Genomic DNA, 57343 nt, shown 5'->3' on the forward strand with positions numbered 1-57343 from the left:
GGGTTTGGCAGCGGTGGCCTTGCTTGCGGCGGGTTTGGTGGTTGTGGTCTTGCCAGCGGTCTTGCTGCCGGCAGCCTTCGGCGATTTTTTCGGCGCCAGGGCCTCGGCTTCGGCCAGTTTGCGCGCCATCTCCCAGTGACGTTCTTCCTGACCTTCGGGTTTACCTTCCGACTCCCAGATCTGGTAGGCGAATTCGCGGATGCGTTTATCGTCGGTACTCATCGCAATGCTCCTGAAATGAACTCATGCTTCTAGAAGTGTTGGATAAACAGATTGACCGGGACATCCCCCAGCGCAGCGCTGACCTCCAGCTCCCTGTTTTTTGTGACTGCGCTGCTTGAAAAAAGTCCCTTCAGATTTTCGTCGCAGCTGGCGAACGGTAACTCGACCCGCGTATCGCCCCAGCGCAGCGCGTCCACCTGAGGGACGGCAGCGTTTTCGAGCAAGCTCGCGCAGCGAATCGGCACAATCACGATTGCCCGTTGCCCTTCGTGTTCACGGGCAAACGCCAGCACGTTATGCGCCTGGCTGCCCAACACCTCGAGAGCCTGGTACGAGCCGCGGCGAAACAGCTCGATGTGTTCGGCGCGCAGGTTCAGTACCTGCGCGATCAACGCTTGCTTGATGCGCCCGTCGCGCCAGTTCGACAGCAGTTCCGATACGGCGGCAGGTTTCAGCGACTGCTCGCGCAGGCGGTAATCCACCGGCCGGCGATTGTCCGGATCGACCAGGCTGAAATCCCAATACTCGTTGCCCTGATACAGATCCGGCACCCCCGGCACGGTCATGTGCAGCAAGGTTTGCGCCAGCCCGTTGAGCGCACCGGCAGCGGCGATGCTGTTGACGCTTTTGACCAGAGCCCCGCGCAACAGCTCACCCTCGGCAGCCGTCAACAACTGCTCGGTGAAGGACTGCGCAGCCTGCTCATAGGCCTCGTTCGGCGCACTCCAGCTGCTTTGCAGCTTGGCTTCGCGCAAGGCCTTTTGCTGCCACTGCCAGATACGCCCGGCATAGTCGGCGAGTCCGGCCTGATCGTCGTCGCGCAGCTCCAGCGGCCAACTGCCGATCAGCGCCTGATAGAGGATCAACTCATCGGAGGTCGACGGCGCCTGGTCGTCATGGCGCAACGGCCGGGCGAGGGCACGCCACAACTCGACCTGCTCGGTGTACCAGTGGCTGCGCTCACTGAGCACGGCCAGTCGCGCGCGGGTGTCTTCACCGCGTTTATGGTCGTGGGTGGCGGTGGCCAGCAGGTTGTCGGGGAATGTCGCCAGGCGGTGTCGATTGGTCGCGTGAAAATCACTGACCGGCGCGCTGAAGCGTTCGGTGTCGTAGCCCACGTCATTGCGCGACAGCAGCACTGCCGAGCGATACAGCGCGGTGTCTTCCACGGCCTTGGCGGCAGCAGGAGAGGTGAGTTGTTGAAAGCGCACGCAGGCATGCCGCAGGATCTTGCGTGAGCGCCCGCGTGGCTTGTGTCGCCAGGGCTGGCCACCGAGCCAGCCGGCCACGGATTCAAGCACCGGCCAGTCGCTTTCGGCCAATGTCTGGCGTGCGCCCTCCATGGCCTGGCGGAAAAACACTTCATCCTGCTCTGAACGGCCCATGGCGCTGATGTAGGTGCGGTACACCGGGAAATGCACGATCAGCGCCTGCAATACCCGGCGAATCGAGCCGAGCGTCAGGTCGCGGGTCATCAGGTCGTCCCGCGCCACTTGCCACAGTGCCTGAGCCACGCTCTCGCTATCGCTGGCCAGCGAACCGTTGAGAATCTGCTGACGGGCCAGTCGTGCTTCTTCGATAAACATGGCGGGCCGCCCGGTGCGGCGATGCCAGAAGTCGCCAAGCACGTGCTCGCCGTCCGGGTCGTGTTGCAGCAGCGACAACTGATTCATGAATTCGTAACCGGTGCTGCCATCCACCGCCCAGTCGGCGCGCAGGGTTTCACCTGCTCCGAGAATCTTTTCGACGTAGATCGGCAGGTGTCGCCCCGGTGCCAGAAAATCGAGGCGCCGACGCAGCTTGCGGCAATACCCCCTTGGATCGGCGAGGCCGTCGATATGGTCGATGCGCAGACCGTCGATCAGGCCTTCTTCGATCAAGCGGAAAATCTTGCCATGGGTCGCTTCGAACACGGCAGGCCGCTCGACCCGCAGACCGCCGAGTTCATTGATGTCGAAGAAACGTCGCCAGTTGATGTCATCCGCCGCCGTGCGCCAGCTCGCCAGGCGATAGCTTTGTCGCTCCAGCAGTTGATGCAGGCGCCGGAAGCCGTCGTCGGTCTTCGAGTCGTAGCGCGCCAGGTTGTTCTGCAGGGTTTGCAGAATGTGCGGGTCGCGGGCCAGTTGCTGCAATTCTTCCTTGAGGGGGATGGCCAGCGAGCGGGCATCGGTCTGGTAGCTCAGGGCGCTGAAACGGTCGGCCAGCGACTTGAGCGCTTCGTTCATGGGTTCATCGCTGTTGAGCAGTTCGCCGTAATCGCCAGGGCAGATCGGGAAGTGGTGCTCGTAGTGCTCGACGTGGAAGGTGCCGCACTCGGCATTGAACACCAGTGGCAGCGACCCTTCCTGCAACGCAATCCCGTAATCGCTGCCGAGGAATGGCAACAGCAATTGGCCTTCCATCAATGGGTCGGGCGAGTGCCACTGGATATCGAAGAATTCGCCATAAGGACTGAGCCGGCCCCATTCCAGCAGATCGAGCCACCAGGGATTGTCGTTGCCGCCGACGGCCATGTGATTGGAGACAATGTCGAGGATCAGGCCCATGTCGTGTTCACGCAGGGTCGTCACCAGACGGCGCAATGCCGGCTCCCCGCCAAGTTCGGGGTTGACCCGGGTCGGATCGACCACATCGTAACCGTGCATGGAGCCGGCACGGGCCGCCAGCAGCGGCGAGGCATAAATGTGGCTGATACCGAGCCGGGCAAAGTACGCCACCAATGGCACGGCGTCATCGAGGGTAAAACCCTTGTGAAACTGCAGACGCACGGTCGCGCGCACGTTCTGGTTCTGCACGGTACTCATTGGTCACGCTCGGCGGCTTGCAGGCGGGCACAGGCCAGCAGTTCTAGGCGCCGGGCGGCATCGACGCCGTCAAGCAGGGTTGTGCTGGTTCCCGGTAAACGCCGCGACCAATTCGGGTGGGTGTCGATGGTGCCGGGCAGGTTGGCCTGTTCATCCAGGCCCAGCGCGTCTTCCAGCGGCAGGAGTACCAATGGCGCGCGGGTATGGCCGAGGAAGCGGACACTGGCGTCGACCACCTGATCGGCTTCGTGGGATTCTTCGCGAAAGTTTTGCGGATCCTGGCTCAGGGCATTGCGCAAGCCGTCGCGTTCGCGCTCGCGATAACGTCGCCAGTCGATCTCGCCATTGGCGTCGATCAGCCCGAGTCGTGCATTCCAGTCGATGTCCCGACCATGCCACCAGCCGTTGAGCGTTGGCAGATCGTGGGTGCTGGTGGTGGCCAGGGCGTTGTCCGGCCAGTCGAGGATCGGCTTGAACCAGGTGTTGTCCTGTTCGAACAGCAGCACACGCATGCCGAGCATGGCCCGGGCGATCAGTTTTTCCCGCAGGCCGTCAGGCACGGTGCCGAGATCTTCACCCAGCACGATCGCCTGATGCCGATGGGATTCAAGGGTCAGCAGACGCAGCAAGTCGTCTATCGGGTAATAAAGGTAGGCGCCGTCGGCCGGTGGCGAATCCTTGGGAATGACCCACAGCCGTTGCAACCCCATGACATGGTCGATGCGCAGCCCGCCGGCGTGGGCGAAATTGGCGCGCAGCATGTCGATGAAGGCGCGGAAGCCGTTGCGCACCAGCCCCTCCGGGGAGAACGCGGAGATGCCCCAACCCTGGCCGGAGCGGTTGAGAATGTCCGGTGGCGCGCCGACGGTCAGTGAGGCCAGCAGTTCGTCCTGAAAACTCCAGGCCTGACTGCCGGCACCATCGGCGCCCACCGCCAGGTCGGCGATCAGGCCGATGCCCATGCCGGCGCCGCGGGCGGCATTTTGTGCACGCTCCAGACAGCGATGGATCAACCACTGGCAAAAAGCGAAATAACCGATGCGCTCGGCATACTCCTCGGCGAAGGCCGCGAGAGCCGCCCCACGCGGGTCGCGCCAGTGTTCGGGCCATTCGCGCCAGTCGAGGTTTTCCCCTCGGGCGGCACGCATTTCCTGGATGGCTTCGAAGCGGCAGTGATTTTCCAGTGCTTCGCCGCCTGCATCGCGGAAGCTGGAAAAGTCCGCCTGCAGCGGATGCTCGCCACGGATGAAGCCTTCGTACAACGCTTGCAGAAGCTTTTGCTTGGCGTCGGCGGCTGCAGGCCAGTCAATCAGTTTGAGGTCTTCCAGTTGCTGAAACTGATCCGCCAGTCCGGCGGCGTCGATGGCGTCACGCAGGGCCCGCTCGCCAAGGATCGTCCCGGGCGCAGCATACAGTGAGTTCAGGAACAGACGGCTGGAAGGTGAATAGGGGCTGTAGCGCCCGTTGTCGGCGTTGAACATCGCGTGCAGCGGGCTGATCGCCAGGGCGTCGGCACCGCGTTCGCCGGCGCTGCGGGCCAGATCCTCGAGGGCTTGGGTATCGCCGAAGCCGCCATCTCCCGGGCGGCGCAGACTATAGAGCTGCACGCTCAGGCCCCAGACACGGGGAATCGGGCTGTCCACGGCGTCGCCCACGCTGAAGCAGCGCTCGGGCGCCACGGCCAGGGTGAAATGTTGATCGGCGATGTGGACTTGCTGATAACCGACCGGGATCTCACCGGGCAATATCGCTTCCGCATCGAGCTTGAGGGACAGGCGTGTACCGTCCTCCAGATGTATCTCACAGGGGCTTTCGGGTTCGAAATAACGCGCCAGATCCAGGCCCACGCCGACATCGGCAGTCAGCAGAGGAGGAAGCTGGCGATTTTGTTGCGCTTGTTGCAGTTCAAGCAGACTGGCGTCGATCTCCTGGGCTGTGTTGGCCGGGTGACCGAGCCCGGTCAGTACATTGCGCAGCACGGCAGGTGCAACTTTTTGTGGACGCCCGTTGGCGTCGATCCAGTCGACCGCGAGGCCGGCCCGGCTGGCAAGAATTTCCAGTTGCGCATCACTCATAGGCGCTCTCCATCCAGTGGGGGCAAAGGGGTTGCGGCCGTGAGGCTGACGAGCGCGCAATACGGGGGCAGTTGCCCCGTGTCCTGCAGGTCGGCGGCAGGCGGTTGTCGAAAGAGCCACACCGCGTCGGCCTGTGGTGGGTTGACCACGGGCGTGTCGCTGAGGTTCAGGTCGATTCGCAGCTCGCTGCCATCCCCCAGTCGCCAGCGCGCACTGACGGCGCCAAACCCCAGAACCTGAGCGCCAAGTGCCTGGGTGCCGGGCAGGTGCGCAATGATGTGTTGGTGGCGCAAATGCAACAGCTGACGATACAGCGCCAGAGTAGCTTGCTGTTTCGACGAGCCGCTGCCGACCAGTCTTGGTTGCGAGGCGTGGAATGTCTGTTCGGCGTTGGGGTCGGGTATCTGCTCGCGGCGTTGCGGATCGGTGAATGCGCTGAATGCGGCGAATTCGTTGCGCCGGCCTTCACGCACCAGCCTGGCGAGTTCGCCGTGATGACTGGTGAAAAACAGGAACGGCTGTTCGGCGGCGAACTCGTCCCCCATGAACATCAGCGGAATCATCGGTGACAACAGCAGCAAAACGGTGGCAGCCTCAAGGGCGCGAGGATCGGCCAGTCGATGCAGGCGTTCACCGAAGGCGCGGTTGCCGATCTGGTCATGGTTCTGCAGGAACAGCACGAACGCGGTGGACGGCAGATGCTCGCTCGGCTCGCCACGGGGTTTGCCATGGCGGGTCAGGTGACCCTGAAACACGAAACCCTGGCTCAGGCAGCGGGCCAGTTGTTCCGTGGGGTGTTCGGCGTAGTCGGCGTAATAGGCATCGGTTTCGCCGGTCAACAGCACATGCAGGGCATTGTGGCCGTCGTCGTTCCACTGGGCGTCGTAGGCGTCTTCCAGCAGGCTGGCCTGATTGTGCTCGTTCTCCACCGTCAGCCAGACGTGCCGCGACGGGTCGACCTGCTGACGGATGCGCTGTGCCAGTTCTTGCAGGAAGTCCGGATCCTCGATGGCATGCACTGCATCCAGACGCAGACCGTCGAAACGGTATTCCAGCAGCCACATCAGTGCGTTTTCGATGAAGAAGTCCCGCACTTCACGGCGGCGGAAATCAATGGCCGCGCCCCACGGTGTGTGCTTGTCCTCGCGAAAGAAGCCTTTGGCGTAGCGATGCAGGTAATTGCCGTCGGGGCCGAAGTGGTTGTAGACCACGTCGAGAATCACCGCCAGGCCGTAGCCGTGAGCGCTGTCGATCAGGTGCTTGAGCTGCTCCGGCGTGCCATAGGAAGCCTGCGGCGCGTAGTGCAGCACGCCGTCGTAACCCCAGTTGCGATCGCCGGGAAACTGCGCGATCGGCATCAATTCAATGGCGGTGACGCCCAGACCGACGAGGCGCGCAAGATGTTGTTCGACTTCAGCGAATCCGCCGAGGGCGCCGACATGCAGCTCGTAGATCACCGCTTCATTCCAGGGGCGACCCTGCCACGTGGTGTTCCGCCAGGCATAGAGGTGCGGGTCGACCACCACACTGTGGCGGTCGAGGTCGCCGTCCTGCGCCCTGGAGGCCGGGTCGGGCACCTCCAGTTCGCCGTCGATGTTGTAACGATATCGACTGCCGGCGGGGCAGCGGCTCTTGATCACGAACCAGCCGTCTGCCTGTGGCAGCATCGGCAGGGACTGGCCGTCGTCCAGCTCGACGCTGACGTAAAACGCATCCGGCGCCCACAATGCGAACTGCGTATGGTCGGCATCCAGCATGATCGCGCCGTGGGGCCAGGTTTCAGGGGACCGTAACGGCATCGTTGAAAACCTCCCTGGTTATTTGTGGTGCGTTTTACCCAGCGCCTTGGCCACCAGTTGTTCGTAGAGCTCGGCATAGGGCTCGACGGCCTTGCACCAGTTGAACGGCGCCGCCATCGCCCGGCAGCGCATGGCGTGGAGCAGGTCGGGGAAGGCAAACACCTTGAAGGCACGGCTCAGGGCTTCGCGGTAGCTGTCCACCGTGGACTCGTTGAACAGGAATCCAGTGACACCATTTTCGATGGTGTCCGCCAGCCCGCCGGTATTGCGCGCCACCGGCAACGAGCCGAAACGCTGGGCATACATCTGGCTCAAACCGCAAGGTTCGTAGCGCGAGGGCATCAGCAGGAAGTCGCTGCCGGCGAACATTCGGCGGGCGTCGGTTTCATTGAAGCCGATGCGTACGCCGATCTGGCCGGGAAAGCGCAGGGCCAGTTCGCGCATGGCCTGTTCTTCTTCAGGCTCGCCGCGCCCGATGATGGCGATCTGGCCGCCGTTCTGCACGATGTACTCGGACACCGCTTCGGTCAGGTCCAGGCCCTTCTGGTAAACCAGACGCGAGACCACGGCGAACAGCGGACCTTGAGATTCATTAAGGCCGAACAGTTCACGCACATGGGCGGCGTTCACGGCTTTGCCTTCCCAGTCGCCGATGGCAAAGGGTGCGAACAGATGAGGATCGGTGGCGGCGTCCCAGCTCTCGTCGATGCCGTTGGGGATGCCGCTGAGCAAGCCTTGCTGGGTCTTGGCGGCGAGGAATCCGTCGAGGCCGCAGCCGAAATCCGGGGTGGTGATTTCCTGTGCATACGTGGCGCTGACGGTGGTGATGTGGCTCGAATAGGCCATGCCGGCCTTGAGGAACGACATCTTGCCGTAGAACTCCATGCCTTCCTGTTGCAGGGCGTGAGCGGGAATACCGAGTTCCGGGCATGAACCCAGGCTGGTCACGCCTTGATAGGCCAGGTTGTGAATGGTGAACAGGGTCGGCGTGCGTTGCCCGCGCCAGTGCATGTAGGCGGGTGCCAGACCGGCAGGCCAGTCGTGGGCGTGCACCAGATCCGGGCACCAGTGGATTTGCGCAAGGTTGGCGGCGATATCGGCGGCAGCCAGCCCCAGTCGGGCGAAACGAATGTGGTTGTCCGGCCAGTCGCGACCATTGTTGGCGCCATAGGGACCGCCATCGCGAGCGTAGAGTTCAGGGCAGATCAACACATAGATGACCAGACCGTCAGGCATGTCCATGCGCCCGATCTTGCAGGGGGGCAGCGCGGCATGGCCACCCAGTTCACCGATGATATGGATCGGGTTTTCGCTGTTCATCACTTGCGGGTAACCGGGGATCAGCACCCGGACATCATGCAGATGCGCCATCGCACGGGGCAGGGCGGCAGAAACGTCACCCAGACCGCCGGTCTTCACCAGATCGGCGATTTCCGAGGTCACGAACAATACTTTCTTCTTGTTGGGGTTCTGACTGACTACCGGTTTCCGCGTCTTCGTACCCGGGACGCTGATCGACCGGCTGCCGGGAACGCTCGTGTTGCCCGATTCACCGACCGGCTGGTGAGCACGTTCTCCCTGAATATCCAATGCCGCACTGATCATATGAATCTCCCGTTTTGTTTGATCTGATTCTTGTCTTGAACAAGCGATGTCCATGGCCGGATCCTGTGGCCGGGCGCAAACGCGCCACGCATCGGTGAGCAAACGCTACCCAACACGCGCAAGCAGAATGGGTGAAGAGGCCGCTGCAAGGAATGAACCAAACGCTTAGGCCCTGTTGTTCAGATGACCCGGTGCGATCAGCAAAAGTTTCGATTAATTTTCGGCTTTGTGACCGCTCGGTCTGACCCCGAGAAAACCAGTCTAGGTCAGATCCTAGAGCGGGCCAGGGCAATCGGATGAATTGTTCGACAATCTGTTGCTGACTCACGAAAACCGTGGCGTGGGAGCGCGCGCGCACCGACGAAGTGCATGTTGTCGGTGTCGGAGGATGCAAAACGGTGACTGCTCAGTCATGTTTTTGGGCGCGAGAAACGTGCCGATGCACTGTTGCGGTGCGGGCAGTGATGTTGGCGGGCGGTCAGTGGATGCTGCTTCGCGGGCACGGACAGCCCGCGAAGCCAATGTGAGTCAGTTCAGCAGGCGAATCGGTTCTCCCGCCGACCAGGCCTGAATGTCTTCGATCATCTGCGAAAAGAACTGCTCATAGTTCTGTCGGCTGACGTAGCCGACGTGGGGTGTGGCCAGAACATTGTCGAGCGTGCGCAACGGATGCAGTGCCGGCAACGGCTCCTGGTCGAACACATCGAGGGCTGCCCCGGCGATGCGTTGTTTCTGCAGGGCCTTGATCAGCGCCGCTTCGTCTACGATCGGCCCGCGTGCCGTGTTGACCAGCAGGGCGGTCGGCTTCATCCAGTCCAGTGCCTGGGCATTGACCAGCCCACGACTGCGGTCGCTGAGCACCAGATGCACGGACAATATGTCGGCCTGTTCGAATAACGCCTGCTTGCTCACATAAGTGACGCCGACTTCTTGAGCGCGCTCGGCGGTGAGGTTTTCGCTCCAGGCGATCACGCGCATGCCGAACACCTGACCGAATTGCGCCACTCGCTGGCCGATACTGCCGAGCCCGAGAATGCCGAGCGTCTTGCCGTAAAGGTCACCGCCCAGACCCTGCTGCCACTGGCCGGCGCGCAGGGCGTTGACTTCGTTCACCAGATTGCGGGTGGCAGCCATGATCAAAGCCCAGGTCAGTTCCGGTGCTGCATGCTTGTAACTATCGGTGCCGCAGACCTTGATTCCGAGTCGGGCGGCGGCCGGCAGGTCCAGCGCCGCGTTGCGCATGCCGCCGGTGACCAGCAGCTTGAGGTTCGGCAGGCGCTTGAGCAGGTCTTCATCGAAGCGTGTGCGTTCGCGCATTACGCAAATCACCTCGAATCGCCCCAGACGCTCGGCCAGCGTGGTGTTGTCCGCCGGGTACTCATGGACAAACGTCACTTCACCGAGACTGTCGAGTACCGACCAGTCGACCACGTCGCGTGCCACGTCCTGCCAGTCATCGATCACTGCAATCTGCACCGCCATCAGCCTTGACTCCTCAACGAACGGGATTGGTCTTGTTCAGCCAGCCGAGCAGTGCCTGGTGGAATTGCGCCGGTTCTTCCATCTGCGGGGCGTGGCCCAGGCCAGGGAACTCCACCAGGGTGGATTGCGGGATCAGCTTCGCCACCTGCTTACCCAGCACTTCGTAGTGGCCGATTTTCGCTTTCACCTCCGGTGGCGCAATGTCCTTGCCGATGGCTGTGGTGTCGGAGGTTCCGATCAGCAGCAGGGTCGGCATTTTCAGGTCCTTGAACTCGTAGTACACCGGTTGGGTGAAGATCATGTCGTAGATCAGCGCCGAGTTCCAGGCGACCTGAGTCTTGCCCGAACCGTTGCTCAGGCCGGCGAGCATGTCTACCCAACGGTCGAATTCGGGTTTCCAGCGACCGTCGTAATAAGTGCCGCGCTCATAGTCGCGAATGCCCTGCGCGGTGACCTTCAGTTCACGCTGGTACCACTGATCGACGTTGCGCCACGGCACGCCAAGGGCTTTCCAGTCCTCCAGGCCGATCGGGTTGACCAGCGCCAGTTGCTCGACCTGATCCGGGTATTGCAGCGCATATCGGGTGGCGAGCATGCCGCCCGTGGAATGGCCGAGCAGGGTGGATTTCTGGATGCCCAGCGCTTTCAGCAACTGCTGAGTGTTGGCCGCCAGTTGCTGGAACGTGTACTGGTAATGATCGGGTTTGCTGGAGCTACAGAAACCGATCTGGTCCGGGACGACCACCCGGTAACCGGCCTCGCTCAGGGCCTTGATCGAACTGTCCCAGGTGGCGCCGCAGAAATTCTTGCCGTGCATCAGCACCACCGTGCGCCCGTTGGCCTTGCCGTGGGCGGCGACGTCCATGTAACCCATCTGCAGAGACTGGCCCTGGGACTGAAAGGCAAAGTGCTTGAGGGTGTAGGGATAATCGAAACCTTGCAGTTCCGGGCCGTATGTCGGGCCTTCGGCATGGGCGAACAGGGGCAGGGCAGCGGTCAACAGCAGGCCGGGCAGCCAGCGGGTCAGCGACACAGACATTGGGCAACTCCACAGGAAATGGGTTGAGGGTGGAACGGCCGGATTAGGGCGAGGTTAAAGAAAGGCAATGCCCGCGCCAGATGGTTCAACCGAGCCAGCCAAGCGTGAGCATCGCCAGCACTCCATAGCGGGCACCCTTGGCAAGCGTCACGATCAACAGAAAGCGCCCGATCGGTTCACGCATGACGCCGGCGATCAGCGTCAGAGGGTCACCGATCACCGGCAACCAACTGAGCAGCAGCGACCAGTGTCCATAACGCTCATAGTGAGCGCGGGCGCGGGCCATATGTTTGGGGCCTACCGGAAACCAGCGCCGGTCCCGAAACCGTTCCAGTCCGCGCCCGAGCCACCAGTTCACCAGCGAACCGAGGACATTGCCCAGGGTCGCCACGGCCAGCAGGCCCCAAAGCCAATAGTGATCACTGACCAGCAGCCCGACCAGCACGGCTTCCGATTGCAGCGGCAACAGCGTTGCCGCACCAAACGCAGCAAGGAACAGCCCGAGATAACCCACCGTCATCAATGGGCCGGGTAGTCCGCCACCACCACATCGGTACCGTCCTTCTTGAGGCCGATCACTTGATAGGCGTCGCTCATGCCATCCATTTCCATGCCCGGCGAGCCCATCGGCATTCCGGGAGCCGCCACGCCGAGCAGGTCATCACGCTTGCTCAGGGCCAGTACCTGTTCCGCCGGGACATGGCCTTCGACGAATTTGCCGTTGATGATCGCGGTGTGGCAGGACGCGAGGCGAGGGGGAACACCGTGTTGTTGCTTGAAGCGGCTCATGTCGCTTTCGACGTGATCCTCGACCTTGAAGCCGTTGGCCTCCAGGTGGCTGATCCATTTTTTGCAGCAGCCGCAGTTGGCGTCGCGGTGGACTTCGATCGGGATGAGGTCGGCGGCTTGCGCCAGGGATGAGATGAACAGCGCACTCAGGGCAGCCAGACGCAGAGACTTTTTCATGAAGGGTTCTCGACTCGGATGACAGTCAAAAAAGAACGCATTTTGACCGGTTTTTCCTGCCGGGCATCAACGGAGTGTTTCCAGTTGATACAAGACAGGCCGTCAGCATGATCGTGGATCAAGGCTGACGGCATCCTTAGCGCAAGATGACAATGCTGTCAGCTGACCTTGAACCGTCCCATGATCGCACTCACCCGACTGTTGGCTTCCAGCAGTTGACGGGTATTGGTTTCACTGGCCTGGCCGCTTTGCACCAGCTCATCGACCATGTGGCGGATCTGCACCATGCTGCGGTTGATCTCTTCGGTGACGGCGCTCTGCTGCTCGGCGGCGGTGGCAATCTGGGCACTGAGGCTGTTGATGTGGCTGACGGAACCGGCCATGTCATCGAGCCCGCTGGTGACCCGTGCAGTGGCATCGGCGGCGGACTGACAACTGGCCTGGGTGTTTTCCATGGCGCTGACCGACGAACTCACACCTTGAGTCAGACGGGCCAGCATTTCATTGATCTCTGACGTGCTGGCCTGGGTCCGGGCGGCGAGGGCGCGGACCTCGTCGGCCACCACGGCGAACCCGCGTCCCTGCTCGCCGGCACGGGCGGCTTCGATGGCAGCGTTGAGCGCCAGCAGATTGGTCTGGCCGGCAATCGCCCCGATCACACCCAGAATCTCGGTAATGCGCTGGGCGTCCTGTTGCATGTTTTCGACTTTGTGCGTGGCACTGGCCACTTCGTCGATCAATGCCACGACGCTGCTGGTCGCTTCACCGACCACGATTCGTGAGCGGTCGGCGTTCTCGTTGGCCCGCTGGGTGAACGCGGCGGTTTCGGCGGCGTTCTGCGCAACGCTTTCGGCGGTGGAACTCATCTCGTTGATGGCGGTGACGGTCTGGTCGGTCTCCGAGGCGTGGCGCATCAGGATCTGACTGGTGTGTGCCGATGTGCGCTGCAGGTTGTCGAGGCTGGAGGCCATGGCGCCAGTGGCCTGGGTGACCTCACCGATCATGTTTTGCAGATACGCGATGAAGGTGTTGACCGAATGGCCAATGGCTCCCAGCTCGTCTTCGGCGCGGATGGTGATGCGGCGGGTCAGGTCGGCATCGCCGCTGGACAGCGAATCGATGTTGGCCTTGAGCGCCTTCATGCGTGCAACCAGTTGGCGGATCGCATAGACCTGCAACAGGACCAGCAGGACCACCAGCGGAATCTGCAGCAGGCTCAGGCTGCTGAGCACGTCATCACGCTGGGCCGTGAGCATTCGGGTCGGCAGGGCGGTGGCAAGGAACCACGGTGTACCTTCGATCGGACGCATGAAAAAGGTGCTGGCTTCACCGTTGTTGTCGAACTCCACGCGCTGTGCCTGATCGGGCTTCTGCAGACCGGCCTTGACCTGGTTGGCGAAGGTTGAGCTGGGGGTCAGTTCGCTGATGTTCTTCAACACGATCGGACCGCTGATGCGCGTGCTGTTGCTGATGATCTTGCCGTCGGCCTCGACGATCAGCATTTCGGCGTCGAGGTCTTTTTCCTTGCGTGCCACCAGTTCGTTGAAGAATCCCAGCGTGACGTCGATGGTCGATACGCCCCACGCGGCGCCGTTTTTCTGAATGGCCATGGCGCAGTTGGTGCGCGGCTCGGCGCTGGCGTCGTCCTTGTAGGCGGCGGCCCAGGCGCACTGGCCGCGTGGCGTCTGCATGCCGCCCTTGTACCAGCTCTGGTCGTAATAGTTGGGTGCCGCGTCGCTGTTCCAGAAAGTGTTCACGGCAAGTTTGCCGGAGCTGTCACGGTGCCAGAAGGTGCTGAACTTGTTGCGACCGGCCTCACGCTGGCCGGGCAACGGCCAGATGCCACCACCAAAGACTTTCAACTCTCCGTACTGGTCCACCAGACCCGGCAGTACGGTGTCGATGGCGGCGCTGTCGAGCAGAGGAATGGTCTGGGTGATGCTGCGTTGCTGCGACTGAACCTTGTTCAGTTCACCCTGAATCTGTTCGGCAACCTCGGCAATGCGGTTCAGCACCACCTGCTCTTCGGTGTGGCGCAATTTCGGGGCAACCAGTTGACTGATGCCGACCACCGTCAGGATCGACAGCAGCAGTATGAAAAGAACCAGAAACAGTGTGTAACGAGCCTGAATGGTACGGAGTGCTGGCATGTAAACCGGTCCTTGAGCAGTGTTTCTTATTAGGGGCGAAGAGCAGCGCAGTAGGGGTATCCCTTAGATATCGTCGAGGTGCAGGGAAGCTTTAGGTACTTGCGTGCTAAAAAAACACGACCGGCAAGTATCAGAGTTGACACATTCAAACTAACCAGCTCGTTCGTTAGAGTAAAAAATCGATTTTATCGAGGCTCTGAAGAAGCCTCTTGACCCGTAAATTCGGGGTGGGCGTGAATATGTATCGGAAATGTACATAAATTGTAAAAATGTGAAAAATTCGTTGGTGGCATCCGTTCCGCGGCCGATACTCCGGGCAATTCAAGACGTTCCACAAGGATATTTTTCATGTTCTTTTCGCAAGGAGCACGCTCATGACCGTTGGCTATACCGGAGCCTGGCAACCCAAGGCGGGTTTGCTGGTTCGAGATACCGCCAGTTCGAGCAAACCGGTTTCTCAAAGCGTGAAGGTCAAGCAGATGCTGGCCCTGGTCGGCAACGACCCCACCGTTCTCAACACGGCGGAAATGGACAAGCAGCGTTTGCACAAAAGCATCAAGGGCTTCGACCCGGAGAACGTGTCGGCCAAGCAGTTGGGCAAGCTGAGCGAGTTCTTGCGCAGTCGCGGCCTTATTTCCGAAGTGACGTCGATGACGCTGCTCAATGCCGGTGACAAGTTCGATCGTTTCGGCATCCAGAAAGACCCGGATGCCAAGTTCAACGCGCTGGAGTATTTCGCCACGCAACTGGACACCATCAACAACAACAGCCTCAAGGGCAACAAGTACGCCAATGGGTTGATCCCGGAGTACAAGAAAGCCATTTATGTGCTGCAAAGCCTGAAAACCTATGGGCAGGGCGGTGAGCGTGTGCTACCGACCGACAAAGGCGTCAGTGCCAAGGCGTAAAAGGCAGGGCCCGCCCCGGTAACGGAGCGGGCCCTTGCGTTCATGGACCCGTGCCGCAGGCCTGGAGCGTCGCCGGTGAGGTCATCTGCCGCAGCATGTGATCGTGCAACAACTGCATTCGCGGGCAATGCAGTGTCAGGGATCCGGGCTGGAATCCGCGATGAAACAACGCCAGCCATCCCTCACTTCTGTCATCGGGCGCCAGTCCGGTGAACACGAACCCGGTCTTCGATAGCCGGCGCCAGGCATTGTCGAAGCCCTGTGCGAGCCTGAGCCTGATCGATATCAGCCAATGAGCGGGCAATTGCTGTAATTGTCTGAGCAAACCGTCGTCAATTTCGCTGAATATCCCGTCATATCGTCCCCATCGCTGTTCCAGTTGCGCGGGCGAGCGGAGCCAGGGCGGAACGTCCGATCGTGTTCCGAATATGTCACACATCCTCTGCATGAACTCACGACACCCGTCCGGCCAGGCCAATGCCGGCAGTGGGCGGCGACAACCTTCCACAGGGGCATAACCCAGAACGAGTGATTCCGCCACGCCATCGCCAAAGGGCGACGGTGCATGATCGGGCAATAATCCGGTGTTGTGAAAACCAAGCCTGGCGGCCATTTTCTGTGTGTGCGTGTGATGGGTCATTTGCTTGATCGTGACCCCCTGATAGCCGAGCGCCTGCGCATGGATCAGCAAGTGTCGGCCAAGGCGTGTAGCGACATGCCGGCCACGGAACTGTGGATCCACCACGCTCAGTGCCAGTTCGGCGACCGACGCGCCGTGGTCAAGCATCAACGCGGCATGTCCCGCTATCTCATCGTTCGTCACCGCCACTAACGAGTGCCAACGGCCGTCGGCATGGTTCTGGCTGATCATGAGCGGCAGGTAAACATGCGGCTGAGCGTAATGGTCGCCGTAGATCCTTCTGAACAGGCGACTCACGGCAACGGCGTCACTGGTGCGGTAATCACGCAGGATGATCGACGCCATCAACGATCCTCCAGACGGGAGCCGTTGTAGACACGTCGATCCACCACTCGCTGACGTTTGCCTGAGCGAGGATCACTTGCCAGGTCCTGAACCGTGCAGCAAAGAATCTGCAACGCCAGCAAGTGATCGGCGCACAGTTGTTCGATCAGCGGGTAGTCCTCGATCAGTGCACTGTAAAGCGCTCGATCGGTTTCACTCGTCGCCGCTGCCATGGTGTCCGGCGCCCAGAGCAGGCGCAGGATATCCATTACCCCGTCCTGCTCGATCACCAGCTGCCAATCGTCGCTCCCGGTGACGCGCCGCACGGTCTCGCCGATCGATTGCGGCAACAAGGTCAGAATGCCCACTCGGATCCGCTGGCTGTCGGCGCAGCGGCCCATCAGCGCGAACTTGCGTCGGGACGTCCCGCTCGGCTCGCGCCAGCAGGCACGGTCGCCGACCGGGTAACGGATCAACGGCATCAACCGGCGCGTGAGGTTGGTCGTCACCAGGCGTCCGACACGGTCACACGCTTCGATTATCTCACCGGTCTGTTCGTCGAGGATCTCCAGCACGGCGTGCCCCTCCGGGACCCGGTGTTCACCCAGGTCGCAGTCACGATGGCTGGCGCCGATGAACCCGGCGTCCACGCTGGCATAGCCGATGGACGCCACTCGGGCATTGGGGAGCACTTGTGCCAGCCGTTGCAACTGTGCGTCGAACAGGCTTTCGCCGGCGTAGAGCAGGGTGGTGACCTCCCCAAGGACACGGTCATGCCGTTCGAGCCACGCAGCGAAGGACAGCAGATTGGCGGGCACACCGGCCAGCACGTTGATCCGGTGCCGGACGATTGCATCAGCCAGAGTGTTCGAGTCGACATGACCGGTGAACGGAAACTCCACGACTTCGGTTTGTACGTGCGCCAGCGCATCATGGGTGAAGACGAAACTGGCATACAGGTCCCCGACAAAAAACAGGTTGGCGATCCGGTCCCCGTCGCTCAACTGCTCATCGAGACTGCGCCCGAAGTCGGCCACCAGGGTCTGCCACTCTTCGCGCCTGAACAGTGAAAACCTGCCGGCACTGGTGGTTCCTCCCGTCTTGAAGATCAGGGCGTCATTCAGCGGTGCTGTCAGAACAGGCCATTGGTCAAGGTCCGGGCTGCCTTGCCAGTATTGCGCCGGGTCAATCACCGGCAGTTGTTCCAGTGAGGACAACTGCAAGGGAAGTCCGGCGTAGTGATTCGCATAAAAATCCGAATGCTGTCGCGCAAACGTCACCAGTTCTGCCAGTTCAAAGCGTGTGTTCATATTCGGCTCCTTGTTGGTCGGCACACGGACGAACCCTTCGATTGTCGATCAGCAGCGGCGTCTTGCCGCTGTGCCGGTTGCGGGTGAATCGCTCGCTGCCGCAGGTCTCAACCTCGACGGTCAGCAGGTTTGTCTGGATAAGCTCGGCCAGCGTCGGATAACCCGACAAGCGATGCCGGACGTCGTCGGCTTGCCGCGGACTGCGAACTCGCATGCGCTCCAGGCCGTCCGGGGCATGCTCGAGGATCAGTTGGAATTCGCTCTGCAGATGCTCGGCCAGTTGCGTCAGGCAGATGAAGTCCGTACCGATGCGCATCAGTCTGCCGTGGCGCTGCAGCAGTTCGAAGCGTGGAGCGGGCAGGCCGCATTCACATGCGCCGGGAATCCAGCGGCCGCTGTCGCCGACATCGTAGCGCTGGACGTCCTGACCTTCCCGCTCCAGGGAGGTGAATACCAGCCGTCCGGTTTCACTGCCGGTCACCGGTCGATCGGCGTCGAAATCGACAATTTCCAGATGCTGGATATCGCTCATCAGGTGGAACACGCCATCGTCGGTGGCCGGGCAGGCATGGCCGAGCGGCCCTGCATCGACACTGCCGTACACCGCCGAGCGGATCAGCCGGACGCCGCATTCACGCATCAACGCAAGGCTTTGCTCGCCAGGATGTTCGCCGCCGAGAAAGACCTTTTCGATCCCGCCATAGTCACGCAGCCGTGTCTGTTCGCTGAGGAACAGGCGATGCAGGGTGCTCGGCATACCGATCAGTACGGTGACGCGCCGATCGATGATCAACTGCGTGATTTCGCCATAGTCGTCATCGGCCGGTGCGCCCATCGGCAGGTGTGTGACACCCAGCAACTCCAGCACTTTGGAAAAGCTGAAAAAGCCGCCGTACAGGCTGCCGCTGAAGAACAGGTTCATCACTCGGTCCCGTTCAGGATCGAGACCTGCCGCAAACAGCCCGTCGGCGGTGGCGCGCATCTGCCGATCGAAGTCGCGATAGCTGAAACCGGACAGTACCGGAATACCGCTGCTGCCGCCGGAGCGGAAGTACAGCCGCGCTGCTGGATGGGGCGGGCGGGCAACGAAGGCGTCTTTGCTCATGATCGGAAAGTCGGCCACATCAGGGAGCTTTGGCACCGGGTCGAGCGTGGCGCGGGCTGCCAGCGCCGTGGCCGGCAGGCTGACCGACACGCGGCGGCTCAAGCGCTGCAAGGCATAGACGCCGTCGTGGGGCTCGCCTTCGTAACCCTCGTGAATGGTCTGTACCGGAGTGATCCGGGTGACACCGGCGGCAATCAGGGTCCGAGCCAGCTCGGCCATGTCGTGTTCAGTACAGATCAGCCCGGCGCTTTGCAGCACGTTTCGCCAGGGTAACAGCGTGCCTGTGAGCATCCTGCGTGGCAGTGGTTTGAGCAGCAGGCTGCGAAACAGGGGCGAGGGGGCGAGTTGCGGGTCGTGGGACCAGATGATCCGCCAGTCAGATGCCTGCCAGACCTGACCACGAGTCCCGGCAAAACTGTAAGCCAGGTGTGCCATCGCCATGCGGGTGGTGATTTCCGAAGCTTCCTGGACCGAAGGCAACAAGGCCGGCCAGTGTCGGGAGCGGCGCTCAAACGCCTCGGCCAGGCTCTTGCCGATGGCTTGCAGGGTGCTTTCGTCGTCACTGTCCACCAGCAACCATTGCGGACTGGAGCAGGCCTGCTGATCGAGACGACAGACTTCGTCGGCCACGGCGTCCAGCGCTTGCGGCGAGATGGCCGTCGGTGTCACGTAGATGAAGCTGATCCGGTGGCCCCAGTCGATCCAGCGACATCCCGGTGGCAGTTGTTGACGTATGGCCTGCAGCGCCGCTTCGCCTCCCCACGCCGACACGCCGTTGGCCCATTGGCAGAGTTGGCCGATCTGCGCAGTGGTGGTCGGTATGACGGCGACATGCCCGGCGATCCGGCCAGTCGTGTCACACTGCGTCAAGGCGTGGAGCAATCGCGCCGTCAGGCCCTGATCGCTGCTGCTGGGGCGCAGCCAGTTGACGTTGCCGGCCAGCAGGCTTTCGATCACGGCGCAAAAAGCCAGCAGCGGCGCATTGCCCGGGGTGATGTGAACCACCAGACCCAGCGGGCTCCAGCGCTCGAAACGCGACTGACGATAATCAATGCGGCGCAGGGAGCCTGGTTGTTCACCGAGTTCGCGCTCAAGCTTGCGCCGCAGGGCATCGGGCTGGCAGAACTCGATCAGCGTCTGGCGTTGTTCGGGATCCAGGGGCAATGCCGGATCCGGAATTTGCAAGCGCGTGGCAAAGGTGGCTGCGGCGCCCAGGACGGTCGATGTGTCCAGCGCCTCGGCCAACCGATGCGGCAAATCCAGGTGAAGCTTTTCCAGTGCGAGGTCGAGGGTGCATTCGTCGTGAAGCTGGCCATTGATCAGGTACATGTCAGAGAGCCCCAAGCAGTTCAGAGGCGGCCATGGCACAGCTTCTGCCGGCGGTGGTCGCGGCGCGGCCATGCAGTTCGAACCAGTCGGCGGACAGACCGCAGCCGCAGCTGGCGCCTGGGTGCAGGGTGGCGAGATCGCTCATGACCACCGCGTGGGCGGGGCTTGAGGAAATGTAGGGCGAGACGAAACTCAGCAAGCCCTGGTGACCGTAAGACAACACCGTGAAGTCGGATGGATGGCGCACGAAGACCTTCGAATAGACCGGAACATGGAAATGATGGTGAGCACACTCGAGATACGGCACCGGGTGTTCGACCGCACCGTAACCGTCGCGGCAGCGGGACGGCTCGATGCCTAACTGCTCATGGATTCGCTCGTACAGTTGCTGTCGAGGGATTTCTTGTGCCGCATGGGTCTTCCATCCACCGCCAAACAGTGCCATTGAGCCCTCGGCCAGCTGCAGGTCGGGCACTCCCGTGGCTCGCATGCGTTGCAGGGTCTGCCAGAGAAAGGCAGGGAAGCCGAAGATCCGCACCGGCAAGCCTTCTTCGGCGAAGGATTGCAAGGCCGTGATCACGCCAAAACCGTCGAACTCATGACTGCCACCCGTGCGGCGCAGTGCATGGACCACGCGATTGACGGGCGCGAACCGGCAAAGAAACTGATCGGTGAAAGAGGTTCCCAGGCGCAGGCTTGCCTCGGGCTCGTAGCTCAGGAGCAAGTAATTGCACGGCGCCTGCGGGTTGTCCCAGCCATAGTGGTGGAAAATCCGTTCGACCATGAATTGGGCGGCCTCAAGACTGCGCTTGTCATAGCGCATGCGGCTTTTCTGGCCGCTGGTGCCTGACGACGTCAGCTCCAGTGCATCTGTACCGGTCGGGCTGAGCAGTTGTTGCTGTTTGAAGAAACTGGCGAAGATAGGGGGCAGTTGCGACCAGTCGTCGAGGCTGTCCAGGTCCGCCGCGGTGAGGCCGTTGGCGTTCAACCAATGTTCGTAGCCGGGTGTGTGTTCACAATGGAACCGGCTGATTTCGGCCATGGCCTGGTCGAATAACGCCGTAGGCACGGCCCCCGAACAATAGGGTCGCGTCAACGCACAGAGCGCGTCGCTGTGAGGGAAATGGAACATCGGATGTCCTTATGGCTGGTTCGAGGAAAAGGTTTGCGGCTTTGAAGCCCGAAGAAACCGGTACAGGAATGGCAGGCTCAGCAGACCGCCGAGTGCCGCCCACAAGGCGAAGGATTCAAGGCGGGAGCCTCCGCCGATCGCGGCGATGATCGAGCCGCCGGCGCCCATCACGGCAATCGAGATCATGCCGATCGCCGCGGACACCAGGCCTTTGCTGTCATCGCTGGAAAACAGTGCCAGCCGATAAAGCGCGGCATTGCTGATGCCCAGACCCACGGCGTACAGCACCAGACCGCTGATCAACAGGCCGAGTGAGGCGCCGGTCAGTGCGCCGGCCAGCAGGATCAGCAGCCCCAGGCAGAACGGCCAGAGCGCCAGGCGAATCAATTGCGGCAGCTCGCGCAATGCCAGCAAACGGTCAAGGATCAGATTGCCGACGATGACCGCCGCGAATATCGGGATCTGCCACAAGGCGTACTCTCGGGTCGACAGGCCCAGCAACTGGATCAACAACACGGGTGAGAGGCCGATCCAGACGATCAGTGGCAGACCCATGAGCCCGAGCGCGAGGCTTGCACCGAGAAAGTTCCGGTTGCGCAACAGGGCCGCGTACCGAAGACGAGTCTGGCGCCAGGACAGTGGAATCGCAGCCTGCCTGCCGCCATCGCGACGAACGATCCCGACGGTTTCGGGCATGCAGGCATAGAGCCCGAACCACGCGATCGCGGCGGTCAGACCCAGACCCAGAAACAGTTCGCGCCAGCTCAGCCATTCCAGTAGCAGACTGCCGAGTAACGGGCCGAGCAAGGGGGACAGCAATGCGATGTTGCCAAGCAGCGCCATGAGCCGCACGGCATCCGCCTCACAAAACACTTCCTGAAGTGCGGGGTAGCTGACGGCCACCACGAATCCCAGGCCCATGCCTTGCAGCAGCCTCAATGCGTTGAAGATTTCGATACCGGGTGTGGCGACCGCTGCTGCGCAGGTGACGCCGAAGAGGGCGCAGCCGCTTAACAGCAGCTTGCGACGGCCGAATCGGTCGGACAGAGGCCCGATCAGCCATTGCAGGCAGACGCCTCCGATCAGATACAGATTGAATGCGTTGGGGATATGGCGCGGATGGGCTCCAAGATCTTCGGTGACGGCAAGCATGGCCGGCATGACCATGTCGCTGGCCATGTAGGTCAGCCATTCGAACAGCGAGATGGCAAGGCAGAAGCCTGATGTTTTCAGTGGCGAGATGTGAATGAGTGTTCGTTGCATGCGCGCTGATAGCCTTCAGTTGGGAAGGCGAAGGCTAGGAGCGAGCGGGGCGTATTCCTACGGTATTGATGTGACCGGTTGTGTTGAGAATCTGCCTAATGTTGCGAAGTCCTGTTCTCCTACAGTCAGTAGCGAAACGTCCGGCACATAATGTTATGAAGAAAATAGAAAATGCCCACATTCTCGTGGGCATTTTTCATGGGCATTCAATCAGATGTTGCACTTGAAACGAGCATTGTCGGTGTTCTTCAAGTGTCGGATTTACCGATGCTGGTAATAACCAGGGCCGGCGCCGTAGTAGCGATGATCGCCATGCCAGCCGCCGTGGGGGATAATGATGCAGCCGCTCAGTGTGAGCAGTGCCAGAACTGGAATCAGCCAGGTGATTCGACGCAGCATTTCAAAAGTCCTCATGGTTAACGCCGTAAGGAGTCAAAACTCTTCATCGGCTGTAACATGTGACCTCGTTTACGGCGGCGCATCCCCGCGAATGGGTATGCGCATGGCATCAACGCCGATACAAACCCGATACATTTCCAGGTTTCAGGAACCCGCAATGACCCAGTCGCAACGTTTGAAATATTCGATTCTGATCGCCGTCGCCGTGCTGGCGATCATGCTCGGCCTGTCCTGGCTGCAGAACGCCGGGATGCTCAGCGAAAAAATGTTCCAGTACATCGCCATGGGGGTGGCGGTGGTCGTGGTGGTGATCAACGGCGTGATGCGCCGCAAGGTCAAACCCTGACGGCGCTCAAGAAGGGATTCAGTGGCTATTGAGGACAGCGGCGGCCTGTGGATGCAGGCTGTAGCTCTTGTCGGCGTTGAAGGTGATGACACCTTCGGCGCACAGGCGCTTCAACACTTCGCGCACACTGAGAAACGACAGCGGAATGCCCAGCTCCAGCAATTGGCTGTGAACACCGCGTACGCCAAGGCTACGGTCGCTCTCGGCGGCGATCAGCAGGGCGTCAATGACTTTCAGGCGAATCAGACTGGTGCGCAGGCCGAAGCTCTTGAGCAGCAGGCGAATACGTTCATTGCCGTGGCGTTCGGTGCGTTGTCCGAATACGCCGGCGTGCGAACCCATGGAAGCTCCTTGATGTGCCTGGCTACCGTCCGATGGTAGTTGCGGGTTGTACATGGGATTACTCCTTTTCAGAGCCTGATCAGGAAGGATTTCTGGTGCTCTCTTTAAACAAGACGTATCAGCCCGACAAATCATGAAGCGAAAAATGTAGAAAATTTGTCGTTGATTCGTCTTTTTCCCGTGATCAGGGCCTGAATCGCCCGGGTATTCCCCTAAATTTTTTTTCATCGGTTTCGTTTTTCGATCAGGCTCATTGCGCGTGGACGCAAGGGTGTTTTCCGGAGCGGATCCGCTGCAATCTCAAACGGTTCGGTACGACGTGGATCCGCTCCTCGGCATTTCGATCAGGAGCGAGCGTGATTATTTCCAGGCGGTTAACCGGGCTGACCCTTGCCGGCATGTTTCTCGGGCTGAGTCTGTCGGCGCATGCCTTCAGCCCTTCCACTCAGGCCGAGGCCGACATCCGTCGTACGCAGTTCGGCGTCCCGCACATCCGTGCGCAGAGCGAACGCGGTCTCGGGTTCGGTATCGGATACGCCTATGCGCAGGACAATCTGTGCCTGCTGGCCAGCGAGATCGTGACAGTCAACGGTGAGCGTTCACGTTATTTCGGACCCGAGCAGCTCACGGTCGAAGAGCGCGAGAATCGCGTCAGTGATGTGTTCTTCCAGTGGCTCAACACCCCGCAGGCGGTCAGTACGTTCTGGCAGGCGCAGCCGGTCGAGGTGCGTGACCGGCTGCAAGGTTATGCTGCCGGCTACAACCGCTACCTGGCCGAGCGTCGCCAGCAGGGGCTGCCACAGCAGTGTCAGGGGGAGTGGGTGCGGGATATCGTCGCCGAAGACCTGGTGAAGCTGACGCGCCGGTTGCTGGTCGAGGGCGGCGTCGGCCAGTTCGCCGAGGCGTTGGCGGGGGCCACGCCACCTCAGGCCAGCGCTCGGGTCGAACAGGATGCCCGAGCCTATCAGTTGGCGGCCACTCGTCTGCAACGCTTTGCACTGGACCGCGGCAGCAACGCGGTGGCAGTGGGCAGCGAACGTTCCTTCAACGGCCGCGGCATGTTGCTGGCAAACCCGCACTTTCCGTGGGTCGGCGGCATGCGTTTCTACCAGATGCACCTGACCATTCCGGGCAAGCTGGATGTGATGGGCGCTGCGTTGCCTGGCCTGCCGATGATCAACATCGGTTTCAACCAGCATCTGGCCTGGACCCATACCGTCGACGCGTCCAGACATTTCACCCTGTATCGCCTGCAACTCGATCCGAAGGATCCGACCCGCTACCTGCTGGACGGAAAATCCCTGCCATTGAACAAACAGACCGTCACCGTTCAGGCCAGACAGGCGGATGGCCAGATCGTGCCGGTGACTCGGGACATCTACAGCTCGCAGTTCGGTCCGATCGTGCAATGGCCCGGCAAGCTGGACTGGGACAACCAGTACGCCTACAGCCTGCGCGACGCCAATCTCGACAACGACCGTGTGCTGACGCAGTGGTACGCCATGAACCATGCGGCCAGCCTCAAGCAATTGCAGGACTCGGTACACCGGATTCAGGGCATCCCATGGGTCAATACGCTGGCTGTGGATGACAAGGGGCAGACGCTGTACATGAACTTGTCGGTGGTGCCGAACGTCAGCGTCGACAAGCTGGCCAAATGCAGCGATCCACGCATGGGGCTGCAGATGATCGTGCTCGATGGCTCCAACAGTGACTGCGCCTGGGATACCGATCCGAAAGCGGCACAGCAGGGCATTTTCGCTTCCAGCCAGTTGCCGCAACTGTTGCGCAAGGATTTCGTCCAGCACTCCAACGATTCGGCCTGGCTGGTCAACCCCGCACAACCGCTGACCGGATTTTCGCCGTTGATCAGCCAGCAGGATCAGCCACTGGGTCTGCGTTCGCGCTTTGCACTGGATCGCCTGGCAAGCCTGAGCAAAAGGGGGACGGTCTCGGTTCAGGATCTGCAACACATGGTGATGGACGATCAGGTGTACCTGGCCAGCCAGGTACTGCCGGACCTGCTGCAGTTCTGTGACAGGTCGGTTGCCGACGAAGCGACATTGAAGCCTGTGTGCGCCAGTCTCAAGGCGTGGGACGGTCGGGCCAACCTGGATTCGGGAATCGGACTGGTGCATTTCCAGATGATCATGCAAGCCCTGCAGGAGTCGCCGGATGTCTGGCGCGTGGCATTCGACCCGAAGGACGCACAACATACCCCACGAGGACTGGCGACTGAAAAGCCCGAAGTGATGAAGGCGCTGCGTGAGGCGATGCTGGCGTCAGCGGAATCGGCCGGCAAGATGGGGCTGACCGCGCAAACCCGTTGGGGCGACGTCCAGGTGGCCAGCAGCGGCGGTCAACAGACGCCGATTCATGGCGGTCCCGGTACGTTGGGAATCTACAACGCGATCCAGAGCGTGCCCCGCGAAGACGGCAAACTGGAAGTGGTCAGCGGCACCAGCTATCTGCAAGTGGTGACGTTCGACGACAACGGGCCGCACGCTCAGGGGCTGCTTGCGTTTTCGCTGTCCAGCGATCCGGCGTCGAAGTACTCGCGGGATCAGACCCAAGCCTTTTCGAAGAAACAGTGGAGCGCATTGCCGTTCACCGAACAGCAGATCAAGGCCGATCCGCAGTACCAGGTGCAGAGTGTCAGTGAAGCACTGGATAAATCGGGGAACGTGGCGGCGCAGTAATCAGTCATCGTCTATTGCAACAACACTGAAGGCCGCTTGCGTAAGGGGGCGGCCTTCAGCTTTTGGGCGGTTGCTGCGGGATCGGATTGATGACCGGGTTGCCGTCCTTGTTTCGGGTGATGAACACCGGCAGGACTTTGGGCATCGAGCCGGCGAAGCTGTTGAGTTCTTTGACGTTGTAGATACCGCCGACCCGGATCGAACCCGTGGCGCTATCGGCCAGCATCAGCGGTTTGTCCAGATAACGGTTGATCAGTGGCAGGGCTTCGTTCAACGCCAGGTTATCGAGAATCAACTTCCCGCTGCGCCAGGCCAGCGAGGTGTCGCTGGCGTAGGTCTGGCTGATTTGCGGCATGTAATCGCCGTGTTTGTAGCGCGCCTGCATCGAAGGCCCCAGACGCAGGCCATCACCGGACAACCGAGTGTTGCTGGTGACCAGCACGGAACCTTCGACCAGGTTGACCTTCACCTGATCTTCATACATCCAGACATTGAAACGGGTGCCGGTGACGCGAATCCTGCCTTCGGCTGCCTTGACGATGAACGGGTGGCTCAGGTCATGGCTGACTTCAAAGAACGCCTCACCCTTTTTCAGGGTGACACGCCGCTCGTCCTTGTAATTGCTGAAGGTCAGTTCGGTGTTGAGGTTCAGCTCGACCTGACTGCCATCGCCCAGGGTGACATGGCGAACGTTGTCGGCGGCCGCAAAATGCTGATAGCTGTCGGGCAGCCAGCCCAGGTTCCAGCCGGTCCAGGCTGCCAATGGCAGCGCCAGCGCGCAGACGGACGCCGCTACCGCATATTGGCGCCAGGTCCGGGCCGGCCGGCGGGTCGGTGCTACCACCGCAGGCGCCGGGTGCGGCAAGTGTTCGGCGACTTCCCAGATTTCCAGCATGGCCTCGTACTCGAAGGCATGTAGCGGGTGCGCATCGCGCCATTGCTCGAACGCGAGCCGTTCCTCGGCCGTGCAATCGACGGCATGCAGGCGCATGCACCAGTGCGCGGCGGCATCGGTGATCGCATCGTATTCGGCTTCGGAGAGGGTGTTCTGGGTCATTGACTCGTCCTGATTTGCTGCATTCTAACCTTGACGGGAAGGTGACGAGAACTGCGGTCATGGCTATTTCCCATCAATGGCGGCATTTTTCACCCGATACCTGCAAAATCAGGACGCACGGGAACCGCGATCGTGAATGTTTACGTTCAAGGGGACTGGACCGGATCCAGCTGGCGGCCAATTTCGCAGATCAGACGGGCGATGGAATCGGCATTGCGCAGAATGACGTCAATCCGTGCGTCGGGCGATTGCTGATCGAGAAAGGCGTTGCGAGCCTCCTGGATGGTCTGGCTTTTCGTCAGTTTGAGAACCTCGGCACTGATGAGCTGGAACTCCGGAATGTTGTCGATGCTGACCCAGGACTTGAGTGTCGTGTTCCATTCCGCGAACAACTGCGCCCTCGGAGTGCTCAATGACAATGCGGAATTCTGATCGAACTCGAGCTCCTGAAACAGTAACGCTCCGCGAGCCGTGATGGTCGAAATCAGGTCGCTGAACGGCTCCCGTGCTCTCAACGAGGCAATATCCAGCGCTTTGCTGAACTGGTGGGCAAATTCATGAATCAGTGTCGAGGCCTGTGCATGGCCATCGACATCGAACGGCTCCAGCAAATAGGTTTTGAAATGATCCAGCTGCTGGTCGAAGAAGTGCTCAGTGAAATGCACCTGTTTTTTTTTGTCGCCGTCCAGCACGAACGCAATGACATCGGGCAGGAACCGGTTTGATCCAACAACGAAGCGATCGGTGTCCAGCAGTTCATCGGTCGGGTCCACCAGTGCCTGGCAGATCGGCAGGATCGTGGTGTTGATCTTGACCAGCATTGCAGTGGTGATGCGGGGCACATCAAAAAAGGTCTCTAGGAAGCGGGTTACACGGGGATTGTCGGTTCCGCTGCTGAGTGGTGTGAGGTTATGCAGGCAATAGAACGCATAGCGTCGTGCGAGATCGATGGCGTTCACCAGCACCCGGGCCTTGTCCGGGTACTTCTGGCGGATTTCATCCATGCCGCGAGCCTCGATGTTCAATATGGTTCGACGTACTCGGGAGATGGTGTTGCGCTCGGCCAGCTTCCTGAAAGCCTGGCCGTAGTGAACGGTCTGCCAGGTCGGCACCTGAACCATCGCCAGGCCGCTTTTTTGAAAGAATGGGCCGTGTTTTCCGATGCTTGCCAGTTGCCAGGCCGAATCACGTTTTTTGATCTCGTAGACCTTGCCATTGATGGCTGTGTAATCGCGATTGGAGTCTGGTTGCCGGTAAGTACCGTTTACCGAGCCATATACGAGATCCTTTAGCGCAACGTCAGTGGCTTCCGATGATTGCATCCGGGTTCGCATCGGCGAGGTCGGCTCGATTTCACTGATGTCGGAGTTCGAGTATTCCTGTTCGACTGCGGTGTCTGCGCCCGAGATCTCCGGCAGCAGAGCCATATGGATCATCTGCACGCCACCGTCGATAAAGGACTGCAAAGCCCGTTTCCAGTGATGGTTCTGCAAGGCTTCGGCCGAGTCTTTGAATCCTTCATAGGCGCGCCATAGAAAGGGTACAAAGGCCAGTTTGCCCTGCAGGGTGGTCGACACCTGCCTGATGCCTTGGCTGAACAGGGTCTTGGCGGTTTCCCAATCGGACTGTGCTTCGCGTTCGGTCTGCGATTCAAGCTGTCGTTGCAATAGCTTGAGGTTGTCTTCGTACAAGTGTTCCAGCAGGTTGCCTTCGATGGGACGGCTGGCCAGGGTCATTTCGCTGATCTCGTCTGCGGTAGCTGCCAGCAGACTGCGGAAGACCGCCTGCCTTCCGGCAGGCAAGCGCCGAATCAACAGGTTCTGCAGAGGTCCCGGCGTATTCAGTGCTGCGATCAACGCCTTTTCGTCCCTGAACTCGTGGAACACGTGTTCGGAGTAGGGTGCGTAGAGCACCAGCGGTCCCTCGTGCCTCTGACCCGGACAAAAGACGTAAAGGCCTGATGCGGTCTCTGCCGTTGCGCCGGGTGTCTTGACCAGTGCCAGCGGGCTGACGACGACATGTACACCGGGCACGGTGGCTCGTGCATAGCCATCGGGCATATCCAGTCCCTGACTGATTTGCTCATAAGCCTTCGTGGACAGACGTTGCTGTAGTTTCAATGCATGGGCGTGCTGCATCAGTTGCCAGGGAATCTGCCGGAAAAAACGCCTTTTGCGTTCACGGTTTTCAATTGTGTTCGTCGATAGTGCCGCAGCCACTTTTCGACCATAGCTATCCGGGATCTCCAGTGACAGCAACAATTGATCGACGGTTGCGCGGTCCAGTCCGGCAGGCAAGGGGCTGGAGGTTTTCGATGCAACCCTGTACCCCGTGCCCTGGAGTACATTGACGTGATTCAGGGCAAAATCCACCAGGTTGCAAGGCGGGCCGGCCAACGCCAGATCGGGAATGATCTCGATCTGGCGGGGATCGAGTTGGCTGTCTGGAAAACGAAGACTCAGAGAAGTTTTCAATGCTTGCTCGACATGCTCGGCCAGCGGTGTCACGCCAGTCAGGTAGTCCTGATCGTCGATGACGCTCTGATTCCACCGTTCAAGCAGTTCGACGTGCCGTTTCTGGTCGTTGACCGGGGCCATGCTCAGCCAGGCAGGATAAGTCTGTTGGTTCTCGATGGCCCTGGCATACTCGCATGCCAGGCGCAGGTTGGTCTGGAGCGGTATCTTGAGCAGTCCTGATAGTGCCTTCTCACGGCGTATCACTTCAGTCATACGCTGACGCACCTGTTCACAAGCTGCCAGATAGTGCTCGATGCTCGATTGCATGCGCTCGTGCAGCACGTTGCGAAGGATGACGCGAAACCGTCCGAGGGTGTAGCGCTGATGGGGCAGGTACTGATCGGGAACGATATTTTCCAGCAGCGACAGACATTGAACATTGTCGCGCAAGCGTCGGTCCAGTGCCTGACGGGCGATGGCAATGTTTTCGAAAACCTCCAGTCCCAGCGCGGGCATCCATAACACAGTGCGCCCGGAGTGCCGGGCGTCGAGCCCTCCACGCTCGGTCATGAGTACGCAATGGGCCAGGGGCCATACTGTCCTGCCGTCGGGAGAGTCAAGAGTGAGGGTATAGGCGTCGGGTCGGAAACCGTTGAGGCTGCGGCGTTCCAGACGGCTCGGCCGATCGGCATCGATGACGGTTTCGACGAGCACCCGGGCCCAGTCGGGCAGACTGCCGCTCGATGCCCTGAGCCTGGCTTCACCGTTTATGCCGACAAACCAGGCGTGGGCCAGGTCCGCTTTCATGTTTTCGAGCCATTCGCGCTGGGTGTCGCGGGTCGTAATGGGCTGTCTGTGGAGATTCTCCCGAAGCGGGAGGTCGACGGCCTGGAAGGTCTTGATGGCCGCGCGGGCCTTGTCGGCCAGAACGATTGAAGGCTGCTGGTTGCCGGACCAGGCCGGTTGTGTACTCCAGCGTCCTTGTGCATCAAGTTGTTGCAGTTGCTCGTGAATCATCGAGCGGACATCCAGGCTCTTGTCGAACAACGCGTGGAGGTTCACCGCTCCGTCGCTGAGGCGAAACACCTGCAGGGCGTATTCGATGTTCTGTCGCTGCTTGGTGATGATCGATTCGCTGAGGAACCGGAAGACATTGCCGGCTACCCGCTCTCCCGAAACCCGGGGCTGATCGAAACCCAGAAAGCGGTTGCGCTCCTCCAGGCCCAGGAGCCCATAGAGCTCGTCTTCGTGACCTTCGGCGAGGAATTTTTCCTGCAGGGTGGCTTTCAGGTCCTGATAATCCTTGAGCTGTTGAAGACCCTGAGAGGGCGTGTAAAGAAACGAGCCGGCACCGCTGATCATCAGCGATCCGGCCAGCTCCACATAATTGGCCGGGTTTTCCCAGAGGCGTACGGTCTCGGCGATGGGGGCGGGGGGGCCCTCGGCAGCGGGGTGAATCAACTTAAGCAACGTGCAGAACTGGTTGGCATCGAGTATTCCCGCCTCGCGCTTGAGCAGCCAGTCGACGCGGGCCTGGTCTTCCAGGACCCGGGCGAGCAATGTGCGACGGGTCAATCCCGGGGCCGCCGCACCGTTCCAGTAATGCTCCAGTTGGCGGAACAGCAGGGCCGGCAACATGCCCGATGCCTGGGTGACGGCATTTCTCCACTGCGCCTGATCGTGCATGTCCGGTGTCCTGTCGGGGTGGGAAAAATCGGGCAGGCGAACACCCGGCCAGCGTTGGTGGCGATAATGCATCAACACCGCTTCGCTCAGACTTATGGAGGCCGCTACGGTGGCATCCCCGGAGGAGAGTTGATGGCTTTCACCGTCGCGGGCCGCATGAATGCGGACACGGGTGCGACGTTGTTGCAGTGTTCCGAAGTGAGGTTTGAGCAGTTCATCCAGGGCGCTGTCCAGCCATTGCGTCAGGCTCGGCAGCTTCTTGAGTTCGTCCAGCATGGTCTGGGCATTGAGTAATGGCCCTTGCCTGAGGGTTTCGTCGCGTTCCTCGAATACATCCTCTTCAATGATCGAGAACGTCACCGAAATACGCTCGGCATCCTGCAGGCTGCGTTGTTGGGTCAAGGGTAGAAATGCCAGCAAGGTGTCCTGATCGTCGGTTGTTCTGAGGCGCGATTCGAGCTGAGTCTTAAGATCCGTCCGGCTGTGATATTTGCGGATGCCTTCGTACGGGGTATAGAGGATCTGGCCCTTGTCATAAGGCGTGTCACTCAAAACAAATGCACCCGGCAGTGGAACGGGATTCTGACTGTCGGCATTGAGCAGAACACGTTCGGCCGACATGGGCGGCCTTTGCTGGCGCCGCAGGGTGTCGGACGCCAGCCTGACATGGGCCAGCCATCTGAAATCCTTTTCTTCGAGGCCGTGGGTTTTGCCCAGTTCGGGCCAGCGGCCCGGGGCGTCGAGTGCTTCGGGAAACAGTAATACAGAAGTGGGGATGGGCATCGTCAAGCCTCGTCAGTGTGCGTCCGCACGTGAGTAGTGAGGCTCGAGACTGGGGGACGTGAGGAATGCAAGGGTGGTATATGAATATCGCGCAGGGTTGACAGGCCACCGGCAGCCCGTGGTTAATCCGGATGCGTCAGTTCGTACGCTGTTGTTCCCTCCAATAATTATTCTGGAGCTTCAGATGTCTGCGCCACACGATCATGCGGTCTCGTCCACGGTCTCTCTGGACGAGCTGACTCAACTGCTGGAAAAAATCTTCATCCGTCACGGCACCTCGCACGATGTCGCCAGAACCCTGGCGCACAACTGCGCCAACGCTGAGCGCGACGGCGCTCACAGCCACGGTGTTTTCCGGATTCCGGGTTATGTTTCGACCCTCGACAGCGGCTGGGTCAACGGCCAGGCCGTGCCGAAGGTCGAGGACGTCGCATCGGGTTTCGTCAGTGTCGATGCCGGCAACGGTTTCGCCCAGCCTGCGCTGGCGGCGGCGCGTGCGCTGCTGGTGGAAAAGGCCCGCCGGGCCGGGATCGCGATATTGGCGATCCGCAATTCCCATCACTTTGCCGCGCTGTGGCCGGACGTCGAGCCTTTCGCCGACGAAGGCCTGGTGGCGCTGAGCGTGGTCAACAGCATGACCTGTGTCGTGCCCCACGGTGCTGACCGCCCGTTGTTCGGCACCAACCCGATCGCCTTTGCCGCGCCGCGTGTCGACGGTGCGCCGATCGTGTTCGATCTGGCCACCAGTGCGATCGCTCACGGAGATGTACAGATTGCCGCGCGCAAGGGCGAGAAGCTGCCGGCGGGCATGGGTGTGGACAGCCTCGGTCAGCCGACCTGCGATCCGAAAGCAATTCTCGAGGGCGGGGCATTGCTCCCCTTTGGCGGGCACAAAGGTTCGGCACTGTCGATGATGGTGGAGCTATTGGCCGCCGCGCTGACCGGCGGCAACTTCTCGTTCGAATTCGACTGGAAGAACCATCCAGGGGCCAAAACCCCGTGGACCGGTCAGCTGCTGATTGTGATCGACCCGAGCAAGACCGCCGGGCAGAGCTTCGCCGAGCGCAGTCAGGAACTGGTCAGGCAGATGCACGGGGCAGGGCTCAAGCGCTTGCCGGGTGATCGCCGGCATTTGCAGCGGGCCAGATCACTGGCTGAAGGGATCGTGCTGGACGAGCCGACCCTGAAGCAGTTACGGGAACTGGCGGGCGAATGACGTTTGTCCGGACATGAAAAAGGCGAGCCCGACGGGCTCGCCTTTTTTGTTTCGGTCAGCGGCGACCGAGCAACAAACCCACCACCAGACCAAATCCGGCCGAGATGGCCACGGTTTGCCACGGGTGGCCGCCGATGTAGCTTTCGGTGGCGTCCACCGCCGGCTTGGTGCGGTCGCGCACGCTGGAGACCGAATCAAGCGCCTGCTGCAACTTCAAGGCGATTTGGCCGCGCAGGGTCTCGGCTTCCTCGCCGACCAGTGAAGCACTGCTTTTGAGCAGCTTGTCCGACTCTTCGATCAAAGCCTGAAGTTCGCTGAACGCTTGATCCTTGATTTGGTCTTCAGCGGCTTGAACGGCGCTTTTGCGGGCCATTGGGTGACTCCTTGCAAGTGAATGGACAGTGTTAAATGGAGTATGGCGCCGCTTGAAAAGTTGCAGTGAATTTCTCTCGCAAAGAAAAACCAGCGCCGGAGATTTCCGTCCAGAGTGTAAGATATCGCCATTTCATGCAGCAGGTAATTCCCCATGAGTTTCAATCTGGCCAACAAATCCCTCGCAGAGCGCGCGGCGGTGGAAGACGAGAAATCCCGACTGTTCGAACTCTGGCAGAACAATCTGGGCAAAGCCAAGGGCGAAGCCGCACGATTGTTCGGCGAGCGCTCCAAGCGCAAGGGCAAATGGGCCGAGTTCGTGCGCGCCGAGCTGGACGGTATGTCGCCGCCGGAGTTCGCCAACATGGTGCGCAGTGAAGTCAACCGGCTGATGGCGGCCAACAAGTAATCATTCGGTCTTGAAACTGGCGACAATCGCTTCGCGAACCTTCAGCACCACCGGATCGATCTGGGTATTGGTGCGCCAGCCCAGTTCGACCGGATAACGCGGCAAGGCCAGCGGGCAGGGCAGCAGGGCCAGCCCGCTCAGTGACGCAATGGCCTGCGCCGCATGGGTCGGGATGGTCGCCACAGCAGTACTGCCCTTGAGCAGATGCGGCAACGCCGCGAAATGCGTGGTCGAGGCGCACACCCGACGACTCAGCCCCAACGCCGCCAGCCCTTCATCGGTAATCCCGATAAAACCTCCGGACGACACCAGAATGTGCTCCCGGGCGACGAATTCCTCCAGGCCGATCTGCCGCTGATCGGGCGCAAGGCTCGCCGGATCCACCAGACACGCATAGCCGCCTTCACCCAGTACCTGACGACTGAGCAGTCGCTCGGCGAACCCGCCGGCGGTGATTGCCAGGTCGATGCTGCGCTCCATCAGCGCACGGGCGACGATCTGGCTGTGGGTCTGGCGGAAGATCAGACGCAGTTTCGGTGCCCGCCGCCCGATCTCTTCGATCAACCGCCGTCCGTAAGCGATTTCGAAATCATCCGACAGCCCCACAGCCACCGAGCGGCCCTCGAACTGGTTGGCGGCCGGGTCGACCATTGCCAGGCTTTGCCGGCATTTGTTCAACGCATCGCTGACCACCGGTTTCAACTGATTGGCCTTGAGGGTTGGCGCCAGCCCTCGGCCGGTGCGCACGAACAATTGATCGCCGTACACCTCGCGCAACCGACGCAAGGCCGCGCTGACCGCCGATTGCGTCACGCCCAGGCGCAACGCTGCGCGGCTGGCGCTGGACTCTTCATGCAAGGCTTCGAAGACTTTCAGCAGGTTCAGATCGACGGTGGCGATATTCATATGGTTCATATCATTCAGCAGTGAGTCGGGCTTTATTCATGATCCCGTGGCGCCGGAGAATGAGCAACACCTGAACCTCACGGAGTGACCACCATGCCCAAATCAATCGTTGCCGCCCTGCAAATCGGTGCCTTGCCCGGTGGCAAGGGAGAAACCCTGGAGCAGATCCTGAGCTGGGAAGACGCCATCCTCGAATCCCGCGCCTCATTGGTGGTGATGCCCGAAGCCTTGCTCGGTGGTTACCCCAAAGGCGAGGGCTTCGGCACACAACTGGGTTATCGCTTGCCCGAAGGGCGCGAGGCCTACGCCCGTTACTTCGCCAACGCCATCGATGTGCCGGGCGTGGAAACCGAAGCGTTGGCCGGGCTGTCGGCGCGCACCGGGGCCAATCTGGTGATCGGTGTGATCGAACGGGCCGGCAGCACCCTGCATTGCACCGCCCTGTATTTCGACCCGCAGGCGGGCCTGGTGGCCAAACACCGCAAACTCATGCCCACCGGCACCGAACGGCTGATCTGGGGCAAGGGCGACGGTTCGACCTTGCCGGTGCTCGACACCCAGGTCGGCAAGCTCGGCGCGGTGATCTGCTGGGAAAACATGATGCCGCTGCTGCGCACGGCGATGTACGCCAAGGGTATCGAGGTCTGGTGTGCGCCGACCGTGGATGAACGCGAGATGTGGCAAGTCAGCATGCGCCACATCGCCCATGAAGGGCGCTGCTTTGTGGTCAGCGCCTGTCAGGTCCAGGCCTCGCCGAATGAACTGGGTGTAGAAATCGCGAACTGGCCGGGGGATCGACCACTGATTGCCGGTGGCAGCGTGATCGTCGGGCCGATGGGCGATGTGCTGGCAGGGCCGTTGCGCGGCGAGGCCGGATTGCTCACCGCCGAGATCGACACCGATGAACTGGTGCGGGCCCGCTATGACTACGACGTGGTCGGCCACTATGCACGGCCGGATGTGTTCGAGTTGAGCGTGGATGAGCGCGCCAAACCTGGTGTCCGCTTCACCGCTTGAGGTGCTGCTGCCACTCCTCACGGGTGATTTCCCAGATTTCCCGTGGGAAGCGACCGCTGACGAAGTCGTCCTCGTCGGTGCGGATCAAACGCATGCCGGTGCGTTCCGAGAGCTTGCGCGAGCCAATATTCGGTGCGGCCTTCGGTACGCGCATCAGTGGCTGGTCGAGGGTTTCGAACCAGTAGCGGGTCACGGCTTCGCTGGCTTCCGTCATCATGCCCTGACCCTGCCAGGCCGGGGCCAGCCAGAATCCACGGTGGTTGTCCGGCTCGTCCATCAGGCTGATGTTGCCGATCAATTGCTCCGGTGCCGACTTGAGACGAATCGTCCAGTGCCACTCTTTACCCGCCGCAATAGCCGGCAGCGCAATGTCACGCAGGTAGGTGAGGGCGCCGTCGTCTGGATAGGGCCAGGGCACCAGGGCATTGAGATAACGCACCACCTCCCAGTGCGCAAACTGCTGCTGAATGGCCGCTGCGTCCGCCAGCTCCAGCGGACGCAGAATCAGCCGTTCGGTGTACAGCGTGGGGGTGCTTTCCATAAACCAGCGCCTTCCATGTTTCTGAGGGTGAGCGGGGCAGGCTACCGCATCTTTACCAGGCCGCGGCACTGGCTCGTGGCAGGCTGAGCTTGCCGCTGTCGACAAAACGCATGGTGCCAAACACCCCGCCCGCCAGTTTGCCGCGCAGCACGTAAGGCAGGTTGTCGAGGGACTGGGTCTGGCTCAGGCCCAGGGTCTGACGCAGCACAGAAAACGCCGAAATGCTCACGGGAACGCTGACGATGGCTTCGGAGAATCGTGGAATGGAGCCGCTCTGATCGCTCACCCCGGAAGCGAACGAATGACCGTTCACGTCCAGATCCAGCGCAATGCCGTTGTAGTCGATGGCGGTTTCGTTGGGGTTCTGCACCCGCAGCTTGATGGCGAAGCGCACTTCCAGATCCTGGCTCGGCAATGGTTCGACGCCGACCACGTTGATGTTCACCGGGTCGCGGTCGGGAAACAGCGCGCAGGCGCTGAGGGAGAGCAGAAGCAAGGAAAGGAAGACGGCTTGGATTCGACGCATTGATGCTCTCTCATTGAAAAGGGGCTGAACCGTTGCCGGTATCAGCCCTTTTTTCATCGAGCGGAAGTCTCAACGGTTCAACTGTGCGACAGCGGCCTTTGGTGCGGGTTCACCCTTGGCCGGGGTCTCGGGGTTTTCCATGACCTGAAGAATAGAGGCTTCCGGATCGAAGTCATCTTCTTCCAGTTCAATGAATTCTTCCGGCAGGAAGAGATTCAGTACGATCGCACACAGCGCACCGACGGTGATCGGCGATTCGAAGATGTTGCGCAGCGCCTGCGGCAGTTCACGCAGCACTTCCGGCACGGCGGCAATGCCCAGGCCCATGCCGACGGAAATCGCCACGATCAGCATGTTGCGCCGGTGCAGGCCGGCCTCGGCGAGGATCTTGATCCCGGCCACGGCCACGGTGCCGAACATCACCAGTTCGGCGCCGCCGAGCACCGGTTTTGGCATCAGTTGCAGCACCGCGCCGATCATCGGGAACAGGCCCAGCAACACCAGCAGACCGGCAATGAAGAACGCCACGTAACGGCTGGCGACGCCGGTGAGCTGAATCACCCCGTTGTTTTGGGCGAACGTCACCATCGGCATGCTGTTGAATACCGCAGCCATTGCGGAATTGAGACCGTCGGCGAGCAGCCCGGACTTGATCCGGCGGATGTACAGCGGGCCCTTGACCGGCTGCCGGGAAATCATCGAGTTGGCGGTCAGGTCACCGGCAGCTTCCAGCGGCGACACCAGGAAAATCACCGCCACCGGTACGAACGCCACCCAGTCGAAGTTGAAACCGTACTTGAACGGCACCGGCACGCTGACCACCGGCACCTGCGGCAGGTTGGCAAAATCCACGGTACCCATCAGCCACGCCACCACGTAACCGAGGGTCAGGCCGATGACGATGGCGCCCAGGCGCAGGAACGGCACGTCGACCCGGTTCAGCACCACGATGGTGGCAAGTACCAGCGCCGCCAGGAACACATGGCTGCCCGCGCCCAGATCCGCTGCGCCGAAGCCGCCGGCAATGTCGGTCATCGCCACCTTGATCAGCGACAGGCCCATCAGGGTGATGATGGTGCCGGTCACCACCGGGGTGATCAGCATACGCAGTTTGCCGATGAACTGGCTCAGCACCACTTCGATGAAGGCGGCAAAGAAGCACACGCCGAAGATCGTCGACAGGATCTCATCGGTGCCGCCGCCACGGGCCTTGACCATGAAACCGGCGCTGAGGATCACGCTGATGAAGGAAAAACTGGTGCCCTGGAGGCACAACAGCCCCGAGCCGACCGGGCCGAAACGCCTGGCCTGAACGAAAGTACCGAGGCCGGACACGAACAGCGCCATGCTGATCAGGTACGGGATTTCGCTCTGCAGACCGAGGGCACCGCCCATGATCAAGGTCGGGGTGATGATGCCGACGAAGCTGGCCAGTACGTGTTGCAGCGCGGCAAACACCGTCGCGGTGAAGTGCGGACGGTCGTTGAGACCGTAGATCAAGTCATTGTTGCGCGGGGCTTTTTCAGAGACGGTCATGGTGGTTTGCGTGCCGCAATGCGGGGCCGGGTCGGAAAATGGGTGCGCAGGATGCCGCAAGCGAGGGGCGAGGGCAACGCATTAAAACTGCCCGGAAGGTCAGGTTCGACCAAAGGCGGACAGCAGATCTTCCTCGAACGCCTTCTGCGCATCTCCCGGCACCTGCGCCCGATGGCGGGCCAGGTGGAACGCCACTTCAAAGCTCAACTCGCCTTCGAGCACCGGGCGCAGCAGGCCTTTGTCCTGCCATTGCCGGGCGTAATGGCTGGGCAGATAACCGAGATGTTTACCCGACAGAATGAAGGCGAGGGTGCCTTCGACCTGTTCCGAACGCGCCGAGCAGACCTTGCCTTGAAACGGCTCGTCACTGCGCAGAAACCGATAGGGATGATCGACCTGGTCGCAGGCCTGCAACGCTGCGTCATCAGGCGCCTCGTCGATGAACAGCGGATGTCCGGGGGCGCAATACAGATGCTGGGTTTCGCTGAACAGTTCACGGTAATCGAAGGCGCGTTGCACCTGGGAGAAGTAACCGATGGCCAGATCCAGCCGCTGTTGCAGCAGCAGACGTTCCATTTCACCGGGCATGGCGCTGATCAGCTCGATGCGCACCGATTCGTCCCGTTCGCGAAAGCGCCGGATCGCCTCGGCGACCCGTTGCAGCACCGATTGATCGACGGCTTCGGACAGTCCCAGGCGCACTTCGCCGATCAGGCGCCCGGCAACGCCATTGGATTGATGGCGGAAGGTTTCGATGGAATCGAACAGGCTGCGCGCGGCAATCAGCAGCTGTTCGCCTTTGGGGGTGAGACTGAAACCGCCCTTGCCACGGTTGCACACCCGATAGCCTAGACGGGTCTCAAGCCTGGCCATTTGCTGGCTGATGCTCGATTGGCTCAGGCCCAATTCACCCTGAGCGGCGCTGAAGCCATTGGACTCGACCACCCCGAGAAACAGGCGCAGCAGCTGCAAATCGACATCGTGGAGCTGACCGAGCATTACATTACTCCGGCATAAAGTCAGGTTAACAAACTTGATATTTTTGCAATGTAATGGACGGTGCATCCTGCCACCACTTCCTTCGGTCAGGTGCTCGTCATGGCTCCCTTGTTCAAGCTGTGTTTCCCCGCGTTGTTGCTTACCGTCTCCATCGCCGCTCAGGCCGAAGACAAGACCCTCAACCTCTACAGCTGGGCCGATTACGTGGCGCCTGAAACCTTGCAGCGCTTTGAGAAGGAAACCGGCATTCACGTGCGCTACGACACGTTCGACACCTCGGAGGTGCTGGAAACCAAGTTGCTCACCGGCGGCAGCGGCTACGACGTGGTGGTGCCTTCGTCCAGCGTGCTGGCCCGTGGCTTGGCCGCCGGCGCCTTGAAGGAAATCCCTCACGACGGACTCAAGGGCTACGCCAATCTCGACCCGGATTTGTTGGAAAAACTGGCAGCCGTCGATCCGGGCAATCGCTACGGTGTGCCTTACACCTGGGGCACGCTCGGCCTGGGCATGAACGTCGAGGCGGTCAAGCAGCGGCTGCCGGACGCGCCGCTCAACAGCCTCGACCTGCTGTTCAAACCCGAGTACGCCAGCAAGCTCAAGGATTGCGGGATCGCCATTCTCGATTCACCGCAGGAAGTGATCGGCCTGGCGCTGCACTACCTCGGCAAGGATCCCTACTCCACCGACAAGAGCGATCTGGCCGCCGCCGAAGCCTTGTTGCAGACGTTGCAGCCTTCTGTTCTGTACGTTGCCACCGGCCGGCAGATCAACGATCTGGCCAACGGCAGCATCTGTCTGGCGCTGACCTACAACGGTGACGCGAGCATGGCCGCCGATCAGGCCCGCAAGGCCAACAAGCCGTTTGAGGTGGCTTACCGGATTCCCAAGGAAGGCACGCTGGTATGGCAGGACAACCTCGCGATCCCCAAAGATGCGCCGCACCCCGAAGCTGCGCGTACTTTCATCGAGTTCATGTTGCGCCCCGAATCCGTGGCGGCGCTGACCAACACACTGTTCTTCGCCACTGCCAACCAGGCCGCCACGCCGCTGGTGGACGAAGCGGTGCGTAACGATCCGGACATTTACCCGAAACCCGAAGTGCGAGAGCGGCTGTACGCCGACCGCAGCATGAGCCTCAAGGACATGCGTCAGCGCACACGCCTGTGGACCACTTTCCGTAGCCATCAATAACACTGGAAAAACCAAGGAGCACACCGATGGACGTGCCAATGCAGAACGATCAGGCTCTGACCCGAGACAGCCTTTACGGCACCGCTGCCGAAAGCACTTACGCCGGGATCACCAGTTTCATGCGCCGGCGCTACAGCCGCGACTTGCGGGGTGTGGACGTGACGGTCAGCGGTGTGCCGTTCGACACTGCCACCAGCAACCGTCCGGGCGCCCGGTTCGGGCCTCGGGGGATTCGCGCGGCGTCCACCGGGATCGCCTGGGAGCGGCACTGGCCATGGGCGTTCGACCCGTTCGATCATCTGGCGGTGATCGATTACGGCGACTGCGATTTCGATTACGGCTCGCCACATACCATCCCGGAAAGCATCGAAGCCCACGCCGAGCACATCCTCGGCTCAGGCAGCGCCATGCTGACCTTCGGCGGCGACCACTTCATCAGCTACCCGCTGCTCAAGGCCCATGCGCGCAAGCACGGCACACTGTCGCTGATCCACTTCGACGCCCACAGCGACACCTGGCCGGACGAGGGCGGCAAGCGGGTCGATCACGGCACCATGTTCTGGCACGCGGCGCGGGAGAGGCTGGTGGATCCGGCGCGTTCGGTGCAGATAGGTTTGCGCACCACCAATGACGATCATCAGGGTTTCCAGGTACTGGATGCGCGGCAGGTGCATCGCCGCGGTTGTGAGGCAATTGTCGAGGCGATTCGTGCGCGGGTCGGCGACAACCCGGTGTACCTGACGTTCGACATCGATTGTCTCGATCCGGCCTTTGCCCCCGGCACCGGCACACCGGTCTGCGGTGGCTTGAGCACCGTGCAGGCGCTGGAAATTCTCGGCGGTCTGCGCGGCATCAATCTGGTGGGCATGGACGTGGTGGAAGTGGCTCCGGCCTATGACCATGCGGACGTGACGTCGCTGGCGGCGGCGACGCTGGCCATGGAAATGCTCTGCCTCTACGCGGCCCGTCACAAAGTTGATAGATAGGCCAGCCACAGCACAACCCTGTGGGAGCGAGCCTGCTCGCGAAGACGTCAGACCAGCTGACTCATCGTTGCCTGATACACCGCTTTCGCGAGCAGGCTCGCTCTCAAGTTGATCCTGACAATTTCTGACACCAGGCTCTGCTAAGCTCCGGCAAATTTCTGTCCAGAGCCCGCATCGTGTCGCGAACCACACGTTTACTGACCTTGCTGCAAGTGCTGCGCGGCAAGAAGCGCCCGGTCACCGCCGCAACACTGGCGTGCGAGCTGGAAATCTCCGAGCGTACCCTTTATCGCGACATCGCCGAGCTGACGGCGCTCGGCGCGCCGATCCATGGCGAGGCGGGCATCGGTTACGTGTTGCGCAACGGCCTGTTTCTGCCGCCGCTGATGCTCAACGCCGACGAAACCGAAGCCATCGTTCTCGGCCTGCGCTACGTCGATCAGCGCGGCGACGAGGTCCTGAGCAAAGCCGCGGCGGACGCGCTGGCGAAAATTGCGGCGGTACTCGATCCCCAGGCCCAGGAAGCCTTGCGCAACCCGACGGTCATGCCCGGGCCATCCGGTTACGGCTTTCCGCAAAACGTGGTGCCGCTGAATATGTTTCGTCAGGCGATCCGCGACCAGGCCAAGCTGCACATCGATTACGCCGATGCGCAGCAGGTGCCGAGCCAGCGCCTGATCTGGCCCCTGGCGCTTGGCTTTCTCAACGAGGTGCGGATCATTGTGGCGTGGTGTGAATTGCGCGGTGCGTATCGCACGTTTCGCACCGACCGGATTTCCGCTGTCAGCCTGCAGGGCGAGCGGTATCCGGGGCGTCGCAGCGACCTGCTGCGCACCTGGCAGCGGCAGATGGAACTGGATGAAAGCGGGCGTTTCACTCCTGACAAAAACTGACGCAGGGCTGTTCTAGGATGGCGACAGAACCGAAAACAAGGAGTTGCACTCATGTTCCATCCCACCTCGATACTCGCCCCGGCCATCGTCGAGTACATCAACGCCGCCAATGCTCGCGATACGTCCCGGGTCGGCAGTTTTTTTGCCGAGGATGCCCATGTGTTTGATGAAGGCCATCATCAGGTCGGCCCGCAGGCCATCGCCGACTGGATGCAAGACACTGCCAGACGCTATCAGCCTCGGGTCGAGGTATTGGGCGTCCAGCAGCGTACCGGCAAGGTGTTGGTTCAAGGGTTGATTTCCGGTTCGTTTCCCGGCAGTCCGCTGGAACTGCGGTACACCTTTCGCCTCAATGAACAGGGCAAAATCGCACGGCTGGATATTTCCGCGTAGCCATCGTGGCATACTGCCGCGCATGACTTTCGACTCTCCATTAAGCGCTTGGCAACACGCCGTCGAGCACCGGGGCTTCATTCAGGATGAAGCCCAGGAACACGCGGTCTGGGCGCTGCAAAAATGCCATGAAGCCCTGCACGCCGGTGCCCGTTCGGTCACCGGCGTTTATCTGTGGGGCCCGGTCGGGCGCGGCAAGACCTGGCTGATGGACCAATTCCATCAAAGCCTGCGCGTGCCGGCCCGGCGTCAGCACTTTCATCATTTCATGGGCTGGGTTCATCAGCGCTCGTTTCAACTGACCGGCATCGCCGATCCTCTGCGGGCATTGGCCCGGGAGCTGGCGGCTGAAGTGCGGGTGCTGTGCTTCGATGAGCTGTTCGTCAACGACATTGGCGACGCGATCATCCTCGGCCGCTTGTTCCAGGTGATGTTCGATGAAGGCATGGTGGTGGTCTGCACCTCCAACCTGCCACCGGATCAGTTGTATGCCGACGGATTCAACCGCGACCGCTTCCTGCCGGCGATCACCGCGATCAAGCAGCATATGCAGGTGGTTGCGGTGAACGGTGCCGAGGATCATCGCCTGCATCCGGGGGCGATCGAGCAGCGCTACTGGGTGGCGGTGCCTGAAGAGGATTGCGCACTGTCGAAGGTGTTCGATGCATTGGCGACCGGGCAGCGCGTCAGTACCGAACCGGTGCCGGTCGGCTATCGGGCCTTGAATGTCGTGAAGGCCGGCGAGTCGGTGCTGTGGTGCCGTTATGCCGACCTGTGCGAGCAACCCTTCGCGGCGATGGACTTCATCACGCTGTGCGATACCTACCGGGCTATCCTGTTGAGCGAGGTACCGAACCTGAGTGCGAAACAGCGCGAAGGGCGGATTGCCCGTGGCACCGAGGATGGTGCGCAACGCGTGGCGGCGGGTGATCGGGAGCTGCCGCAACTGTCGGTGCACGATGACGGTGTGCGGCGCTTCATCGCCCTGGTCGACGAGTGCTACGACCGCAAGGTGCCGTTGTATATCGAGGCGCAGGTGCCAATGGAGGCGCTGTATACCGAAGGGTATCTGGAGTTCCCGTTCCGCCGGACCCTCAGCCGTTTGCAGGAGATGCAGCTGCAACGCTTCGTCGAGACCTGATGTACGGAGGGCGTCACATGATTCAGCCACTGTCCCATCACTTGTTGACGATGGCCTATCAGAACGCCTGGGCCAATCATCGACTGGCCAAGGCCTGGCTGCAGCTCGACGAAGCGCAGCTGGCGGCGCCCAGAGTGAGTTTTTTCCCGAGCATCCGCCTGACTCTCAACCACATCCTCACCTGTGACTGGTTCTACGTCGATGCGCTGGAACGCGAGTTGCGTGGTGACGAACCGCATCCCGATTGCTACGTGTTCTTCAGCGCAGACGAACCCTTCACCGAGGCCCAGGCCTTGCGCCACGAACAGGCCCATGTCGACCGTCGCTTGATCGCCTATTGCGAACAACTGCGCGATACCGATCTGGGGCGCATCGTCACCATCGCCCGGGACACGCCGCAGCACGACAGCCGTCTGCGGATGATCTCGCACCTGTTCGAACATCAGATCCACCACCGTGGCCAGGTCCACGCCATGCTCAGCGGTACGCCGGTGAAACCACCGCAACTGGATGAGTTTTTCTGTGCCGGTGAATCCGGGCTGCGGGCCGAGGATTTCGCGGAACTGGGCTGGACGGAAGAATTGATCTGGGGCCACTGAGACGGTCGGGTTGTGGTCGCAGGTTGCCTCGCGCTAAGGTCGGTGAGCCTTTCAGTGCGTATGAAACGCACCGGGGCCCGTGCGATCGAGGATGGAAATGGATTCCGCAGAGATTCTTGTGCTTCAAGCCAGCTATACCAACCCGCTGCATGCCGAGGCCATCGGTGTGGTGCTCAATCATTACGCCGAAGACCCGATGGGTGGCGGTCATTCCATTGCCCCCGAACTGTTGCAGCAACTGCCCGCAGAGCTGGCCAAGCGGCCTCACGCCTTCAGCGTCCTGGCCTTTGTCGGCGGGGAGCCGGCGGGGCTGGTGAATTGCTTCGAGGGTTTTTCGACCTTCGCCTGCAAACCACTGGTCAACGTGCACGACGTGTCGGTGGTGACAAAGTTTCGAGGATTGGGACTGAGTCAGAAAATGCTGCGCAAGGTCGAGGAAATCGCCCGTCAGCGCGGCTGCTGCAAGATCACCCTGGAAGTGCTCGAAGGTAATGCCGTCGCTCAGGGCTCCTACACCAAATTCGGCTTTGCGCCGGGCATGTTCGACCCCAATCACGGGCGCATGCTGTTCTGGATCAAGGAACTGCAGGCATAAAAAAGGCGCCCCGAAGGGCGCCCAACTGTCATCTGCGAAGCCAGAGCGGAGCCATCGCAGGTCCATCGGTAAACCTTGTTACATCACGGACGGTAATGCTCGGTGACCTGTGCGGTCTGGTCGTCCGGAACGCGGAGTTCGTTGGCTTTGGTGTCAGCCTGTTGGCTTTGCGCGGTGTGGACCGGGAAGTTCTCCCAGTGATAACGCATCCGCTCGGCGCCGCCCTCGGCGAAAGCGCTGGCGGAAGCCAAGGTGATCAGACCGGCAAGCAGTGCAGTTGTGGTTTTCATGGTTGTCTCCTACGAAAAAATGTCGGAGCCGTTCGTCCATGAATCAGTGCTTCGGCGCGCAGTGTCCGGCGAGGGCATTAACCCGAGGTTAACGTGCGTCCCATGCAGGTTTTACTGAATATTTCCGAGGCGGCGGAGGCGTGCTGCACGCACCGATGATGCGTGCAGGTCGCGGGAAAGGCGTCAGAGTTTCCAGTCAAGGCTCAGCGTCACAGTGCGTGGATCACCCCAGTACACGCCGTTGTAAAAGCCGACGTTGTCGAAATACTTTTTGTCGAACAGATTGTCGACGTTCAGCGATGCCGACAGATGTCTGTCGAATTCATAGCGCGACATCAGCTTGACCACGGTGTAGGCCCCCTGGCTGATCCGCGCCCGTTCGGTGATGAGCCGGCCATCGGCGCCACGCCCGACCGGCCGGTTCGAACTGCCATAGACATCGCTCTGCCAGTTCACCGCGCCGCCCACCGTCAGTGCGTGCCAGTCGCCCGGCAGGCGATACGCGGTGGACAATCGCAACAGGTTCAGCGGCTGGTTGGTGTTGGCGCGGTGTTTTTCGCCGTTGACCGCGTGGGTGTAGGTGTAGCCGGCGGTCATGTTCCAGCCGTCGAGGATTTCGCCCGAGACTTCGGCTTCGAAACCGTTGACCTTGTTGCCCTTGCCACCGGACTTGTAGAACTCTTCACCGGTCACAGGGTCCGGCGGCACCGAATCGTCCAGTTCGGCCACGTTGTCCTGTTTGCTCCAGAACACCGCCGTGGCCAGGTTCAGGCGCTCGTCGAGCAGGCTGCCCTTGAGACCCACTTCATAGTTACTGCCGACCACCGGCTCGATGAATTTGCGATTGGCGTCGCGGTATTCCTGAGGATTGAAAATATCGGTGTAGCTGACATACACGGTGTATTCGGGCGTCAGGTCATAGAGCAGGCCGGCGTAAGGGGTCCACATGTCATTGTGTTGCTGGCTGCTGGCATCGATACCGTTGACTTGCAGGTTGTCATCGAACGAAGTGGAGGAGGTCGAAGACTTCCAGCTGCCGTAGCGGCTGCCCAGTACCGCGTGCAGGTCATCGGTGAGGCTCAGGCGCGTGGCCAGGTAACCGGCTTTCTGCCGGGTGCTGGAGGTGGAGCCGGTCAGGCCGGTGACGGTGTCGGGGAATTTCGTGATGTCGCCCATGTATTTCCAGTCACGAATGGTTTCGTAACCCGGCGGCACCGCACCTGCGATCGTGTAGGGGCTGCGTTCGCTACGCTCGGACTCCCCATACCCGAACATCATCTCGTGCTCGCGACCGAACAAGGCATAGGGGCCGGAGACATTGACGTCATACACCTTCATTTTCTGCGTGCCGATCATGTGCGAGGCATAGGCTGTCATTCCGCTGCGATTATCGGCAGGGAACCCCGCACCACCGTAGTAGACCTTGCCGTCGGTATCGCTCTGGCGATGGGTATAGGCCGCTTTCAGATGCCAGCCCCCGGCCAGTGCCTGGTCGAGGCTGGCGAAGGCGGTCTTGTCCTTGATCGGCCAGGAGCTCCAGGACGTCGCCATGTTGGTCGAACGACCCAGACCGGCCTTGCCGCCGTCGGCATTCCAGTAGGGTACGGTCCCCCAGGAACTGCCTTGAACCTGCTTGTCCTGATAGTCATAGCCGACCGCAACCACCGTCGATTCCGTCAGATCGGCCTCGAGAATGCCGTAACCGACTTCCCGTTGCAGTGCGTATTTCTCACGAAACGACTGGCTGTCGCGATAGGCCAGCACGCTGCGCCCACGCACGCGGCCATCGAAGGCGAGCGGGCCGCCCACGTCCACGTAGCTGTAGTAATCGTCGTAACTGCCGCCGCTGACCCCGGCCAGTGCCTGCAATTGTGCGGTAGGGCGCTTGCGCACCATGTTGATGGTCGCCGAAGGATCACCGGCACCGGTGGTCAGGCCGGCGGCGCCGCGTACGACTTCGATGCGGTCGTAGATGATCGTGTCGGAGTCGGACTTCATTCGGCTGAAGGTGTTGAGCATCCCGTCGATCTGGAAGTTGTTGATCGGGTAGCCCCGTGACGAGTAGCTGACCCGGTCCGAATCGTTGTGTTGCACCACCACGCCGGTAGTCTGGCTCATGGCTTCGGACAAAGTACCGAGCTTGAAATCATCCATTTGCTGACGGGTAACCACGGATACCGATTGCGGGGTTTCCTTGATCGACAGGTTCAACCGCGTCGCCGTGCTCATGGCGCCCGTGGTGTACGACCCCGTGTCTTGCGTGGTGGAACCCAGGCCTTCGGCCGTGACGCTGGTGGACGCCAGCTCCAGTGTCGCAGGCGTCTGCGGCTGTTTTTCGACGTCGGTTTCAGCCAGCAGATCGGGGCTCAATGCAGCACTGCACAGGCCCAGGGAGAGGGTCATGGAACGAGTGATGGGCGCGAACATCGCAGCCGACTCCTTGTCTTCGAGGGAAAATTTCCTTTGGTTCAAAGACGAAGGGGGAGAGGGCGATTTAGTGACAAACGAGAAATATTGTCATTTCTGGGTGTTGCGAAGGCATGAAAAAGGGCCGTTTCCGGCCCTTTCCAGGTTACTGCTTGACCACTTCCTTCACGACGCTCTCGGGCTTTTTCGGCTTCATCAGGCTGAAGTCGATCAAGGCATGCTGTTCACGTTCGTAGGGGTTGCCGATCAACAGGGGGCGTTGCTTGAAACTGGCGCTGACGATGCTTTTGCTGCGGTCCAGTTCATCGAAACTCAGACCGGCCATATCCGCCCAGGTGTGGATCAAGTGAGCACTGCTGTAAGGCCGGCTCAGGTCGGCAGCGAAGCTCCAGTCGTGGTTTTCGCGCCACTTCGGCGAGGCCCAGGCCATGAACGGAATGGTGTACATCGGTGCAGTCGGTTTGTTTTCGTTACGACCCAGGTTGGTGTGGCCCGCCGAATCGAACACGTCTTCACCGTGATCGGAGAGGTACAGCAGGAAGCCGTTCGGATCGGACTTGGCGTAGTCCTTGATCAGGCTCGACACCACGAAATCGTTGTACAACACCGCGTTGTCGTAGCTGTTGTAGGTCGGTACCTGATCGTCACGCACGCCGGCCGGGACGCCATCGCGGTCCTGGAACTTGTCGAAGCTCGGCGGATAACGGTACTGGTAGCTCATGTGGGTGCCGAGCAGATGCACGACGATCAGCTTGCGCGGGGCCGGATCGGTCAGGGCCTTGTTGAACGGCTCGATCACGTCGCCGTCGTACTGCGCGGCGTTCTGATTGCGGTTGTTGTTCAGGTACACCTGCTCGTCGGCCTGTTCGGAAAAGGTCGTGAGCATGGTGTTGCGCTTGGTCATGGTCTGCTGGTTGGTGATCCAGAAGGTCTTGTAGCCGGCCTGTTTCATCATGCTGACCAGCGATGGCGTGGACAGGTACAGATCAGGATTTTCTTCGTCGGCGAAGGTCAACACCTGCTGCAGCGCTTCGATGGTGTACGGACGCGGGGTGACGACGTTATCGAAGACCGACAGTTGATCCTTGAGCTTGTCCAGCTCCGGTGTGGTCTTGCGCTGGTAGCCGTAGAGGCTCATGCGCTGACGGTTGGTGGACTCGCCGATCACCAGCACCAGGGTCGCCGGCTGGTTGGCACCGGCATCCTTGAGGTTATGCAGCGGCGGGATCTTGCTTGCGCTGTGCAGCATGCCCTGCATTTCGCCCAGGGTTTCGAGGTAGCGGTGGTAGGCCACGGCCATCTGCCACGGCACGGCCGGCTCGATGCGGGTCTCGAATTTCTCGAAACCGCCGGCGAAGCTGCCGGTGCGCTGGGTCTGCTTGATCAGCGGATAACCGACCACCGCGATCAGAATCGCCATGGCCGCCACGAAGGCCTGGCCGCGAGGCAGGTAGACCGGACGCAGGCGGGTCCACAGGAAGTACGCGAACGCGGTATGAGCGAGAAACGCCGGGATCATCCACCAGGCAAAGTACTGGGTGATGTACTCGCCGGCTTCCGACACGTTCGACTCGAACATGATGAAGATGACGCTCTGGGAGAACTCCTGCTGATAAATGAAGAAGTAGCCCAGGCTGGCCATCGAGCAGGCCCACAGCACCACGCCGATCACGGCGGCGAGCATGCGGGTGCGCTTGGGGAACAACAGCATCGGCGCCAGCCACACGGCACTCATCACGAAGGCCTGACGGAAACCGGTGAAGCCCGAGGTGCCGGTCAGCTGGATCAGCAGTTGAGTGATACCGGAGAAGTACCAGAAGAACACGAACAGCCAGATTAAACCGGCCCAGTCAAAACCTGCCGCAGCAGACTTGCTGCGTTTGAACAATGCCATTCAGCACTCCAACTCAATCACCATTGCCACCGTCGGGGCACTTCATGAAACGAGCGCATGAAAACCGACGAACGGAAGCCGCGCACGGACGCGCGCGGCAGAATGGGGCGGAGTATCAACAAGCGAGTGTGAAAACTTCGTGAGTTGCCGCAAGTGGCAAAAGGCGAATCATGCGGGAACGGCAAGGCAGCCGTTCCCGGGGCAGGCGGGCAATCAGGCGTGCGGCGAACGCTGGACGCGCGGCAGAGGCTTTGGCTCGACGCCTTGGGTCATCAGACGCAGTTGCGCCAACTCTTGTTTGAGCTGGTCGCGTTCATCCTGCAGCTGGCGCAGTTCATCGCGGCGGATCGTGACGTACAGGGTTTGTGGCGGCATTGCTGTGTGTACTGTGCCCATTGCTCACCTCGCAAATGGCGTGTCTCAACTGCAGGTCAAGCCCCGGTTTCGGGTCCTTGATCTGCTATCGGCGCCGATTCTGGTTTCTTTTGCTCGTGAATGGAACTTTTTTATTTTTCATGGTCGTTGTGTCTTCGCCACGTTTCCCGACGTTATCAGTCTGGATCGGGCACAATACCCGGAAACTTCACACCGGCGCTCTGGACTAATCTCCATGAGCGCGTTGGGCTATAACCTTTGACACACTTTTATTTGCAGTAAGGAGCATCAGCACATGCAACTCGGGATTATTGGACTGGGCCGCATGGGCGGCAATATTGCGCGGCGTCTGATGCTCAACGGTCACACCACCGTTGTTTACGACCGCAATACCGCCTTTGTCGACACCCTGGCCGCCGAGGGCGCTACCGGCGTCGCCGACCTGCCTGCGCTGGTCGCGGGCCTGGCCAAGCCGCGTGCCGTTTGGGTCATGCTGCCGGCCGGCGCACCGACCGAAGACACCATTGAAACCCTGAGCACTCTGCTTGAAGCGGGCGACACCATCATTGATGGTGGCAACACCAACTACAAGGACGACATCCGCCGGGCCAGGACCCTGGCCGAGAAGGGCCTGCACTACATCGATGTCGGCACCTCCGGCGGCGTCTGGGGCCTGGAGCGCGGCTACTGCATGATGATCGGCGGCGATGCCGAGACCGTTAAGCGTCTGGATCCTCTGTTCGCCGCTCTGGCCCCGGGCATGGGCGACATCCCGCGCACCAGGGACCGCAAGTCCGATGATCACCGCGCCGAACACGGCTACATCCATGCAGGTCCTGCCGGTGCCGGTCACTTTGTGAAGATGATCCACAACGGGATCGAGTACGGCATGATGGCGGCCTTCGCCGAAGGCTTCGACATCCTCAAGACCAAGTCCAGCGAGCTGTTGCCCGAAGATCAGCGTTTCGACCTGAACGTGGCCGACATCGCCGAAGTCTGGCGTCGCGGCAGCGTGGTGTCGTCGTGGCTGCTCGACCTGACCGCGGATGCCCTGGCGGTCGACCCGAAACTCGACGGTTTCTCCGGCTCCGTGGCCGACAGCGGAGAAGGCCAATGGACCATCGAAGCGGCCATGGAACAAAAGGTGCCGGTGCCGGTGCTGTCCAACTCGCTGTTCTCGCGCTACCGCTCCCGTGGCCAGGGCACGTTCGGCGACAAGATTCTCTCGGCCCAGCGCTTCGGCTTCGGCGGCCATGTGGAGACACCGAAGAAATGACCCATACGATCCGCAGAAAATCCAAGGCAGAACCCGCACCACCGACCACGCTGTTTCTGTTCGGTGCCCACGGCGACCTGGTCAAGCGCTTGCTGATGCCGGCGCTGTACAACCTTAGTCGCGACGGCTTGCTTGACGACAATCTGCGGATCGTGGGCGTTGACCACAACGCCATCACGGATGAAGCCTTCGCGCAAAAGCTCGAAGACTTCATCCGCACCGAAGTGGCGGCGAAGGTCGGCAAGGGCGATCAGATGCTTGATCCGGCCTTGTGGGCCAAGCTCGCCAAAGGTATCAGCTATGTTCAGGGCGATTTCCTGGACGACAGCACTTATTCCGCGCTGGCGGCGAAAATCGCCGACAGCGGCACCGGCAATGCGGTGTTCTATCTGGCCACCGCGCCGCGTTTCTTCAGCGAAGTGGTGCGCCGTCTCGGCAGCGCCCGGTTGCTTGAAGAAACGCCGCAAGCCTTCAGAAGAGTGGTGATCGAAAAACCGTTCGGTTCCGACCTGAAAACCGCCGAAGCGTTGAACGCCTGCCTGCTCAAGGTCATGTCGGAAAAGCAGATCTACCGGATCGATCATTATCTGGGCAAGGAAACCGTGCAGAACATCCTGGTCAGCCGGTTCTCCAACAGCCTGTTCGAGGCGTTCTGGAACAACCACTACATTGACCACGTGCAGATCACCGCCGCCGAAACCGTCGGCGTCGAAACCCGTGGCAGTTTCTACGAACACACCGGCGCCCTGCGGGACATGGTGCCCAATCACCTGTTTCAGTTGCTGGCCATGGTGGCGATGGAGCCGCCGGCCGCGTTCGGCGCCGATGCGGTGCGGGGTGAGAAGGCCAAGGTGGTCGGTGCGATCCGGCCGTGGACCACTGAAGAAGCGCGGGCCAACTCGGTGCGTGGTCAGTACGGCGCCGGGGAAATCGACGGCAAGCCGCTGGCCGGCTATCGCGAAGAGGCCAACGTGTCGCCCGACAGCACCACCGAAACCTACGTGGCGCTCAAGGTGATGATCGACAACTGGCGCTGGGTCGGCGTGCCGTTCTACCTGCGCACCGGCAAGCGCATGAGCGTGCGCGACACCGAGATTGTCATCTGTTTCAAACCGGCGCCGTATGCGCAGTTCCGCGATACCGAAGTCGACGAATTGCAGCCGACCTATCTGCGTATCCAGATCCAGCCCAACGAAGGCATGTGGTTCGACCTGCTGGCCAAACGGCCCGGGCCGGCGCTGAACATGGCCAACATCGAGCTGGGTTTCGCCTACAAGGATTTCTTTGAAATGCAGCCGTCCACCGGCTACGAAACGCTGATCTATGATTGCCTGACCGGCGACCAGACGCTGTTCCAGCGTGCCGACAATATCGAGAATGGCTGGCGCGCGGTGCAGCCGTTCCTCGATGCCTGGCAACAGGATGCGAGCGTACAGCGTTATGCCGCCGGCGAAGACGGGCCGAAGGCCGCCGATGATCTGCTGACTCGCGATGGTCGCGTCTGGCATGGTCTCGGATGAGTGAGCCGATCCGTTTTGTCTTGAGCGACATGGACGGCACGTTGTTGCTGCCCGATCACAGCCTGAGTCAGCGCACCATCGATGCCGTTCGTGCGTTACGCGAATCGGGCGTGCTGTTCAGCCTCGCCACCGGGCGCCCGCCCAAAGCCATGTTGCAACAGATCGAAGCCCTGGGCGTCGATCTGCCGACCGCCGCGTTCAACGGCGGCACGATCGTCAACCCGGACGGCAGCATTCTGGTCGCTCACTACCTGCCCGCCACGGCGGCGCTGACGGCACTGGCGCTGTTCGTCGATCAGCCGGAGGTCGAAATTTGGGTGTTCAGTGGCGGCGACTGGCTGCTCAAGGACCCTCACGGGCCGATGGTCCCGCGTGAACAGCATGGCCTGGGTTATCCGCCGGTGGTGGTGGACAGCTTTGAGCCGTACCTGGAGCGTATCGACAAGATCGTCGCCACCAGCCACAACACCGAACTGTTGATCGAACTGGAGGCGCGCTTGCTGCCGAAGGTCAATGGAATGGCACAGGTGTCGCGCTCGCAGCCGGTGTATCTCGATGTGACGGCGCTGGAAGCCAACAAGGGCACTGCACTGACGACGCTGGCCGAGCATCTGGGCGTGCCACTGGCGCAGACGGCAGCGATTGGCGACGGCGGCAATGACCCGGCGATGTTTCAAGTCGCCGGGCTGTCGATCGCCATGGGTCAGGCAGAAGATGCCGTGAAGCGTCAGGCCGACTTGGTGACCGGGCCGAACACCGAGGACGGTGTGGCACATGCCATTGACCGATACATTTTGCCGCGTTGATCGACCCATGAAAAAACGGGAGCCCCAGGGCTCCCGTTGTTGTTTCTACAGCCAGTTACTCACGGCATACCAGCCCAGCAAGCCCATCACGAGAGTGTAGGGCAGCGCCATCCATACCATTCGCCCGTAGGACAACCGCACCAGCGGCGCAATCGCGGAGGTCAGCAGAAACAGAAACGCAGCCTGACCATTGGGCGTCGCCACACTTGGCAGGTTGGTGCCGGTGTTGATGGCGATAGCCAGTGTCTCGAAGTGTTCACGGCTCATGTGTCCGGACAGGAACGCCTGCTTCACTTCGGTGATGTAGATCGTCGCGACGAACACGTTGTCACTGATCGCCGACAGCAGGCCATTGGCGATGAACAGCATTCCCGGTTGTTGCTCGGCGGGCAATGCCAGCACCCACCGGATCAATGGCGCGAACAACTGTTGATCATGGATCACCGCCACCACGGCGAAGAACACCACGAGCAACGCGGTGAACGGCATGGCGTCCTTGAACGCATTGCCGAGGCGATGCTCGTCGGTGATACCGGTCAACGCGGTGATCAGGACGATGACCATCAGGCCGATCAGGCCCACTTCAGCGATATGGAAGGCCAGCCCGGCGATCAGGATCAATGCGGCACCGGCCTGTACCAGCAGCGCAGCACGCTGGCGTGGTGTGCGTTCGGCGTTGTCCTCGGCCGCGTAATTGGCGAGCACGGCGCGCACATTGTCCGGCAGCAGAGTGCCGTAGCCGAACCAGCGCAGTTTCTCCAGCAACAGGCAGGTCAGCAGGCCGGCTACCAGTACCGGCAGGGAGACCGGTGCAACCTTGAGGAAGAACTCGGCGAAGTGCCAACCCATCTCATGACCGATCAGCAGGTTCTGCGGTTCGCCGACCAGCGTGCAGACGCCGCCCAGCGCAGTCCCGACAGCGCCATGCATCAGCAGGCTGCGCAGGAAGGCACGGAACTGCTCCAGATCCTTGTGATGCAGCTTCGGCAACTGCTGATCGTCGCTGAATTCGCTGTCCTGGCGCGGATCGTTGCCCGAGGCGACACGGTGATAGACCGAATAGAAACCGACGGCGGCGCTGATGATCACGGCAGTCACGGTCAGCGCGTCGAGAAAGGCCGACAAAAACGCCGACAAAAAGCAGAACATCAGCGCCAGCAGCATTTTCGAACGCACGCCCAGCAGCAGGCGCGAGAACAGGAACAGCAGCAGGTCTTTCATGAAGTAGATGCCGGCGACCATGAACATCAGCAGCAGGATCACCGGAAAGTTGTGCTGTAACTCTTCGTACAGCGCCTGGGGCGTGGTCATCTTCAACAACAGCGCTTCGATCAGCAACAAGCCGCCGGGCATCAGCGGATAGCACTTGAGCGCCATGGCCAGGGTGAAAATGAATTCGATCACCAACAGCCAGCCGGCAGCGACAGGACCTGCCGACCACAGCACCACCGCGTTGAGAATCAGGAACCCGACGATGCACGCCTTGTACCAGCGGGGCGAATGCCCGAGAAAGTTGTGCGCGAACGCCTGGACCATTGAACCGGACATCGGTTGCTCCTTGCTTTAAGAAGCGCGCAAGGTGCCGCAAGCGTTGAGCAAGATCAAGTGTGGGAAGTTTCTGATCATGGGTTCAGATAGCGCGCCACCACGGCGCGGTAGTTGCCGTCCAGCGAATAGCCGCCGACCAGAATGCCTCCTTCCGGTTGCAGTGCCAGGGACGTCGCGGTATCGAGACTGCGGCCCAGCCGCGTGCGCAGCCAGCCATGGCCGGTGCCAAAGCTGTTATCGAGCCGGCCGTCAGCCAGATACCGGGCAACGATGAAGTCCGCTTCGACGCCTCCGATGGTGGCGCCGGCAGCGATGATCCGACCGTCCGGCATGGGTTGTGCGGCGCTCCACTGGCAACCGCTGGGGCCGATGTCCAGCAGGCTGGGTTGACCGTTGTTGCAGCGCAGTTCGGGGCGACCGTTATGACGGACTGTCAGGGCCATGCAGCGAATAGGGTCCCGGCTGCTGCCGTAACAATGCAGGTGCTGGCCCGATTCAATGACCCGGGTCGCCAGGGCGCTGTGTCCCTGAGCCTTGAACGAGAGGAAACCGTCCACCGCAAACCGGTCATCGAGCTGCCCGTCCGGCAGGTATCGGGCGAGCAGCCCTTGCTGGGGAAAATCGATTGCGCCCGCCACCACGATTCGCCCGTCTGCCTGCAGCGACAAGCCGCCGAGCCAGGTATTGAGCAGCAAGTGCCGGACCATCACAAATCCGCGGCCATTGAAGGATTCGTCCAGATTGCCGTCGGGCTTGACGCGGATCAGCATGCCGACATGGTCGGCCAGTGAGCAGTGATGATTGGCAATGAGCAGAATGTGTCCATCGTTCTGGACCGCAAAATCACAGGCTTCTGCTCCCGGAACACCTGGCGGCAGCCACGTATCGCGGGTCCCCAGGGACAGATCGCCGGGCAGGCGCACGATCTTGACGCCGTTATCACCGAAGTCTGCCGAGGGCCGGCCATGCTCATCGAACAGTGCCAGGGCGGGAAAGGTATGGTGTTCGGATTCGTAATGCAGGCCTGCCAGCAGAATTCGCCCGTCGGGCAAGACCTGGACCTTACTGCCTGTGGCTTCGAAGCCGATGGCGAACCAGCCGATCACACTGCCTTGAAAGCCGAAGCCCAGATCCGCCGAGCCGTCTTCGAGCAATCGGGCCAGGCCGAATCGATAGCCCAGGGGGGTACCGACTTTGGCTGCTACCAGAATGCGTCCCTGCGGATCGAGAGCCACGTGCTGAGTCAGACTGCAGAGGCTGCCGGCAAAATAAACCTGAGTCACACCATTGCTGGCAAACGCCTTGTCGAGTTGCCCGGCGTTGTTCCTGAATGTCGGCAGCGCAATAGCGGTGTGAGTTGACATGCATGCTTCTCCTTGCGCGTCGACCCGGATCCGTGAGAGCGGTCGGTGACGGCATGGCGAAACATTCAATCCCTGAACAGTCGCAAGTACAACTGACAGAACTAACAGGTGGAGGGTCGCACTGTGCCAGAACAGTGACTTTTTGAACCAGTCGCAAGCCTGACAAGCATTCAGGCGCGAAAGTATTGAAGAGCGTTATACAAAAAAGCTGAAGTTAATAAGGATTTGGCAACTAACGGAAGAGGGCGGATGACTTGAAAGTCATCCGCATGGCCCTCGAATCAATGTGGCATCGACCAGGACTGCAGGGTGTAACCCTCATCGCTCAGTTCGGCGCGGGCCTGTTGCAACAAGTGCTCGAGTTGGGCCGGGTCGGAATAGGCGCTGCTTGGAATGCGGGTGCGGCCAATCTGCGAGTTGGTGCGGTCGATGACGGTCAGGCTCAGTTCGCCATTGCCGTCTTGTGGGGCCCAGGCAACGCATTGGAAAGGTTCAAATGCGCGGTTGGCAATCAAAAGAGCTTCGTTGATACGGAGCGGGGCGGTCATGGGTTCTTCCCATCTCTTATACACATCTCCGAGCCCACGACACGGACTCCTATC

Annotated in this window: 48 protein-coding genes and 1 pseudogene; 16 read left to right on the top strand and 33 right to left on the bottom strand. The window is 60.9% G+C overall.

Annotated features, from left to right (window positions below; genetic code table 11):
- From ACK6BI_RS24785 to ACK6BI_RS24830, 10 genes are all read right to left on the bottom strand, one after another.
- Positions 1–222: DUF2934 domain-containing protein (locus ACK6BI_RS24785; protein ID WP_409319143.1), on the bottom strand; the 222-nt coding region annotated here is incomplete at its 3' end.
- 29 nt (positions 223–251) lie between these two features.
- Complete coding sequence (locus ACK6BI_RS24790) at positions 252–3026, bottom strand: malto-oligosyltrehalose synthase (RefSeq protein ID WP_409319144.1); 2775 nt, start codon at positions 3024–3026, stop codon at positions 252–254.
- On the bottom strand, positions 3023–5101 hold the full coding sequence (malQ, locus tag ACK6BI_RS24795; protein WP_409319145.1) for a 4-alpha-glucanotransferase: 2079 nt from the start codon (positions 5099–5101) through the stop codon (positions 3023–3025). The genes ACK6BI_RS24790 and malQ overlap by 4 nt, the downstream gene beginning before the upstream one ends.
- A complete protein-coding gene (gene treZ, locus ACK6BI_RS24800) occupies positions 5098–6900 on the bottom strand; it encodes a malto-oligosyltrehalose trehalohydrolase (protein WP_409319146.1) in 1803 nt (600 codons plus the stop codon). The genes malQ and treZ overlap by 4 nt, the downstream gene beginning before the upstream one ends.
- A gap of 18 nt (positions 6901–6918) precedes the next feature.
- A complete protein-coding gene (glgA, locus tag ACK6BI_RS24805; RefSeq protein ID WP_409319147.1) occupies positions 6919–8505 on the bottom strand; it encodes a glycogen synthase GlgA in 1587 nt (528 codons plus the stop codon).
- A 528-nt stretch (positions 8506–9033) separates the two neighbouring features.
- Positions 9034–9987 carry a D-2-hydroxyacid dehydrogenase family protein gene (locus tag ACK6BI_RS24810; RefSeq protein ID WP_409319148.1) on the bottom strand — a complete coding sequence of 318 codons (954 nt, stop codon included), beginning with the start codon at positions 9985–9987 and terminating at the stop codon, positions 9034–9036.
- A gap of 13 nt (positions 9988–10000) precedes the next feature.
- Positions 10001–11026, bottom strand: coding sequence for an alpha/beta fold hydrolase (locus tag ACK6BI_RS24815; RefSeq protein ID WP_409319149.1), 1026 nt, complete (start codon positions 11024–11026; stop codon positions 10001–10003).
- Between the two features lie 85 nt (positions 11027–11111).
- On the bottom strand, positions 11112–11546 hold the full coding sequence (locus ACK6BI_RS24820; RefSeq protein WP_409319150.1) for a YqaA family protein: 435 nt from the start codon (positions 11544–11546) through the stop codon (positions 11112–11114).
- On the bottom strand, positions 11546–11992 hold the full coding sequence (locus ACK6BI_RS24825; RefSeq protein WP_409319151.1) for a DUF411 domain-containing protein: 447 nt from the start codon (positions 11990–11992) through the stop codon (positions 11546–11548). Before ACK6BI_RS24825 ends, ACK6BI_RS24820 begins: the two co-directional genes overlap by 1 nt.
- 158 nt (positions 11993–12150) lie before the next feature.
- A complete protein-coding gene (locus ACK6BI_RS24830) occupies positions 12151–14142 on the bottom strand; it encodes a methyl-accepting chemotaxis protein (RefSeq protein ID WP_409319152.1) in 1992 nt (663 codons plus the stop codon).
- A 374-nt stretch (positions 14143–14516) separates the two neighbouring features.
- Here ACK6BI_RS24830 and ACK6BI_RS24835 point away from each other — a divergent pair, with 374 nt between their 5' ends.
- The gene (locus ACK6BI_RS24835; RefSeq protein ID WP_065257991.1) at positions 14517–15050 is read left to right on the top strand and encodes a hypothetical protein; all 534 of its coding nucleotides are present in this window, start codon (positions 14517–14519) and stop codon (positions 15048–15050) included.
- Here the strand turns inward: ACK6BI_RS24835 and ACK6BI_RS24840 are convergent.
- The 7 genes and pseudogenes from ACK6BI_RS24840 to ACK6BI_RS24870 form a co-directional block, all read right to left on the bottom strand.
- Positions 14990–15184 (bottom strand): annotated as a pseudogene (locus ACK6BI_RS24840) (hypothetical protein); the annotation flags it as partial. The gene ACK6BI_RS24835 and the pseudogene ACK6BI_RS24840 sit on opposite strands and share 61 nt — an antisense overlap.
- The gene (locus ACK6BI_RS24845) at positions 15091–16035 is read right to left on the bottom strand and encodes a GNAT family N-acetyltransferase (protein ID WP_409319153.1); all 945 of its coding nucleotides are present in this window, start codon (positions 16033–16035) and stop codon (positions 15091–15093) included. The pseudogene ACK6BI_RS24840 and the gene ACK6BI_RS24845, both read right to left, overlap by 94 nt.
- On the bottom strand, positions 16035–17324 hold the full coding sequence (locus ACK6BI_RS24850) for a phenylacetate--CoA ligase family protein (RefSeq protein WP_409319154.1): 1290 nt from the start codon (positions 17322–17324) through the stop codon (positions 16035–16037). The genes ACK6BI_RS24845 and ACK6BI_RS24850 overlap by 1 nt, the downstream gene beginning before the upstream one ends.
- The gene (locus tag ACK6BI_RS24855; protein WP_409319155.1) at positions 17308–19758 is read right to left on the bottom strand and encodes an aldehyde dehydrogenase family protein; all 2451 of its coding nucleotides are present in this window, start codon (positions 19756–19758) and stop codon (positions 17308–17310) included. The genes ACK6BI_RS24850 and ACK6BI_RS24855 overlap by 17 nt, the downstream gene beginning before the upstream one ends.
- A 1-nt stretch (position 19759) precedes the next feature.
- The gene (locus ACK6BI_RS24860; RefSeq protein WP_409319156.1) at positions 19760–20890 is read right to left on the bottom strand and encodes an acyl-protein synthase; all 1131 of its coding nucleotides are present in this window, start codon (positions 20888–20890) and stop codon (positions 19760–19762) included.
- Positions 20891–20899: 9 nt separating this feature from the next.
- Positions 20900–22153 carry an MFS transporter gene (locus ACK6BI_RS24865; RefSeq protein ID WP_409319157.1) on the bottom strand — a complete coding sequence of 418 codons (1254 nt, stop codon included), beginning with the start codon at positions 22151–22153 and terminating at the stop codon, positions 20900–20902.
- A 261-nt stretch (positions 22154–22414) separates the two neighbouring features.
- Complete coding sequence (locus ACK6BI_RS24870) at positions 22415–22552, bottom strand: hypothetical protein (RefSeq protein WP_176704417.1); 138 nt, start codon at positions 22550–22552, stop codon at positions 22415–22417.
- Between the two features lie 157 nt (positions 22553–22709).
- Here ACK6BI_RS24870 and ACK6BI_RS24875 point away from each other — a divergent pair, with 157 nt between their 5' ends.
- Positions 22710–22898 carry a hypothetical protein gene (locus tag ACK6BI_RS24875; RefSeq protein WP_065257985.1) on the top strand — a complete coding sequence of 63 codons (189 nt, stop codon included), beginning with the start codon at positions 22710–22712 and terminating at the stop codon, positions 22896–22898.
- 18 nt (positions 22899–22916) lie between these two features.
- Here ACK6BI_RS24875 and ACK6BI_RS24880 read toward each other — a convergent pair whose 3' ends face one another.
- Positions 22917–23294 (bottom strand): fe2+ zn2+ uptake regulation protein, encoded by a 378-nt coding sequence (locus ACK6BI_RS24880; protein WP_260523402.1) that lies wholly within the window; start codon positions 23292–23294, stop codon positions 22917–22919.
- Between the two features lie 302 nt (positions 23295–23596).
- Between ACK6BI_RS24880 and ACK6BI_RS24885 the strand changes: the two genes are divergently transcribed.
- On the top strand, positions 23597–25939 hold the full coding sequence (locus tag ACK6BI_RS24885) for an acylase (protein ID WP_409319158.1): 2343 nt from the start codon (positions 23597–23599) through the stop codon (positions 25937–25939).
- Between the two features lie 55 nt (positions 25940–25994).
- Here ACK6BI_RS24885 and ACK6BI_RS24890 read toward each other — a convergent pair whose 3' ends face one another.
- Together ACK6BI_RS24890 and ACK6BI_RS24895 are read right to left on the bottom strand one after the other, a co-directional pair.
- Positions 25995–26996, bottom strand: a complete 1002-nt coding sequence (locus ACK6BI_RS24890) for a FecR family protein (RefSeq protein ID WP_409319159.1) — start codon at positions 26994–26996, stop codon at positions 25995–25997.
- A 146-nt stretch (positions 26997–27142) separates the two neighbouring features.
- Positions 27143–31921 carry a dermonecrotic toxin domain-containing protein gene (locus ACK6BI_RS24895; protein WP_409319160.1) on the bottom strand — a complete coding sequence of 1593 codons (4779 nt, stop codon included), beginning with the start codon at positions 31919–31921 and terminating at the stop codon, positions 27143–27145.
- 184 nt (positions 31922–32105) lie between these two features.
- Here ACK6BI_RS24895 and ACK6BI_RS24900 point away from each other — a divergent pair, with 184 nt between their 5' ends.
- Positions 32106–33137, top strand: a complete 1032-nt coding sequence (locus ACK6BI_RS24900; protein ID WP_409319161.1) for an Ldh family oxidoreductase — start codon at positions 32106–32108, stop codon at positions 33135–33137.
- A 55-nt stretch (positions 33138–33192) separates the two neighbouring features.
- Here the strand turns inward: ACK6BI_RS24900 and ACK6BI_RS24905 are convergent, their stop codons facing one another.
- Entirely contained in the window at positions 33193–33510 is a 318-nt protein-coding gene (locus ACK6BI_RS24905; protein ID WP_016982860.1) for a YqjD family protein, read from the bottom strand.
- 153 nt (positions 33511–33663) lie between these two features.
- Between ACK6BI_RS24905 and ACK6BI_RS24910 the strand changes: the two genes are divergently transcribed.
- Positions 33664–33918, top strand: coding sequence for a hypothetical protein (locus tag ACK6BI_RS24910; RefSeq protein ID WP_065257978.1), 255 nt, complete (start codon positions 33664–33666; stop codon positions 33916–33918).
- On the opposite strand, the gene ACK6BI_RS24915 is transcribed toward ACK6BI_RS24910, so the two are convergent.
- Complete coding sequence (locus tag ACK6BI_RS24915) at positions 33919–34833, bottom strand: LysR substrate-binding domain-containing protein (RefSeq protein WP_409319162.1); 915 nt, start codon at positions 34831–34833, stop codon at positions 33919–33921.
- 84 nt (positions 34834–34917) lie between these two features.
- On the opposite strand from ACK6BI_RS24915, the gene ACK6BI_RS24920 reads away from it, so the two are divergent.
- The gene (locus ACK6BI_RS24920) at positions 34918–35841 is read left to right on the top strand and encodes a carbon-nitrogen hydrolase family protein (RefSeq protein ID WP_260523409.1); all 924 of its coding nucleotides are present in this window, start codon (positions 34918–34920) and stop codon (positions 35839–35841) included.
- On the opposite strand, the gene ACK6BI_RS24925 is transcribed toward ACK6BI_RS24920, so the two are convergent.
- The 4 genes from ACK6BI_RS24925 to ACK6BI_RS24940 form a co-directional block, all read right to left on the bottom strand.
- Positions 35831–36382 carry a GNAT family N-acetyltransferase gene (locus ACK6BI_RS24925; protein ID WP_409319163.1) on the bottom strand — a complete coding sequence of 184 codons (552 nt, stop codon included), beginning with the start codon at positions 36380–36382 and terminating at the stop codon, positions 35831–35833. The genes ACK6BI_RS24920 and ACK6BI_RS24925 overlap by 11 nt on opposite strands.
- Before the next feature lie 52 nt (positions 36383–36434).
- Entirely contained in the window at positions 36435–36908 is a 474-nt protein-coding gene (locus ACK6BI_RS24930; protein ID WP_409319164.1) for an LEA type 2 family protein, read from the bottom strand.
- Between the two features lie 69 nt (positions 36909–36977).
- Positions 36978–38444, bottom strand: coding sequence for a nucleobase:cation symporter-2 family protein (locus ACK6BI_RS24935; RefSeq protein ID WP_409319165.1), 1467 nt, complete (start codon positions 38442–38444; stop codon positions 36978–36980).
- Positions 38445–38543: 99 nt separating this feature from the next.
- Positions 38544–39443 carry a LysR family transcriptional regulator gene (locus ACK6BI_RS24940; RefSeq protein ID WP_409319166.1) on the bottom strand — a complete coding sequence of 300 codons (900 nt, stop codon included), beginning with the start codon at positions 39441–39443 and terminating at the stop codon, positions 38544–38546.
- Positions 39444–39542: 99 nt separating this feature from the next.
- Here ACK6BI_RS24940 and ACK6BI_RS24945 point away from each other — a divergent pair, with 99 nt between their 5' ends.
- The 7 genes from ACK6BI_RS24945 to ACK6BI_RS24975 all read left to right on the top strand — a co-directional run bounded on the left by ACK6BI_RS24945 (position 39543) and on the right by ACK6BI_RS24975 (position 45241).
- On the top strand, positions 39543–40634 hold the full coding sequence (locus ACK6BI_RS24945; RefSeq protein ID WP_409319167.1) for a polyamine ABC transporter substrate-binding protein: 1092 nt from the start codon (positions 39543–39545) through the stop codon (positions 40632–40634).
- A gap of 26 nt (positions 40635–40660) precedes the next feature.
- Positions 40661–41620: an agmatinase gene (gene speB, locus ACK6BI_RS24950; RefSeq protein ID WP_409319168.1), complete on the top strand. Its 960-nt coding sequence runs from the start codon at positions 40661–40663 to the stop codon at positions 41618–41620.
- A gap of 176 nt (positions 41621–41796) precedes the next feature.
- Positions 41797–42513, top strand: coding sequence for a helix-turn-helix transcriptional regulator (locus ACK6BI_RS24955; protein ID WP_409319169.1), 717 nt, complete (start codon positions 41797–41799; stop codon positions 42511–42513).
- A gap of 51 nt (positions 42514–42564) precedes the next feature.
- Positions 42565–42906: a nuclear transport factor 2 family protein gene (locus ACK6BI_RS24960; RefSeq protein ID WP_065257968.1), complete on the top strand. Its 342-nt coding sequence runs from the start codon at positions 42565–42567 to the stop codon at positions 42904–42906.
- Positions 42907–42928: 22 nt separating this feature from the next.
- Positions 42929–44047 carry a cell division protein ZapE gene (gene zapE, locus ACK6BI_RS24965; protein WP_409319170.1) on the top strand — a complete coding sequence of 373 codons (1119 nt, stop codon included), beginning with the start codon at positions 42929–42931 and terminating at the stop codon, positions 44045–44047.
- A 17-nt stretch (positions 44048–44064) separates the two neighbouring features.
- The gene (locus tag ACK6BI_RS24970) at positions 44065–44646 is read left to right on the top strand and encodes a DinB family protein (RefSeq protein WP_409319171.1); all 582 of its coding nucleotides are present in this window, start codon (positions 44065–44067) and stop codon (positions 44644–44646) included.
- A 97-nt stretch (positions 44647–44743) separates the two neighbouring features.
- Positions 44744–45241, top strand: a complete 498-nt coding sequence (locus tag ACK6BI_RS24975) for a GNAT family N-acetyltransferase (RefSeq protein WP_409319172.1) — start codon at positions 44744–44746, stop codon at positions 45239–45241.
- Positions 45242–45324: 83 nt separating this feature from the next.
- Here the strand turns inward: ACK6BI_RS24975 and ACK6BI_RS24980 are convergent, their stop codons facing one another.
- The 4 genes from ACK6BI_RS24980 to ACK6BI_RS24995 all read right to left on the bottom strand — a co-directional run bounded on the left by ACK6BI_RS24980 (position 45325) and on the right by ACK6BI_RS24995 (position 50248).
- Positions 45325–45531, bottom strand: a complete 207-nt coding sequence (locus ACK6BI_RS24980) for a hypothetical protein (protein ID WP_305833042.1) — start codon at positions 45529–45531, stop codon at positions 45325–45327.
- 183 nt (positions 45532–45714) lie between these two features.
- Entirely contained in the window at positions 45715–47958 is a 2244-nt protein-coding gene (locus ACK6BI_RS24985; protein WP_409319173.1) for a TonB-dependent siderophore receptor, read from the bottom strand.
- A 145-nt stretch (positions 47959–48103) separates the two neighbouring features.
- Entirely contained in the window at positions 48104–49852 is a 1749-nt protein-coding gene (locus ACK6BI_RS24990) for a phosphoethanolamine transferase CptA (protein WP_409319174.1), read from the bottom strand.
- 213 nt (positions 49853–50065) lie between these two features.
- Positions 50066–50248, bottom strand: coding sequence for a DUF6026 family protein (locus tag ACK6BI_RS24995; protein ID WP_409319175.1), 183 nt, complete (start codon positions 50246–50248; stop codon positions 50066–50068).
- A gap of 274 nt (positions 50249–50522) precedes the next feature.
- Here ACK6BI_RS24995 and gnd point away from each other — a divergent pair, with 274 nt between their 5' ends.
- From gnd to ACK6BI_RS25010, 3 genes are read left to right on the top strand one after another with little or no spacing between them, the layout of a single operon-like run.
- A complete protein-coding gene (gnd, locus tag ACK6BI_RS25000; protein ID WP_409319176.1) occupies positions 50523–51503 on the top strand; it encodes a phosphogluconate dehydrogenase (NAD(+)-dependent, decarboxylating) in 981 nt (326 codons plus the stop codon).
- A complete protein-coding gene (gene zwf / locus ACK6BI_RS25005) occupies positions 51500–53023 on the top strand; it encodes a glucose-6-phosphate dehydrogenase (RefSeq protein WP_409319177.1) in 1524 nt (507 codons plus the stop codon). Before gnd ends, zwf begins: the two co-directional genes overlap by 4 nt.
- The gene (locus ACK6BI_RS25010) at positions 53020–53829 is read left to right on the top strand and encodes an HAD family hydrolase (RefSeq protein WP_409319178.1); all 810 of its coding nucleotides are present in this window, start codon (positions 53020–53022) and stop codon (positions 53827–53829) included. Before zwf ends, ACK6BI_RS25010 begins: the two co-directional genes overlap by 4 nt.
- 45 nt (positions 53830–53874) lie before the next feature.
- Here the strand turns inward: ACK6BI_RS25010 and nhaB are convergent, their stop codons facing one another.
- The 3 genes from nhaB to ACK6BI_RS25025 all read right to left on the bottom strand — a co-directional run bounded on the left by nhaB (position 53875) and on the right by ACK6BI_RS25025 (position 57289).
- Positions 53875–55377 carry a sodium/proton antiporter NhaB gene (gene nhaB / locus ACK6BI_RS25015; protein ID WP_409319179.1) on the bottom strand — a complete coding sequence of 501 codons (1503 nt, stop codon included), beginning with the start codon at positions 55375–55377 and terminating at the stop codon, positions 53875–53877.
- A gap of 74 nt (positions 55378–55451) precedes the next feature.
- A complete protein-coding gene (locus tag ACK6BI_RS25020; protein ID WP_409319180.1) occupies positions 55452–56741 on the bottom strand; it encodes a hypothetical protein in 1290 nt (429 codons plus the stop codon).
- Positions 56742–57022: 281 nt separating this feature from the next.
- Positions 57023–57289: a hypothetical protein gene (locus ACK6BI_RS25025; RefSeq protein ID WP_409319181.1), complete on the bottom strand. Its 267-nt coding sequence runs from the start codon at positions 57287–57289 to the stop codon at positions 57023–57025.
- Between the last annotated feature and the right edge of the window lie 54 nt (positions 57290–57343).

The organism is Pseudomonas sp. KCJK9016 (assembly GCF_046231795.1).
Classification (GTDB): domain Bacteria; phylum Pseudomonadota; class Gammaproteobacteria; order Pseudomonadales; family Pseudomonadaceae; genus Aquipseudomonas; species Aquipseudomonas bananamidigenes.

Excerpts from the sequence above, each read along its gene's own strand:
- ACK6BI_RS24790 (WP_409319144.1), bottom strand. The coding sequence starts at position 3,026 with ATGAGTACCGTGCAGAACCAGAACGTGCGCGCGACCGTGCGTCTGCAG.
- malQ (WP_409319145.1), bottom strand. The coding sequence starts at position 5,101 with ATGAGTGATGCGCAACTGGAAATTCTTGCCAGCCGGGCCGGCCTCGCG.
- treZ (WP_409319146.1), bottom strand. The coding sequence starts at position 6,900 with ATGCCGTTACGGTCCCCTGAAACCTGGCCCCACGGCGCGATCATGCTG.
- glgA (WP_409319147.1), bottom strand. The coding sequence starts at position 8,505 with ATGATCAGTGCGGCATTGGATATTCAGGGAGAACGTGCTCACCAGCCG.
- ACK6BI_RS24810 (WP_409319148.1), bottom strand. The coding sequence starts at position 9,987 with ATGGCGGTGCAGATTGCAGTGATCGATGACTGGCAGGACGTGGCACGC.
- ACK6BI_RS24815 (WP_409319149.1), bottom strand. The coding sequence starts at position 11,026 with ATGTCTGTGTCGCTGACCCGCTGGCTGCCCGGCCTGCTGTTGACCGCT.
- ACK6BI_RS24820 (WP_409319150.1), bottom strand. The coding sequence starts at position 11,546 with ATGACGGTGGGTTATCTCGGGCTGTTCCTTGCTGCGTTTGGTGCGGCA.
- ACK6BI_RS24825 (WP_409319151.1), bottom strand. The coding sequence starts at position 11,992 with ATGAAAAAGTCTCTGCGTCTGGCTGCCCTGAGTGCGCTGTTCATCTCA.
- ACK6BI_RS24830 (WP_409319152.1), bottom strand. The coding sequence starts at position 14,142 with ATGCCAGCACTCCGTACCATTCAGGCTCGTTACACACTGTTTCTGGTT.
- ACK6BI_RS24835 (WP_065257991.1), top strand. The coding sequence starts at position 14,517 with ATGACCGTTGGCTATACCGGAGCCTGGCAACCCAAGGCGGGTTTGCTG.
- ACK6BI_RS24845 (WP_409319153.1), bottom strand. The coding sequence starts at position 16,035 with ATGGCGTCGATCATCCTGCGTGATTACCGCACCAGTGACGCCGTTGCC.
- ACK6BI_RS24850 (WP_409319154.1), bottom strand. The coding sequence starts at position 17,324 with ATGAACACACGCTTTGAACTGGCAGAACTGGTGACGTTTGCGCGACAG.
- ACK6BI_RS24855 (WP_409319155.1), bottom strand. The coding sequence starts at position 19,758 with ATGTACCTGATCAATGGCCAGCTTCACGACGAATGCACCCTCGACCTC.
- ACK6BI_RS24860 (WP_409319156.1), bottom strand. The coding sequence starts at position 20,890 with ATGTTCCATTTCCCTCACAGCGACGCGCTCTGTGCGTTGACGCGACCC.
- ACK6BI_RS24865 (WP_409319157.1), bottom strand. The coding sequence starts at position 22,153 with ATGCAACGAACACTCATTCACATCTCGCCACTGAAAACATCAGGCTTC.
- ACK6BI_RS24870 (WP_176704417.1), bottom strand. The coding sequence starts at position 22,552 with ATGCTGCGTCGAATCACCTGGCTGATTCCAGTTCTGGCACTGCTCACA.
- ACK6BI_RS24875 (WP_065257985.1), top strand. The coding sequence starts at position 22,710 with ATGACCCAGTCGCAACGTTTGAAATATTCGATTCTGATCGCCGTCGCC.
- ACK6BI_RS24880 (WP_260523402.1), bottom strand. The coding sequence starts at position 23,294 with ATGTACAACCCGCAACTACCATCGGACGGTAGCCAGGCACATCAAGGA.
- ACK6BI_RS24890 (WP_409319159.1), bottom strand. The coding sequence starts at position 26,996 with ATGACCCAGAACACCCTCTCCGAAGCCGAATACGATGCGATCACCGAT.
- ACK6BI_RS24895 (WP_409319160.1), bottom strand. The coding sequence starts at position 31,921 with ATGCCCATCCCCACTTCTGTATTACTGTTTCCCGAAGCACTCGACGCC.
- ACK6BI_RS24900 (WP_409319161.1), top strand. The coding sequence starts at position 32,106 with ATGTCTGCGCCACACGATCATGCGGTCTCGTCCACGGTCTCTCTGGAC.
- ACK6BI_RS24905 (WP_016982860.1), bottom strand. The coding sequence starts at position 33,510 with ATGGCCCGCAAAAGCGCCGTTCAAGCCGCTGAAGACCAAATCAAGGAT.
- ACK6BI_RS24910 (WP_065257978.1), top strand. The coding sequence starts at position 33,664 with ATGAGTTTCAATCTGGCCAACAAATCCCTCGCAGAGCGCGCGGCGGTG.
- ACK6BI_RS24915 (WP_409319162.1), bottom strand. The coding sequence starts at position 34,833 with ATGAACCATATGAATATCGCCACCGTCGATCTGAACCTGCTGAAAGTC.
- ACK6BI_RS24920 (WP_260523409.1), top strand. The coding sequence starts at position 34,918 with ATGCCCAAATCAATCGTTGCCGCCCTGCAAATCGGTGCCTTGCCCGGT.
- ACK6BI_RS24925 (WP_409319163.1), bottom strand. The coding sequence starts at position 36,382 with ATGGAAAGCACCCCCACGCTGTACACCGAACGGCTGATTCTGCGTCCG.
- ACK6BI_RS24930 (WP_409319164.1), bottom strand. The coding sequence starts at position 36,908 with ATGCGTCGAATCCAAGCCGTCTTCCTTTCCTTGCTTCTGCTCTCCCTC.
- ACK6BI_RS24935 (WP_409319165.1), bottom strand. The coding sequence starts at position 38,444 with ATGACCGTCTCTGAAAAAGCCCCGCGCAACAATGACTTGATCTACGGT.
- ACK6BI_RS24940 (WP_409319166.1), bottom strand. The coding sequence starts at position 39,443 with ATGCTCGGTCAGCTCCACGATGTCGATTTGCAGCTGCTGCGCCTGTTT.
- ACK6BI_RS24945 (WP_409319167.1), top strand. The coding sequence starts at position 39,543 with ATGGCTCCCTTGTTCAAGCTGTGTTTCCCCGCGTTGTTGCTTACCGTC.
- speB (WP_409319168.1), top strand. The coding sequence starts at position 40,661 with ATGGACGTGCCAATGCAGAACGATCAGGCTCTGACCCGAGACAGCCTT.
- ACK6BI_RS24960 (WP_065257968.1), top strand. The coding sequence starts at position 42,565 with ATGTTCCATCCCACCTCGATACTCGCCCCGGCCATCGTCGAGTACATC.
- zapE (WP_409319170.1), top strand. The coding sequence starts at position 42,929 with ATGACTTTCGACTCTCCATTAAGCGCTTGGCAACACGCCGTCGAGCAC.
- ACK6BI_RS24970 (WP_409319171.1), top strand. The coding sequence starts at position 44,065 with ATGATTCAGCCACTGTCCCATCACTTGTTGACGATGGCCTATCAGAAC.
- ACK6BI_RS24975 (WP_409319172.1), top strand. The coding sequence starts at position 44,744 with ATGGATTCCGCAGAGATTCTTGTGCTTCAAGCCAGCTATACCAACCCG.
- ACK6BI_RS24980 (WP_305833042.1), bottom strand. The coding sequence starts at position 45,531 with ATGAAAACCACAACTGCACTGCTTGCCGGTCTGATCACCTTGGCTTCC.
- ACK6BI_RS24985 (WP_409319173.1), bottom strand. The coding sequence starts at position 47,958 with ATGTTCGCGCCCATCACTCGTTCCATGACCCTCTCCCTGGGCCTGTGC.
- ACK6BI_RS24990 (WP_409319174.1), bottom strand. The coding sequence starts at position 49,852 with ATGGCATTGTTCAAACGCAGCAAGTCTGCTGCGGCAGGTTTTGACTGG.
- ACK6BI_RS24995 (WP_409319175.1), bottom strand. The coding sequence starts at position 50,248 with ATGGGCACAGTACACACAGCAATGCCGCCACAAACCCTGTACGTCACG.
- gnd (WP_409319176.1), top strand. The coding sequence starts at position 50,523 with ATGCAACTCGGGATTATTGGACTGGGCCGCATGGGCGGCAATATTGCG.
- zwf (WP_409319177.1), top strand. The coding sequence starts at position 51,500 with ATGACCCATACGATCCGCAGAAAATCCAAGGCAGAACCCGCACCACCG.
- ACK6BI_RS25010 (WP_409319178.1), top strand. The coding sequence starts at position 53,020 with ATGAGTGAGCCGATCCGTTTTGTCTTGAGCGACATGGACGGCACGTTG.
- nhaB (WP_409319179.1), bottom strand. The coding sequence starts at position 55,377 with ATGTCCGGTTCAATGGTCCAGGCGTTCGCGCACAACTTTCTCGGGCAT.
- ACK6BI_RS25020 (WP_409319180.1), bottom strand. The coding sequence starts at position 56,741 with ATGTCAACTCACACCGCTATTGCGCTGCCGACATTCAGGAACAACGCC.
- ACK6BI_RS25025 (WP_409319181.1), bottom strand. The coding sequence starts at position 57,289 with ATGACCGCCCCGCTCCGTATCAACGAAGCTCTTTTGATTGCCAACCGC.